Genomic DNA, 57671 nt, shown 5'->3' with positions numbered 1-57671 from the left:
TCTGCGATTGAATATAGTTCTGTAAACCAATCAATTCAATTAAACGTAATTGTTTTTCTAACCAATAGGTATGGTCTTCCTCTGTATCAGAAAGCTGCTGACGAAGCATATCACGGCTAATATAATCTCCTTTCTCTTCACACAGCTTAATGCCTGTCGCAAGTTTCTCACGAACATGATATTCAAGCGCCAAATCAGCTTTTAAACAGCTCACAACATCGTTTCCGACATTAATGTCTTCACGATTCATATTTGGTTGGGCACCTAAAAATAAAACACGACGAATGATTGCATCAGCATGAGAAGCTTCTTCCTGCATCTCATGATCAATACGTTCGTAAATTTTACCTAAGCCCCAATCTTCGTACATTCTTGAATGAATTAAATATTGATCACGAGCAGCCAACTCACCGCCAATGAGCATATTTAAATAGTCGATGACTTCTGGATTGCCACGCATAATACTTACTCCTATCGAATGCCACTATTATGTGCAAGTTAAAATATAATTGCAAAGCTAAATTTGTGTAAGTTTATGATTTTTATAAAATTAAAATGAGAAACATACGCATTTACAGTTTTAATTAAGCAAAATTATTGAAGTAAAATAAGCGCTTGCAAACGAACATCTTGATCCTAAACCCATAATTTATGAAGAAAACGTTTATTTTCATTTTTGTAACCATTCACAATGCTTCTTATTTAGCCCTTCGTTTTAATCAATAAACTTAAAAAAATGACTGGCCAGCTGTTGTTTCTTTAAGCAAAATTCGCTAAATAAGAGCAATCACAAAAATACAATGTGGAAAAGAAATGAATAAAAGCACACCAATCTTGGTCACTGGAGCAACGGGTTATATCGCTGGCTGGATTATTGAACGGCTATTAAATCAAGGATATAAGGTGAATGCGACAGTTCGTGATCCATCTAAAACCAATAAAATCCAACATCTTTATGACATCGCCGAGAAGTCATCTGGACAAATCCAATTTTTCAAAGCAGATTTACTTGATCCAAATTCTTTTGATGATGCAATGCAAGGCTGTGAGGTGGTGATTCATACCGCATCACCTTTCGTTGTGACTAATTATAAAGATGCGGTAAAAGACATTATTGAGCCTGCGGTGAAAGGTACTGAAAACGTCCTCAATAGCGTCAACCGTACTGAATCCGTTAAACGTGTGGTACTCACTTCAAGCATTGCTTCGACCTATGGTGATGCAATTGAAATTCTAGATACTTCAAATAATGAGTTTGATGAAAATGACTGGAATAACACCAGCAACGAAACGCATCAACCCTACTCATATTCAAAAGTGGCTGCTGAACGCAGAGCATGGGAGATCGCAGATCAGCAAAGTCGTTGGAGTTTAGTTTGTATTAATCCAGCACTGGTTATGGGGCCGTCACTGACCGATGCAAGCCAATCAGGTAGTATTGAAGTATTGCAACAGTTCGGCAATGGTACGACCCTATTCGGTGTGCCGCCAATGTGGAATGGCATTGTTGATGTACGAGATGTTGCTGATGCACATGTGAAAGCCGCTTTGGATCCACAAGCCAAAGGCCGCTATATCATCTGTGGTGGAACATTAAGCTTACTTGAAATGGGTAAAGCATTAACGCAAAAGTTTGGTTATAAATATCCTTTCCCACATTTTACTGTACCAAAAACAGCATTCTCACTGATTGCACCAATGCTCGGACATTCTCGTCAGTTTGTAAAACTCAATATGGGTTATCCGATTTACTTTAATGCTGATCGCAGTGTAAATGAGTTGGGAATTCAATACCGCGATATTCGTGAGAGCGTTTGTGAGCATTTTCAGCAATTGCTAGATGATGGGATCGTGAAAAAATATATTTAATATATGAAAAAAGGCGGCATTTATGCCGCCTTTTTCATTCTAAACTCCATAGCACAACTCAAGTCATAAAACTTAAGCTTCATACTGAGTTAAAAACTCCAGAAACTCTTGTTCATTCATTACTCGAATTTCTAACTTCTGCGCCTTGTCTAGCTTACTTCCCGCTTTTTCACCCGCAACTACACATTTTGTTTTACTCGAAACACTGCCACTCACGCGTGCACCTAATGCCTGCAATTTCTGTGTTGCTTCATCACGTCCCATACTTTCTAAGGTTCCAGTCACAACCCAACTCTCGCCATTTAAAGGCTGGCGTGTTGGTGCAGTCGGCGCATCCCAATGAATTCCTGCTGCAAGCAATCGATCTAACACCTCAATGTTATGTGGAGCTTGGAAAAAGTCTGCAATCCATTCCGCAGTAATATCACCGACATCAGGAGTTTTCTTGAGTGCTTCGATATCAGCTGCTTTCAATGCTTCAAATGTCTGGAAAGTATTCGCCAACATACGCGCTGTTGTCTCACCAACCCCGCGAATGCCTAGACCATAAATGAAACGAGCCAAAGTCGTTTTCTTACTGGCTTCAATTGCATCAATCAAGTTTTGAACAGACTTCTCACCCATTTTCTCAATGGTTAAAAGTTTGTCGCGATGTTCATGTAGGTGATAAATATCAGCAACGTCTTTGAGTAAGTCGAGATGTAATAGAGATTCAACCCAACGATCACCTAAGCCCTCAATATCCATCGCTTTACGAGAGACAAAGTGACGAATCGCTTCAATACGCTGCGCTGCACAGTATAAACCACCCGAACAACGTGCCAACGCCTCCCCCTCTGGCATGACCACAGGTGAATCACAGACTGGACAATTGCTAGGAAGATGCACAATCTCCACATCGGCTGGTCTAAACTCAGCCCAAACTTTTTCAACTTTTGGAATCACATCACCCGTACGGTAGACACTCACAGTATCACCTACACGCACATCTAAGCGGTGGATTTCACCAATGTTATGTAAGGTCACATTCGATACCGTCACACCACCTACGAAAACAGGTGCTAAACGCGCAACAGGCGTTAAAGTTCCTGTTCTGCCTACTTGCCAGTCAATATTCTCAACTTTGGTTAAAGCGGCTTGTGCTGGGAATTTATATGCCGTTGCCCAACGCGGTTCACGACTCAGGAAGCCGAGTTGTTGTTGTTGCTTAAGGCTGTCCACCTTAATCACCATGCCATCAATTTCGACTTTAAGATTCGAGCGCTCTTGTTGAATTTGTTCATAACGCTGTTGCACTTCCTCAATCGAAGCACACAGGAATTGACGTTCGGCAATTTCAAAACCAAATTTGGTTAGCCAATGCAAACTATCGTGCATCGTAGCCAAACCATGATTTGGGACACACTGCGCGATGCCATACGCATAGAACGCCAATGGACGCGAAGCAGCAACATTTGGATCAAGCTGTCTTAGACTCCCTGCCGCAGCATTACGCGGATTGGCAAAGGTTTTCTCTCCTTTCGCCTCTTGGTCAGCATTGAGCTTTTCAAAACCCGATTTAGGCATTAGGACTTCACCACGAACTTCCAAGAAATCTGGAATGGCTTGATGCTGACTTGATAATACTTTAGGTAGATTCCGAATGGTTTTTACATTCTGAGTAATGTCTTCACCTGTTTCACCATCACCACGAGTTACACCACGAACCAACACACCATTTTCATACCACAGTGAAATCGCTAAACCATCGAGTTTAAGTTCAACATCGTATTGAACTTTTTGATTCGGTAGGCGCTCATCAATACGACGAGCAAAAGCAAACAAGTCTTCCTGATTAAAGACATTACCCAATGACAACATTGGGACTGCATGGGTCACGCTTTCAAATTTTGATAGTGCTTGACCACCCACCTTATTGGTTGGTGTATCAGCCTGAATACATTCTGGATATTGTTGTTCTAAGGCTTTAAGCTGATGAAATAAATGGTCATATTCACTATCTGAAATGGAAGGTTGATCCATCACATAGTAAGCATGATTATGTTTTGCAATCAGTTGAATCAACTGACGCATTTGCTCAATAACTGAGTTGTGTTCCATTTAAATTTCACCATATAAAAGGGCGGAAAAACCGCCCTATAACTTTTCACTGAATTTATTATAAAAGATTCATTAAGCTGTTGCTTGATTTGGACGATAATCAATCACATGATGACGCCAATGTTCTTTCAACTGCGGTGTAAACTCTAAATTGTTTTCGTCGTAGACCTTACCATCCACTTCACGCGCAATTAAGCCTGCAATACTGGTCATCATGTCATAACCTGTAACCGCTTTGCTATTTGGCAACGCAAGGAAGAACGCTAAGCCTTGTACCTGCTCACCCGATAAAGTTTCTAAATCGAAACCTGCTGGGCCATTATCCGTCATGCGTAATACAGAGAACATCAAAGCACTTGGTTCATCGGTATTTTCATAACGATGGAAGCATGACATTTCACCGAAACGTAAGCCATATTTCAACAACACTTTTAAGGCTTTATCACCTGACAATGCACGGCGAGGATTTGGGTATACATTCAAGGCAATAATCTGTTCGGCAGTTGCTAAAGCACTTTCATCATCATAACGTTGTTGTTCGTGCAAATGTACATCCAAGATATTGCTTTCACCATCAAACTCTTCAATAGCAACAGTTTCAATATTTGGATTTAAACTAAGCTCAGCTTCTGATTTTTCTTCGTCTAACTTTTCTGACGTCTCTAAAGTTGCAACTTTATCAACCGCTTCAGCCTCAATTTCGACCTCAGCATTGATTTGTTTTTCTTCAACCTGTTCAGCTACAGGTTCAGTTGTTGTTTTTGTATCTTCTTGTTCAGCAACAACATCTACTTTTTCTTCAACAATTACGACAGGCTCAGGAGTTTCTACTTGTGCTTCTGCTGACTCCACTTTAAAACTTGGTTCTACTCGTGCAGTTGCAGCGGTGACTGCCTCAGTTTGAAGTTGATCACGAACATGGCGCGGGATCACTGGCTGCTGACTTTCTGGATTAATATGTAAATCAGCTTCTAGTGACGGCTCAACTGGTTTTGGTTTTCTTAAAATCATTACTAAACCAACGAGCATAATCACAACGGCGATAACAATGCCTATTATTGTATTCATTTCCATACTAAGACTCCGCAACTAACCCGTATTCTTTTGCCTGTTCTAAATCGACAGTCACTAATTTTGATGTGCCTGGCTCTGGCATGGTCACTCCCAGTAAATCAGTTGCCATTGTCATTGCCAATTTATTATGTGTAATGTAAATGAATTGCACTTGTTCAGAAAGCTCTTTTACCAAATTACAATACCGCTGTACGTTGGCATCATCAAGTGGTGCATCAACTTCATCCAAAACACAGAATGGCGCTGGGTTTAATCTAAAGATCGCAAAGACCAAAGCCAAAGCCGTTAACGTCTTTTCACCACCTGAAAGCAATGCTAAAGAACTATTCCGCTTGCCGGGTGGACGTGCCATCAACTTCACGCCAGATTGCCAATCATCTTCAAGGCTTAAAGTCGCTTCACCACCACCAAACACTTTTGGAAATAGCAGTTGTAACTCTTGATTGACTTGATCAAAAGTGGTCATAAACAACTTACGCGTTTCTTGGTCAATACTCTTCATCGCACCTTTAAGCTGCTCGACGGTATTTTCCAAATCTTGCATTTGGTGACTAAGCTCATCAAAACGCTGCGAAACCTCCTCATACTCTTGTGAGGCAGCTAAATTTACAGCACCAATTTTTTCAAATTGCTGTTGAGCTTTTTCGAGTTTTTGCTGATGTTCTTTAATTTCAATCGAAACATCATTTAAAGCTTCAGTATTTAATTCTTTCAACTGCTCTAAATAGTGTTCTCGATCTGATTTTGCTGCTTGCCACGCCAAACGTTTTTGCTCAAGCAATTCACGTACTTGCTCATCTTTCTGTTGTGCCAGATGACGCTGTTCCGTTAATTGTTGTTGCTTCTCTTGTACCTGATTCAATTCGAGCTGCCATTCATTCCAATTTTTTTGCAACTTTTCAGTTTGTTGGAACTGCTCTTGGAATTGAGACTCTAAATTTGGTAACTCGAGTTGAATTGGATCTACAAATTTCTTCGCCTGTTCAATTTGTTCAATAATTTGTCGATATTGAGTTTTTAGAAATGAAATATCTTTCTCTAATAACTCAATTTGCTGATTGGCTTGAGACGTCTGACGGCGCAATGCTTCACGTTGTTGTTGCTGTTGCGTGAGTTGTTGCTGTTGCTCATCCAATTGTTCATTCAAATTTTCGACTTGAAATTGTAAGGTCTTATAATTCGGCAATACGGCTTCTAATTTCAATGCCAGTGCATGTAGATCAATCTCAAGATCATCACGCTGCATGGCATCTTCCTCAAGCTGTACATCGAGCTGTTTAAGTTGATCTGCCAATTGTTGCTGTTGCAGAACAAAAGCCTGAGCTGTGCTTTGTAATTTAGCAACCTGTACATCTAACTGTTGCAGCTCTTTTTGCTTTTGTTTTAATGTGAACTGCTGCTGTTGCAGATTTTGTTGCTGTCGCTGTAAATCTTGCTGATATTCTGCAAATTGATTTTCTAAATCAATTAACTGCGACTGCTTTTCTTCGAGTTGCTGTTGAATCTCCTCTAAACGGACTTGGTGACTCAACATCCCCTGTGCACTTTGGCTATCTTCGTCGTAGTGTAAACCAATCACCCAATCTGCACCGACATGATAACCATCTAGCGTTACAATCGATTGTGACTGATGGAGTTCGGCTTGATGATCTAATGCTATCGCTAAATCATCTGCAACGGTTACATTTGCCCAAAGTGAAGACTGTGGTGCTTCAATGTAGTCACTCAAACAAGTGAAATTGGCAACTCGAACAGATTGCTGCTTTGAAGATTTAAGTTGGCGAGCAACTCCTCCCTGAAATGACTGCTCATCATGCAACACTTGCGCTTGTAACCATTTGGCCAAGAACTTTTCAATAATAGCAGCATGCATTTTACCTTGCGCAGTTAAACGCAAGCTTTGCATCAATCGAACCACATTTTGATCATGCTTGGGACTTTGCTTTGCGACCAATTGATTTAAGTTCTTTTGTTCTGCTAATAAAACCTGAATCTCTGTTTTTAGGTTCTGTACATCGGTCTTATAAATCTGTTGTTGATCTTGCTGTTTCTGAACATCCTGCTGTAACTGCTCAATTGCAGTTTCTAATGCAATAATTTCTTGTTGAAGTTGCAGCTGTAATTGCTCAAGCTGTTCCTGCTCATCATCTTGAACTTGCGCACGAATTTGACTCGCTTGAGTCTGCACAGTTTGCTTTTGCTGCTCAATCCGCAGCACATTTTTGCCTAACTGTTCAATTTGAGCTGCCATCTGCAACTTTTTTTGTTGTTGCTGATCGACTTGTGTTTTCAGTTGTTCAAATTGTTGTTGGGCTTGCTTTTGCTGTGCCTGAACATCACTTACATTTTGTTCAGCAGATTGAGTCTGTTGTTCCAACTCAAGTAATTGCTCATTTTGCTCATCAAATTGAGTGGTTAAGGTCTCAACTTGTAGTTCAGATAACTGTAAACGTTCTTTGGTTTGTACTTTTTGCTGTTCTAGCTGTACCAAACTAGTGCTATTTTGCTGAAATAAACTTTGCTTCTGCTCCAGCGTCATTTTCAATTCAGCTAACTTTTTCTCTGCTTGTTGCCATTCTAGTTGTAAAGGTGATGACTGCTGAATTAAACGTTGAAATAAAGCACTGGTCGCCTCTAAGTCATGTTCAATCGTACTGGACTCAGAACGAACAAGCTTAAAACGCTCGCCAAGTTCCGTCATTTCCACGGTATATTCTTGTTGTAGCTTCTGACTCTGATTTACCTGAAAAGAAAGAATCTCAACTTTTAGCGTTCTGATTTGACCTTCTAAAGTTTTGTATTGAATCGCTGCTTCCGACTGACGCTTGAGTGTTCTCAGTTGGGATTTCAGTTCTGCTGCGATATCGTCTAGCCGTGCGAGATTTTGTTCAGTGTGTTCTAAGTGTTGTAGCGTTTCACGGCGACGTGCTTGATAACGAGAAACGCCAGCCGCCTCCTCAATAAACACTCTCATTTCTTCTGGTTTAGCATCGACAAGACGGTTAATCATGCCCTGCTCAATTACTGCATAAGAACGTGGGCCTAACCCCGTCCCCAAGAAAATATCGGTAATATCACGACGACGACAACGCGTACCATTTAAGAAGTATTCTGACTTACCTTCACGAGTCACTTGTCGACGAACAGCAAGCTCATTATAGGCGTTATAAGCACCACCTAGCTTTCCATAAGTATTATCAAAGCGAAGCTCTACACTTGCTACGCCAACAGGTTTACGCTTGGCTGTACCTGTAAAAATAACATCCTGCATACTGCCGCCACGCAGCTGGCGTGCATTAGACTCGCCCATAACCCAGCGAATCGCATCAATAACATTCGATTTACCGCAACCGTTTGGCCCAACAACCGCAGTACGGTTTGCCTTAAAATGTAATGTTGTACTATCGGCAAAAGATTTAAAGCCTGAAAGTTTTAAACTGCTTAAACGCATACTGCCCTAACTAGCGGCGTGAGCGTCTAGCCCAAGCCAATTCAATCTGTTTCATACGTGTCAGAGATTCCAACACAAGGTTACGCAAGTGTCGACAAAAATCTTCCATAAATAAAGCAGCTTGTTGTGATTTTCGGATTAAAATAGCATCAATCACAAGCTTAAACAGGGTAAATGATTCTTGAAGTTCTCGACGAGAAGTATTTAACGTTAAAAAATAGCTACGGCGTAACGATGGCAACAGTTCTTTATAGAACTTCATGAGATATGGGTTTGCCACCATTTCATGTTGTTCAGCTAAATATTTAAAAATCGCATCGTAGAACTTTTCAATATCCCCAGCTCTGACAAACTCCACCAACTGATCAAGAAGAACCTGCAATTGCTCTGCTTCGTTGACTCGCCAAGTCTCACTAATTCTCTGCACGATATGACCCAACACCATGACATTGGTATCAAATAATGCTTTGACCTGTTGCGCTGACATTTCAGAGACAATTGCACCACGACGTGGAAAAATCTCAATCAGATAAGTACGTTCTAAAATCAACAACGCTTCTCGGACTGAGCCACGGCTTACATCTAACTCTTTAGCGATGCGTAATTCTTGAATACGCTCTCCTTCGACCAATTCTCCACTAATGATCTGTTCACTTATATATTTTGCAATCTGTTCAGAAAGACTATCAGCCTCATCGAGATTCATGATCCCCTCGCTATCTTTGTTATACGCATTGTCCAATGCTGTTTGCGCTTTTTTGTTTTAACTGATCTCGCCTCATAAATTCTATATCATTGTCTGACAATTTTATTGCTTTTTAAGCCAATCGCGATGAAAAAGCATGCTTTTTCTAAAAAAGTTGAACAGAAGCTTTATTTTTCTACGAATAAGATCAAAAAGTTAAGTCTGTAAAGTCTGATTAACCGAATATCTGAAAGATAGAACCACTCACCAAAATTTTATTGATATAAATCACATAAAATAATATTTTTATTAAAATAAACACATTTTATCTTTACTGAATTATTCAGTTCTTCAATATGAGTCTCATCATGGATGTTCAGCAAGCTGTTAATATTGCAATTTTTGGGATGAGTCTCAGAGTATTGAACGAGTTGAAAGAACGTGTTCTCAGTGCAGTTCCCAATCATATCCAAGTAAATTGGAGCAATATTGCTGAACCAAAACTCGATATTTTGATGATCAATCATATCTTTTTAGATTCACCCAATATTCAAAATCTGATTAAAAATAGTAATATCAAAGTATTGCGACTCATCAACAATATAGAAAAAAGCAGTACGATAGAAAATGACATTCTCTATTTACCAATCCATCATATTCATTCACTGCATCAATGGCTCAATGAGAAGCTCTCTGGTGCACCTATGCTTAAAGATCAACCGCAATTCGATGCTATTGAAAACGCTAAGCCTATTCAACACAAACACATCAAAGATGTATTAGACGAAATTCAGAATCCTAAGAACGGTAAAATACAGATCTTTAATAATGATGGTTTGCTTGCAATTGCTGATCCTCGCAATGAGTGGTTATGGCAAAGTCCAGATTATCAGTCCAAATCGACCGATCTAAGCCTTAACTACACCTATGCGACGCAAAATAACTTATCTTGGATCACGGATTCACAACAACAAGATTTAAAACAATGGCTATGGAATTTAATCTGGTCATCACCTGATTTTATTGAGTTGTGCCCTGCATCCACTTCAAGTTTTTATCTCGAAATTTGGCCACAACCAAAAAATAAAATTGATCGCCAAAATATTTTAAGAATGTCTGCTTGTTTCGCACAAGGAGCACAAATTACAACGGTTGCTACTCAACTCAATCTGTCAGAACAATACGTTAGACTTTTTATTGGCGCATGTTTAGCAACCCACTACGGTAAAGTCATTAAAGACCATCAAACGACTTATCAACCAAAAAAACAACATAACGAGACTGAGCAACACTTTATGAAGAAGCTATTTGGTCGCTTACGTCATCGTTTGGGTTTTTAATTTAGGACAACATTATGATTTTACATCAATATAAAATTGTCTTTGGTGGAACGATGGGTTCAGGTAAGTCCACGGCGATTAAAGCTCTATCAGAAATCGAAGTGCTCGGTACTGAAGCACTGAATACAGATATTGAATCACATGAGAAGCTACTTACCACTGTAGGAATTGATTACGGAGAAATCACTTTAGATGATGGTGTAAAAGTTGGTCTATATGGGACACCAGGACAAGATCGTTTTGATTTTATTTGGTCAGTCATTTGCAAAGGTGCGATTGGAACGATTGTAATGATTGACCATGCTGCGGAAAATCCACTCTTTGATTTAGATCAGTTTATCCAAGCATTCCAACCTTTCGGCAATAATATCGTGATTGCCATTAGCCATATAGATCGAAAGCCAGAGCGTACCCTCTCTATGTATAGAGAATGGCTGCGTGAAAAAGCATTGAATTATCCATTGTTTTTTATTGACGCTCGCCAACAGGATGATGTTCTACTATTGGTCGAAACATTAATTGCAATAATCGAAGTACACTATGGTTTGATCAATTAAAGGGCTTAAAATAACCCTTTATAAATAAAATAACTGCCCACAAAAACTAATAAACCTGCAAAACATTTTTTCAACATTGCGGGTGATAAACGATGTGCAACCTTCGCACCTAATTTGGCAGTGATAAAACTCATCGCACTAATACCTAAAAAGGCATAAACATGCACATAACCAATCGTGTTTGGCACATCGATTTTTTCTTGAGCCCCAAACCACATGAAACCAATAGCACCAGCAGCAGCAATAGGCAATCCGCACGCCGCAGAGGTTGCAACGGCTTTCTGCATCACCACGCCATGACGATTCAGATAAGGTACGGTTAAGCTCCCACCGCCAATCCCGAAAATTGCAGAAGCAACACCTATTCCTCCACCAGCGGCAAACTGCCAAGGTGCAGATGGTAAATGTCGATTGGGATCAACTACAGCATGCGCGCCTCTAAACATTTTAAATGCCATTGCTACAGCGAACACACCGATCAAGAGTTGTAAGTGTTGACCTGACATTAAATCAGCCACGCCCGCACCCAGAAATGAACCTATCACTAAACCAGGTGCTAAATTACGAAAAACATGCCATAACACAGCCCCTTTTTTATGATGAGCCATCACAGAGCTAATAGACGTTACAATGATAGTTGCTAGTGATGTTCCAACTGCAATATGCATAATCACATTCGGGTCATAATTCATTTGAGAAAAAACGACATATAAAATTGGAACAATAATAAGCCCGCCACCGACACCAAATAGCCCTGCTGTAAATCCAGCAATTGCACCAATCAGCAAATATATGATTAACTCCATAAACTCATGACCACGCTACTCGTAAAAAATGATGGATGATTTCGCAACTCGCCAGTTACAGCAATTATTAAACGCAAAAAATCAATTTCCAGAAGTGGTGTTACTTAAAACCACCACCACATCGACCAATGATGATATGCGTGAAATTGCACAAAAAGGCATTACGACAGGACTGGTGTGCAGTGCACAACAAACGCAAGGACGTGGTCAACACCATCGTCAATGGTCATCTCCTGAAGGGAATATTTATTTCAGCACACTGATTCAAACTAAAACAGCACTCGACGGTCGCCTTGCACTTGAAATTGCACTGAATATTTTACAGATGCCTAGCTTACACGGTTTAACGTTGCAGGTTAAATGGCCAAACGATTTATATAGTCCACAAGGGAAATGGGGCGGGATTCTCGTCGAACCACTCTCTGCTCATCAGGCAATCATCGGAGTTGGCTTAAATCTCAACACTCCTCCAGTTGAAAATGCTGATCAACCGATCACCTCTCTAGCAATGTTAGGTTTACATCAGATTGATCGTTTAACATTGATTGCTGAACTTTACACGGCTATTCAACAAGCAGCACAATGGTTTCAGCACGGCAGCTATAATTTGGCAGAACGCTTTAATCATCATGCAATTTGGTTAAATCAAGAAGTCGAATTTGAACATGCCAAAGGTAAAGTTCGGGGAATTTTTCAAGGAATATCCAATGACGGTGCTGTGATTATCCACACTGATCAGGCACAGCAATTTTATCAAGGCCGTCTACGCTTGGCTTCACTATAAGGAAAGTAGTCCGTTATGAAAAGCTTATGGCTCGATATTGGAAATACACGCTTAAAATACTGGATCACTGAACAAGATCAAGTGATTGAGCATGCTGCTGAGTTACATCTACAGTCTCCAGCTGACTTATTGCTTGGACTCATACAACACTTCCGACATCAAAATCTCAGTCGCGTGGGTATTTCCTCTGTTTTAGATCCTGAAAATAATCAACGTATTCAATTGATCTTGGATATTCTAAATATCCCTGTGATCTTTGCCAAAGTACATGCTGAATATGCAGGTCTGAAATGTGGCTATGATGTGCCGAGCCAATTGGGGATTGACCGCTGGTTACAAGTACTCGCGATGGCGAAAGTTGATCAAAACTTTTGTATTATCGGGTGCGGTACGGCTTTAACAATTGATTTAGTTGAAGGCTTTCAGCATTTAGGTGGTTATATTCTGCCAAATTTATACTTACAACGAGACTCCCTGATTCAGAATACTAAAGGAATTAAAATTCCAGATTCTGCCTTCGATAATTTAGATCCTGGCCATAATACGGTTGATGCCGTTCATCATGGAATTTTATTGGGTTTGATTAGTACGATTGATCAAATTATGCAGCAATCACCTAAGCATCTTATTCTCACAGGTGGTGATGCTCATTTATTTGCCAAATTCCTGAGTCATTATCAACCTCAAGTAGAGTCAGATCTATTACTTAAAGGACTGAAGCACTATGTTCAATTTAATTCAGCTTTGAGTAAGGTCTGAAGAATATCCAATAATTGAGGAAATTCAGCATAGCCATCCTCAGCACGGAAATGCCCTGCTTGAGCAACCTCAATCAACTGGGCATTTAACATATGTGAAAATTTAAAAGTTAATGGCACTGGAACAACTGGGTCATTACTCGAAAAAAATACAATACGTCGCAAGATGTTGGCTCTTAATATTCCACTCTCAAAACTAGACGCTTGAACAAATGCATCAAATTCGGGATGTTGAGGCACTCGCTCGTTAAATCCTGCTAAAAATAAGCCTGCTTTAATATTTGTCTGCTGCAACTTTTTTGCTAGAAACCGCACTGTTGCGAGACATGAAAGACCATGTGCAATCACAATACTCTGATCATTTAAATTATTGCATTGTGCTTCAAGACAAGTCTGCCAAACCTCGGCATCAGGATGATTTGCATCTGCCAAAAAAATACGCTCTACATTAACACCTAAGCTTTTTAAATGATTATCCAACCATAGATACCAGTGCTGTTCAGGATCAGCATTCTCAGAATGCATAATAAATACTTTACCGCTTAAATTATGTGACATACTCAACACTATTTATTAATATAAAACATATATTTAAATTTAATTTTCATTCTTTTTATTCTATTTTAATGTAGATATTTTGTATTAATTTCATACAAACACACTTTATTATTCAAATAAAAAAGGTGCTTAAAGCACCTTTTTTAATGGAAGAGAGATTATTTCTTTTGGTCATTATTACCAAATAGAGGTCCCATATTTCCGCCACCAAATTGTTTTTGCATATTACCTAATGATTTCAACATCTTGCTCATACCAGATGGATTCGCAAACTTCTTCATCATTTTCGCCATTTGTGCTTGTTGCTTGATCAGCTTATTGACTTCAGCAACATCCATACCACAACCCGCAGCAATACGCTTTTTACGACTTGGATTCATTAAATCTGGGTTACGGCGCTCTTTAACCGTCATGGATTGAATAATCGCTTCCATACGCTTAACTTGCTTTTCAGGATTTGCTTTTTCAATCGCGTCCTGAATACCCGCATTACTCATACCAGGCAACTTGTCCAAGAAGCCCATCATGCCGCCCATTTTGCTCATTTGCTCAAATTGCATCAGCATATCTTCAAAGTTGAAGGTACCGCCTTTTTGCAATTTTTTCGCCATTTTTTCGGCTTTTTCTTTGTCGATTTTACGTTCAACTTCTTCGACCAAAGAAAGGACGTCACCCATACCCAAAATACGTTGCGCTACGCGATCAGGATGGAATGGCTCTAATGCATCAAGTTTTTCACCAATACCTAAGAATTTGATTGGCTTGCCTGTGATTGCACGAACAGAAAGTGCTGCACCACCACGGGCATCACCATCAGTTTTAGTGAGAATCACACCAGTTAAAGCCAAAGCATCATTAAAAGCTTTTGCAGTATTGGCAGCATCCTGACCTGTCATCGCATCGACAACAAACAATGTTTCTGTTGGTTTAACCGCTGCATGTAACTCTTTGATTTCGTCCATCATGTCTTCATCGACATGTAAACGACCTGCTGTATCGACAATCAAGACATCAGCAAACTGAATTTTCGCTTGCTCAATGGCACGATTCACAATATCAATCGGCTTCTCAGAAGCCTCAGATGGGATAAAACCAACACCAACATCATTTGAAACTGTTTCTAACTGCTTAATTGCCGCTGGACGATACACGTCAGCAGAAACGGTCATCACTTTTTTCTTTTGACGTTCTTTTAAGAAACGCGCTAATTTTGCGGCAGTTGTCGTCTTACCAGCACCCTGTAAACCAGCAAGTAATACAACAACAGGAGGTTTTGCACTTAAATCTAAGGTCTCATTTGCCTCACCCATCATCTTGGTGAGTTCATCATAGACAATTTTTACAAATGCCTGACCAGGAGAAAGCTGAGTCATAACTTCCTGACCGAGTGCTTCTTCCTTAACCTTCGCGATAAATTCACGAGTTACAGGTAACGCCACATCGGCTTCAAGAAGTGCCATACGTACTTCACGTAAGGTATCTTTAATATTGTCTTCGGTCAGCTGCCCTGAGCCAGTAACATTTCTTAAACTCTGTGTGAGTCGTTCTGTTAAGGTATCAAACATTGCGAAATCCGCTTAAAATGGCTAGTTGCAAAAAAATCTTTCTTAAAATAGAAAATTTATGCATAGAATGCTATAGGATACTGTAGTTCGAAGCGAATTTATATCTTATATGGTGAATATTATTCATCCTCCTAAAAAAGGTTTGACATGATCAGTCTCCCCTTGGTTTACACAATTTTGGCACTGGTCGCATATACCAGTTCTTTTTGGTATCTGTTTATCCATTTAATGTCAAAACGTACTCCAAATATTTGGTGCTATGGTCTTATCGTCGTCTTGGGGCTTGCTCTTCACGGGGTAGTTCTTTACCAAGATATGGTGACCCCTATTGGTGTCAATTATGATGTGTTCAATCTTATTTCTTTTACTTCTGGCTTAATGCTTGCGCTAAGTTTAGTTTTAAGTTTGATTCGACCAATTTTACCATTAAATTTAATTGGTACACCTGTAGCTGCTATTGGTTTAATTTTAGGTTATGCATTCAGTCAAGCTAATCAAGTGATTGAACAACATAGCGTTGGTCTTGATTTTCATATTATTTTATCGCTTTCTGCTTATGCAGTTTTGTTAATGGCGACGATTCAAGCTGTACTACTATGGTTTCAAGATCGTGAGCTTAAGAAAAAACAAAAAAGAAGAATTTGGGTCAATTTACTTCCTCCATTTCAAGTGATGGAATCCCTTCTATTTGACTTAATCATTACAGGTTTTGGACTTTTAACTGTTGCCTTGCTATTTGGCTTCTTTACCATCGATAATTTCTTCGCACAACATCTCGCACATAAAACTGCATTCAGTATTATTTCGTGGTTTTTATATGGTGCTCTATTAATTGGCCACTACAAATTCGGTTGGCGTGGGCGCAAGGCAATTCGCTTTACCATAACAGGTTTTATCTTGCTCGCGATTGGATTTATCGGCAGTAAATTTATTTTAGAAATGATATTAGGACGTTAATAGAAACGTTCTAAAATGGAATCATAATGTATTCTTACTATAAATATACAGATATAGATAAGACAATAATCCTGTATGAACTAGATCAGGAACATTACTGTTTAAGAGCAATCTGTAGCACATCATCAATAATCTTGAATACAGCTTTTATAAATGAACAATCTAATTTTTTTCTACCTGAAGGAAGCTTCGAAGAACATTTAGAAGAATTATCTCTTATTACAAAGGAAGAATTTTTAAGTTTTTGGAATAAATCTATATCGCAACATGTAGATGCATGGGATAGCTTAAAAAGCAAACTTCACATCAATCAAAATATTGATACAGAGATTGTTTGTTTCTATCCACAAGGTGTTATTGTTAAATATGGAGAAATTTTTTTGGGTTTAGTGAACTACAAAGACTGCGAATCCATTTTAGGAACAGACAATATTTATCCTCAACAAAAAATTAAACTGTATGTGCAAAACTTTGATGATGAAAACTTATGGATTAACTTCTCAGTAAACCCTCAACATCAGCCTGTGTAGAACACAATATCATTTTATAGACATCTTACCAAAAAATGCGTATAACGCTGTTTTCGCTTATTTAGGTAAAAATCGTGAAACTTGTACTCGCCCCGATGGAAGGTCTTACTGATCCAATCATGCGTGATGTGCTCACCCATGTTGGCAGTTTTGATTGGTGCGTGACCGAGTTTATCCGTATTACTGATAGCATTCAGCCAGATCATATCTACTATAGCTTTTGTCCAGAACTGAAAAATGGCGGTAAAACCGCAGCTGGCACGCCTGTACATGTACAATTTCTTGGCAACAATCCAGACATGCTTGCTGCTAATGCAGCAAAAGTCGTTGAGCTAGGTGCTCCTGCAATTGATTTAAACTTTGGATGCCCTGCTAAAACAGTGAATCGGCATCGTGGCGGATCTATCCTGCTTGATGAACCAGAAACCGTTCACTTACTCGTCAAGGCTGTACGTGATGCTGTCCCAAAACACATACCCGTTTCTGCAAAAATGCGTTTAGGCTATTTAGATGAAGATCACACTCTAGACAATGCACATGCCATTGAAGATGCAGGTGCCAGTTGGCTTACTGTACATGCTAGAACCAAAGCAGATGGTTATACACCTCCTGCTTATTGGGAAAAAATTCAACCAATTACCGAAGCATTAAAAATTAATGTCATCGCAAATGGCGAGATTTGGAATAATGCAGATGCCAAAGCCTGTTTAGAACAATCTCATTGCCAAGACTTAATGATTGGTCGCGGTGCAGTAACCACACCAGATTTAACTTTGTGTATCCGCCAAAATAAAGACCAAGCAATTCTTTCATGGTCTGATTTAGTCGAATTACAGCAACGTTTCTTAAGTGGTCAATATAAAACAGAAATCGGAATGATTGGCCGTTATAAACAATGGTTGGGGATGATGACTAAAGCTTATCCAGAAGCACAAGAGCTATGGGGAAAAGTAAAAAAAGAGAAGCAGCTTGATCAAATTCTTGATTATTTAATATAAAAAGGGAGAATATCTCCCCTTTTTATTCTAAATTTACATACCACTAATTTTCATTTGAAGATTAGTGACCGATGCTCCTTTCATTCCAATATTTCCAATTGAATTATTCTGCAATCCGTTAAAAACATTTGGATCAAGCGTACCTATTGTATTGCCTAGTTTTACGTTGTTTAAACTTAAATCAAACTCATCGGTTTTATTTGGATTTCCAAAAACAATCCCACCAAAATCTCCTGGTGTGGGTCCCATGATACCAGCATAAAACCCATTCAAGCCAAAGCCACTCGTAGCGTTAGTCGCTTTGAATTGAAAATCAAAACTAGCACCTATAGGCGTCGTTGATGAATCTCCCGGTGTAGAATAATCAGAGACTAACATCATGTTACAGCCTGTGCCTGTCCCACAAATTGACTCAATTGCACCATCAAACATAAACATATGACTTTGAGGTGCTCCACCTAATTGAATATTAATTTTAGGCTTATTAGAGGCTAAAAATTTGATATCAAAATTATCTTTGACACGCAATAACTCTTTAACACCTGACTGTAATTTAATAGCAGAAGAAATATCAAAAATAGATTTTCGAGTATAAACACTGCCACTTACATTGGATAAATTATTCGCATCCGCAGTATAAATAGAAAATGGCTTGATACGAAACCCGCTGTAATTCCCATCAAATGAAATTGCGATGTTAGCAAAAGCACCGTTGGTTCCAGTACCTTTATCAGTATCTATAGATGCTTTAATAAGCGGTAGTGATGTATCAGCATTACTTGCATCAATGCCCACAATTGCAACAGGGTTTGGTTTTGATGCAGTTATAGGAGTTTGACCAGCAATGCCACCTATAACTAAGCCAGCACGATTTGTATAATCTGTCGAAGTGTAACTACCATTTGATAAACCATCACTATCTATAATCGCAATTTGATCAAACTCAACTTTAGATGTATTTACAGTAATATTTATACCGTCTTGCCCAACAGTGGAAGATAAACTCTGATCATCCATTGGTTGCATTGCCATTGAATAAGGACTCAATAACAATAAACATCCTAAAATATTCTTTTTCTTCATTGTCCTAATCCTTAAGACAAACGCTTAAATAACAACCAACATTCTAGCATAGAAAAACATCATATCAATGCTAAAAAAATCTGGTAAATATATAACTAATTCCTAGGGATAATACCTAATTGACTATTTAACTGCCCACCGGTAAGAACCATCTCTCCCAAGCGTGCTCCTGCACCTGTGCTAGGTGGGTATAGATTAATATCTCTAGCTCTAAATACACCAGCTATTTTTTCCGCATTAGTGCCAGTTCCATTTGTCCCTGCTGGATTGAAAGTAAGACCCGTATTAAATCCAACCATCCCCTCACCAGAGCTATGACGACCAATTACAATTGAGTTATTAAATGCCATTTTACCAGACAGATTATCTAACCCTAGTGTAGAACCATCTGTTGGATCACTAATTTGAATAGTGTTACCAGTTCCTTTAAGAGTTAAGTCACCAGCAATAATAAGACTATTACCTGTTCCATCAGACTTATATTCATTATTTGGGATTAATGATAAATCCATATCACCACCAATACGAAGTTTAAGGCCTAACAAAACATCATCATTTAAAGCAAAGCTATTAGCAGGAGCAACACTACGAGTCGCACATCCAGTAGCACTAGCTAATTGTGCACAAGTTTTATAAGTTGATCCTGGCAAATAACCTGCAGCTAATTCTGCTGCCATTACGATTAGCATGTCTTTTAAGCTAGCATTAAAGCTACCCTTTTCAACCCCGATTGTCCCCGCTCCTTTTAGCAACATATCAATATTACGGAGTCCAATATAGTAATTGGTTGGCTGGACACCATTAACGCTATTATTATCGTTATCGCCACCATCAACTACTAGGATTGAAGTCGTTTTGTTTCCTTGAGGGACAAAACTCGCATCTCTATCAATGCCACTTGTACTCATTGCCAAAGAAAAACCTAATCGAGGAGTATTACCTGACCCAATAGCTGTTTTCACACCATTTTTATCAAATGCATAAACAGTTGATGCATCTACCGAGGTTCCGTACATCGCCATATTTGCATTTAAGTTATAGAAAGGTAATGCCAATCCCCATGTATTCAACTTATTTGTCGTACTATTGCTTCCATCATGTTCGATAATAGGCTGATAACCTGCAGCTGGATTATAAGTAGCACTATTCGTAAAACGACCTTGCTTAGAAATTGCTTGGAACTCAGCTCCACGAACAGCTAATATAATACTATAAGGGTTTGTATTTCCGGTACCTGTATGGATATTTTGCGTATAGTCTGCCGCACTAGTTAAAAATTGACCATTACCAAAACGGCTGGTTTGGAATACGTAGTTAGCTGGTATTAGAATGGACTTTGTATCTGCAAGATTTATATAAATATTACCACTATCAAAAGTCCCTCGACTTCCAGCTTGAAGTCCTGTGAGATTACCAAACTCAAATCCGTAAGTATTTAGACCAGCCCCGCCAATTTCTAATCGTGTCGCATTTTTCTTCTCATCAGCGCTGAGCGTACCATCCATATTAGTATCAAGCATCATATCAGATTCAGTCGTAAAATCTGCTTTCATACGAAAAGCGATACCTGAATTACCTATAACATTTCCACCAAGAATAGGAGTTGCACTTGCGCCATTGTTTGCTTTACCAATAATATTTGTCCCGTTCGGGCTTCCATACTGCCCAGTACCAATAACTGGATCATTTAAAGTTCCACTTGTTATACCGCGGACTTGTAAGGAGCCGTTGACCATACGCCCACTGGCTCCTAGACGAATAAGCCCATTGGCGCCAACTGGACTTTTTGTATTAGAGTCAATCGCATACCTTGTATTACTATCAGCATTCACAACATTTTTATTTGTCATGAATTCAAGATTTAATCCTGCATTAGTTGCTTTCCCAGAGCTGTCACTATAGGTATGCGCAGTTAAAGCTGCACTACCACTATCTTCTACTCTAGTAAAATCAACATAACCTAAAGTACCACTCGGTTTATCAGTTGTTAAAGCATTAGCTGTCCCAACGGCATTTGTCTGTATTCGTAAACCTTCCTTATCATCAACATACATCACCCCCTTACCTAAGAAATTAAAGTTAAGGTTTTTAAGTATAAGTTGATTAAGCTGATTACTTGCGTCAACTTGGCCAAGATAAAGGTTAATATTTTTTAATCCCAACACTAAACTCGATTGGCTTGTTTTACTAAATAAGCCATCACGTGTTTTAAATGTAATTCCTAAAGGAGAACTCGTTTGAAGAGCCAAGGTACCAACTGGATCACTACAACGAGCAATCGTTTCTGTATCACATATCTTAAAATTATCAATAGTAATTAACGATGGATCACTCGATATATTAAAATCCACTCCAGACTTACCAGCATTACTACCAATATTAATTTGGTAATTCGTTCCTAATGGTAGTGTAGAAGCATTACTTTGACGAACTTTAAAGCCTTCAGCTATCGCTCGAAGCTTAGTATTAGTAGCACCAACACTACCACGACCAGCATCATCCTCCCAGTAGAACTGCTGTACATCAATTGCATCGTATGTTGTTGAAATACTAATACCATCTTGTCCATTGACACTTCGCAAAGCACTATCATCCAAACTTTGCAAAGCAAATGAAGTTTGATTTACAAAAAATAAGCTAGTGGCTAGTGTACTTAGAGCAAACCACTTTTTTCTCTGATTTTGATTTTTTATTTTCATCACTTCAATCCTTGAACTGGGTCCGCACTATACTAACAACGAGAATGGTCACTACATGCAAAAATTTTAATTTGTCCTTGTAGAGCTAAATTCCCATTCATTTGTACTCCCATAAAACCTGTTTCACGTCCAGCATCATAATTATTTGCAGTTGTTCCACCATTTGCGACTGTTGCAACTTTTTTTAGAACTGGAGAATAGGTCGATGTTTTTAAATATCCATAATCATTTGGTGAAGTACTCGTATTTTCTACCAAATTTCCACTTGCATCATAATATGAAGTAACAACATCTTGCTCAATAGATAATGCACTAAATCCTAAATTTCGAATTTGGATAGGTTGAGTCGCATCAAAACCTAACTGTATCGCAGGCTTAATCATAGGACTTCCATCAGATTTTCGAGCATATACCAAATCCGTTCCATCTAAGCCTAGCTTTTGAATATTTACGGTTCCCTGAAGCCCCTTCATAACCAACCACAACTTATGGCCTGGATTCGCTGCTGTAGGATCACTAGCCGCGATACTCCAGATTGGATCTGTATCAGCAGGACCACTAGCATCAGCCGTAGTTTTTTTCTGTACAAAACGTTTATTAAAAGAAATAGCTAAACGGCAGTATTCCAAATTGGTACAACTAAAGGTCGGTGCAGTACCTGCTTGTAAGGCTGCATCTGAAAGAATGTTTTGATTTAAAGATAACTTTAGCGAGAGATCAGCGCCCGCCTGACCTTCTACCGCCTGTAATGCATTATTATCTAAAGCTTGTAATTCAGCATGCGATGACGTTACTGCAATCAAACAAGATACGAGAATAATCGAGATTTTTTTCATTATTATGCTCCCTTTATAGACCCGTAGTCGTTATTTTCATGTGTTGAATAAGCAAGCCATCGATAACAGCCGATCCAAAGTTTGTACTTGGACTTGGACTTGCTACATTTGGAATCGGGGCGGTATTTGTTGCTGGTATTACGTAACCTGTCGTACCATTTGATGCACCAATAAATGCATTTACAGCAGCACTAGAGGTACTCTTCCAAGCCCCCCCATTTAAATTGGTGTCAGACCATGTTCTATTAGCAACGGTACCGTAGATAGGTGTTGTACCTGAAACGTTATTACAACTGCCAGAACCACCATTACATGATGCAGCACTAGTAGGTGTTGCAGTCCAACCATTTGCTGAGTTAACTAAACTAGTGCCATTATCATATTGCCATTGATACAAATAGCCCGTTGTATCAGAAGTACTATTACATGTTCCCCATATGTTAGTACCTGTACACCTACTACTTTGTAACCAAGTAGAGGTACTCATAGCTCTCTCGGCATATCGAACCTGAATAGCTGTATTCGATGTTGTTGTTGTTAAGGTATTGTTTTGTAATGGACCACCAAAAGAGATACCAATTGCATCATTTGAAGCATCACCTTTAAAAGCGAGTAATGTTTTACCACCATCTGGACTATATACGGTACCAATACTAATACTACTATGTGTTGCTAATTTTTTATTTGAAAGTGCCGATGCAGAGTAATCTGTACGCGGCGAACCACCTTGATAGTTTGCAATGTCACTTGTACCACACTGATAAATATTACAAGTTGAACCTAAATAAGTGGCATCAGTACCAGAATAATCAGTATAAATTTTCTTGTAGATTTCTGGTTTATTTGGAATTCGAGCTATTTCTAGACTTAAGTTTTTACCATCAGAGCCCAAAATTACAGGTTGATACAAACTACCTAAAACCAAATTAGCATTCAGATTATATATATATAAACCTTCATTTGATGCAAAATTAGGAGAAGCCCCCCCAGTAGCAGGAGTAGCTAAACGATCAGTATCAGCTGTTTCTCTTGTACTTAATCTCAATACGCCCTGTACATTTGGCGCAGTCCAAGTCCTAGTTCGCGTTTGTGTATCTGTTCTTTTTTGATTTTGGACTATATATTTACAACCAGCTGAGCCAGCGGTAGCAGTAAAATTCCCTGTACTAGCATTACCACAGTTACCAGTAGATGCTGTTTTAGATGTACCAAAAGTTGTGTCCTGACCATTACTAATAGTTGTCCATGCAGATGTCGTTCCAATTGAACTCGTGGTGGTATCTGTCATTGTTGCTTTTAAATTAGCACCATCACCACTATTAAAACGGAGAACTCCAGCCAAACCTAATGTATTGTTGTAAAATGAACTCATACCTTTTGTATTAGTAGCACCATTCAGTGTTTGAAACATTTGTAAGTTACTACCATTTATACTAAATCCATTCCAAATGGCTTGAAGTCGTAAACGATTTGCTCGTCCCGCTGCTGTTGTTCCAAAATTCTCACCTAAATTGAACTGATCAACACTTCCTTCTGCTTTACTTTGGTCTCGAACAAAAGCATCCGTCCAAAAGGCTAATTTCAAGTTATAAGCGTCTGCCCCCGCTTCAGCAGTAGTTGGACGAGTAATATCATATAATGGAGCTTCTAAATTAAGATATGTAATTTGGCATGAAAGATCCGAAGCACCAGTACAATTCGCAGCACTGAAATTAGGAACATTTTTTGCCGTTGTTGTTTTGAAAATCCAAGGGTTTTGGGCAGATCCCCAACTTGCAATCGCAGCGTTTGCAATCAAACCTGTCAAACCAGAGTCAAAACGACTATTTACATCATTATTGGCATTTTTTGATAGAGCCAAACCATATAAATATAAGTCAGCCTTACCAACAGAATGATCTACAGGACGGACAGAACCACCAATTGCCGTAACACCATCTGAAACATACCCATCTTTATTTGTATCTTGTACAATTGAAGTCAAACCACCAACAGGTAAATAGTGGATATAACCCGTATCTTTTGTGCGATCAGTTAACAGAGCATTTTGAGTTTCATTAGGACCAGCAGCACGAAGAATCATGTATGTATTAGTTGGAAGGATTGCGATCCCTTCACCTGTAGTAGCACTCAAACCATCGTCAGATAGTTCTTGCAACGCAAAAGCATATCGGCTTAAACATAATCCGATTAGCGTTGCCAATACAGTTCTTTTGAATGATACCGTATAAAGTGTAGCCATCTAAACCTTCCTGTTACTCGATGCTCCGCACCAACTTTTTTTCTTAAATTTATTAAGTGATTTTATATAGACGCATCCAAACATCTTTCCGAAACTTATAAAGTTCGAACTATAAAACCTGAATAATATTATGCCTAATAATTACACAATTGCAAAACAAACAGAGAAATGGTTACATTTTTCCGATGAAGCAACGATGCTTTTACATAAATAAAGATGAAATTTTATTTTTTATGAATTTCTCTTAAACTCATGCAAAAACTTTGCAACTCTAGCTTTTTTTTCAGGTGACAAAGCGTAGAGCTCCGTCGCAGTTGCATCTGGTTTGATTATTCCCACTCCCGCACCAACAGCGAACCAACTAGCAACACTAAACATAGAAACCCCACCCATACTATGCTGTACAAAATCAATATCTCTAGGCGTTCTGTAGACCCAACATTTTTTCAACTCCTGATAGGTTTCAGGTTGCTGTACCGTCAACATAAATTTCCAAAAATCAGTATCACTTCTACCTGTATCATAATGCATTCGAATAAAATCACGTATTCCAAACCAAAATTGTGTATTTTGTTGATTAAAACAATCTATATTTTGCTTAGATATAATGCCGTGATTTTCTTTAATGAACGAGACGAGCAACTGTAATTGTGTCAGCATTTGGCCAATAGAAGTAGCCTCTAATGGTTCAACAAATCCAGATGCAAGCCCAATTGCAACAACATTTTTGATCCAGACTTCCTTGTAACAACCTGCTTCAAATGAAATTGGTTTAGCTGGCTTTATTTCACATCCGAGCCATGCTTCAACTTCTCGTTGAGCTTGCTGATCACTTATAAACTCATCATGAAAAACATATCCAGCACCAATTCTTTCCTGAAGCGGAATTTGCCACATCCAACCTGAACTCATAGCCGTAGCACGTGTGACTAACTCTTTCGGCTCATCCCCATATTGCAAATGAAAAGGTAATGCACGATTTAATGGTAACACATCTGAAAATGAGCACCATTCACTCTGATATTGCTTTCCAATTAATAACCTAGCAAACCCAGATGCATCAATTAAAAAATCACAATCTATATTACGTTTTTCTAAACAAATCGAAGAAATATGCCCAGTTAGCGTATCAATTTGAAAACTCTCAACTTTCTCTTCAACATGAAGAATTCCTCTTGCAATAGCAATATCCCTTAAATACTGACCAACTCTAAAAGTATCAAAATGAAGAGATGCTCCAAAATTATTCTTACCTTCTAATAGAATTTCTAGAACTTCCTCAAAAGGCTTTTTTTCTTCACTAAATTGATATGAAGCCATATACTTGCTGATATCAATGCCATGATTAAACAAACCAGATAAAAATGGGTTATAACCATTTTCATTCCAGACAAAATCATCTGTTGCTAAAGGAAATAAATGGTAATAATAATCATCTGATTGACCTGTTCGCCAACTTTCATATCTAAAACCTAACTTTAATGTTGAACCTGTTTTAGCAATAAAGTCCTTCAAATCAACATTTAAATCGTGTAATACAGTAAGAAGATTTAATACCCCTCCCTCTCCAACACCAACAATCGGTATTTGTGGAGCTGAAATCACCATAATTTCAACAGATGCGCTAAAAAGCTGCCTAAGCTGTAAAGCTGCAAACCAACCAGCAGTTCCTCCACCAACAACTACAACTCTATTCATCCCTCGTAGATTCAACATTCTTCTTATCCTAATAAAAAATAGTAAAAGCAGCCGAAGCTGCTTTTCTCTAAATCATCGCGACATATTTAATTTAGCAGAATTGATTACCACCATAGCAGTTACTGGTGACATACTGCGAAGTCAACTGCAAATTACTCAATGATAGATTTGCCGTTTGACTACTTACATCAATATTGAGTGTTTTTACAAGCGGATTTCCTGTTGCTGCATTTAGACCATCAATAAGACTCACAGGAATATCACTTCCTTGCATTAATGCTTGTGTAACAAAACCAGCAACTTGAGGCAATACAGCTGAAATATCGGCTTTATTTGTAGATGTTAAGTATCCTAAATCAATTGGATCTTTAAATGATAACCACCAACCTGTTTGCGCAATATCATCACTATTTGAACCTGGCCACTGTAAAGCTTGCTTTTGCAATGCAAGATAGCCACCCGTACCCCTTAAAGGAATATTATGGAATAAGTTCAATGCCTCATTAAAGGTTACGTTTAAGTTCAAACCATCTAAGGTAGATCCAGCCCCCATTTGGAATTGGGCTGTACCAACGACACAAATAAATACAACCGTGATACAGTCTGTACTATTACCATTTGTTGTTAAACTTGTACCATTAGGATAATTTCCATATTGAATTAAATCTACAGATAGTTGATTTACGAAATTACTTGTCGGCGCATTACCACATGCAGCTGCGCTAGCTCTATTTGAACGTGCACAGTCTAATGCTATATGAGGAACAGTGACATTAATATTGTTTACCACTGCAGATGTCATACGGTTTCCCGTAATAACTGAAGTCGTATTTTTAGTAAAAGGCACCGTCAAACTCGGTACAGAAATACCTAATGTATCAGAAGAAGCGGCAGAAGTATAACTCACAAAGCCACGCTGACCACCAATCGTTGAATTGATTTTACCTGCAATTGCCTGACATGAACCATTTGCTTGACCAACAATTGCCGCACAACCTGCTGCTCCAGCAGCGCCAAAAGTAGTTGCCTGTGTAGACACCTCTCCAGATAAATTCGCCAATTGCAGATAACCACTTAGGCTCTGAATACCATCAGTAGAAGATAAAATACCTGAATTTTCCAAACCAGCACTTAATAACCCTTCTATTGCTTCTGCGCTTAAACGAAAACCTGCAACCTCTCGTGTTGAGGCAGAATCAGGGTTTTTAATCGCAAACTCTAGAAATGGATTAGTAATTTGTGCACTAGTAGCTGCTCGATCGCCACTAAAAGTAGGACTACCTTGTTGCGAACCACTAGCGACCGTACCATCATTTAAGCCACTAAGTGAAAGATTTTTAATATCGATATCACAAGCACCAGCACCATTCACACCACCGCAACCAAGCTGAAGATTTCGAATATTTGCATTCAACTCAACTTTTGCCTCTAAACCTAGTTTATAGAAGCCAATATTACTGCTGCTGTTCCTCAATGTTTCCAAGTTCGCAGAATCAGTGGGTGCAATATAAGACAAACTCATTAATGCTTGCCCAGTTGCTGCAGACATTTCACTATCAGTCAAGCTATGAAGTGTTGAAGAGGCTGCATATGCTGAGTTTAAACATAAACTACCTAAGGCTAATAATGCCAAATTAAGAAACCTAAACTGTCGCATAACGACCTCCGTGTTAAAACTTCCATATGTTCTTTTTATTACTTGTTTCTGTATGATCGAATACTCACTTATATAGCCGTAGTAATTTCCGTGATCCTGTACAAAAACAAATCAAATTATACTGATTGTATCTTATTTTTTATTAATTACTAGCTTCATTCGTCTGAACACTTTTTGTGATGAATGAAGAATTTTTAAAAATCATTATATTAAAAACCCATCATTTACAAATGATGGGTTTTTTAATTTAAGTCTTAGGTAAAGTCACACCTGTTTGACCTTGGTACTTACCACCACGATCTTTATATGATGTTTCACACACTTCATCGCTTTCAAAGAAAAGCATTTGGGCGACACCTTCACCCGCATAAATACGTGCTGGTAAATTTGTTGTATTTGAGAACTCAAGCGTTACGTGACCTTCCCACTCTGGTTCTAAAGGCGTTACATTTACAATGATACCGCAACGCGCATAGGTTGATTTACCTAAACATACTGTTAAAACATTACGTGGGATACGGAAGTATTCGATTGTACGCGCAAGCGCAAATGAGTTTGGTGGAATAATACAAACGTCGGACTCAATGTCGATAAAGCTTTTATCATCGAAGTTTTTCGGATCAACAATTGCAGAATGCACATTTGTGAAAACTTTAAATTCACGAGCACAACGAACATCATAGCCATAGCTAGATACCCCATAAGAAATCAACTTATCTCCGTTTTCTCCGAAACGAACTTGATTCTCTGCATAAGGTTCAATCATGCCGTGTTTTTCGCTCATTTCACGAATCCAACGATCAGATTTTATTGCCATGACTTTTATCCAAAATCTTAATGAATGATTGGCGGCTACTTTAACGCAAAACAGCAGCAATGAAAATAACAGCTCAAGACTGTTGCTATGAATACTGCAATATCGTTTATAAATTAATAAGTGCGGAATAACTGATTGGGATGGAAAAGCTAACCAAGATTACCGAAGCTGTGCGTTGCAACTTAGACTGTGATAACCATTTTACTTTATTGATAGCTAACATTGACCCAACATAAATCCAAAATAATGCAATCGGCAAAATCAAGCCTACAAATACACTTATATGTAAGAGATAAACCTCTTGGTCTTTCCATGCTAAAGCTGGAAAAATTGCTGATGCGAATAAAAGGGCTTTGGGATTTAACAATGTCGCGCACAACAATTCACGTGGTCGAATTGTGGGCTGATTTAAAGCCACATGCTGATTTGCAGTACGCCATAATTTCACAGCTAGATATAGGATATATGCTGCACTCATCAACTTAAGAAAAGCTGGAACTAAAGGCAAAGTTGCTGAAATTTTACCTATGAATAAACCCCAAACCGTAATTGCCAAAATATAGCCTATCGCTTCTGCTGGGATGAGTAGAAGTGATCTTTTGATACCAACTTGTACACCTGAAGATGCAAGCAGAGTGTTTGTTGGACCGGGAGTAAATAATATGGTTATAACTAAACCAATAAAAAACCATGAAATCATCAAATGACCTCACTAAAGGATTATTTGAGATTAATCCAATTACAAATTTATAGCAAAAAAAACAACTGTAAACACTTATATCCTTATTACTTCAATCATTTACCAACTATTTATTTTATTTCATATTTATGAATTTCAAGCAAAAGCTACTCAATAGTCATTTATTTAAAGATGTTTAATAAAACGTCTATCTAAAGATTACTTTGAAAATTTTCTTATATTTTACAAAGATAATGACCCTGAAAAATTTTTAAGTTTTATCTAAGCAAATAATGTTATTTTATAATCATACAGCGATCATGCTTTTATCTTATGTCACCATTTCTTTATGCCTAAGCAATTCTTTCATAAGTGGCTACCTTCATCTGAAAAGGTTGCAAGTATTAAGTTTATGCGAATTTTTGGTCAACAAACCTTAAATCCATTACTTTGGTACGTAAATCGCCACTCGATTGCAAAAGCAATGTTTATTGGAACATTTTGGGGAATTCTTCCTGTTCCATTTCACAGTCTATTTATTATATTGACTGTTCTTTGGTTTGAGGTAAATTTACCAATCGGTCTTTGCATGGCTTGGTTAACCAATCCTTTTACAGTGGTTCCCATTCTCTATCTAGGCTTTTGGTTTGGTACTAAGATCTACCATGTCAACATGATTAACAAAGAAATGCTGCTTGGCGTACTTCACCAAATCGTAAATTGGATTAAGAACTTTGGTCATGGTCATATTGATTTTAGTTTAGCGAAAATTTTAGTGTCTGGTTTAGTGATTGAAGCCATATTATTTGCAATTATTTTCTATGTTCTCACCCATGTTATTTGGCGTTTTCTTGTCATCAGAAGCTGGAAAAAAAGAACTAAATATCAAAAAGAAGAGACCGCTTAACAGCCCCTCCTTATTGTTCTATTAACAATCAATTCGTTTGACTTTTCGCTTTCATATATTGTTCGACCACATCGAGAACATAATCCTGACAAGCCTCACCAGTCGCGGGGTCATATGCTCCATTATTGGTAATGTTATTGGATAAAATACGAATACCTAGAAATGGAACATTAAATTGTTGCGCAATCTGTGCAACAGAAGCAGCTTCCATTTCCTCAACAGAAGTTCCATATCGGGTATGGAAAAAATTAATTCGATCAAGCTCATTATTCCACACATCTGCGGAGCCAATCGTACCCTCAACAACTTGACCTTTTGTGTAGTTCACTTTGGCGTTATAAGCGGCAAGAAGTAAGTCATTATCCCCTTCAAATTTTCTAATCGCAATTGGCTCAGGATCTGATTCATCATCGGGTAACACATCGAACGCTTCATTCCACGTCAGTGAGTCTGAACCTCCACCAACAGGTTGTTTAGGCGTTCTAAATGCCCCGATATTGGTTGTGTATTTGCCTAGGACAATATCGAATACATGCAATGCTGGATCATGACCACCAGACGTTCCTTGGTTAATGATAGCAATTGGTTGATAGCGCTGAATTGCAATTGCGGTCGCAGCAGCCGAATTACTCATGCCCATTCGGGTTTTAGATACAATCACAGGATAATTTTTGTAAGTTCCTTTCCAAAACTTCCAACCACCAATGGTTTCAACACTTACATTGTCTAGTTTGGCAGCCATGCTTTCAGACTCTACAGGCAAGGCACCTTGTATAATGATTGGCTGTAGTTGCTTTGGCTGGGGAGATGATGAGCTAGATGATTGGTTGTTATCATCATTACACGCACCAAGAATTAATGCACTACAAACGCTTGTGATAGCCATGATTCGCTTAAACAACATGATTTGCCTATAGACTTGTTAAAATAGCTTACAAGCAATCTGTATACCAATTTTTAGATTTATAAATTATTTTAAAACAATTAAATAAATAACTTTTTTAATCAAATAGTAAAAACCCAGCTTTATTCGCTGGGCTTTATTAGGTCATTTAAAATATGCGTTTATCATCACGTTGGCGCTTGGGTAATTTATCCATTTGCACCATAACGGCTTGCGCTATGTTCATATAACTATCTGCTGCCTCATCTTGGGCAACAACGCTTGGTTTACCGTTATCGGCATTTTCACGAATTTGAACGTTCAAAGGTAAACGTCCGAGCAATGGAATCTCGTATTGTTCAGAAAGCTGATCACCACCACCCGTACCAAAAATTTGCTCTTCGTGACCACAGTTAGAACAAATATGCGTAGACATATTCTCAATCACACCTAACACGGGAATGTTAACTTTATTAAATAGCTCAATACCTTTAGTTGCATCCATAAGTGCAACGTTTTGTGGGGTTGTTACAATCACTGCGCCTGTTACTGGAATACGTTGCGCCAGTGTAAGTTGAATATCACCTGTACCAGGTGGCATATCAATTACAAGCACATCCAAATCAGGCCAAAGAGTTTGATTAAACAATTGCATTAATGCCCCTGTTGCTTTCGGTCCACGCCAAGCGACAGGTGTGTTAAGTGCACCAATTAAATGTCCAATCGACAAAACCGCCATACCATAGGCATCTATAGGAACAAAATTTTCATTTTCGATGAGAGGTGTTCTACCTGCATTACCCAACATCGTTGGAATACTCGGCCCATAGATATCAGCATCTAAAACACCCACTTTTAGACCTAACTTTTGTAATGCAAGTGCAAGGTTGACAGTTGTTGTAGATTTACCTACACCGCCTTTGCCTGATGACACCAAAATCACATTTTGGATACGAGGATGCGCCGCTACATCACGTTGCTGTGGCGCTGCTTTTTGAATCGGTGGATTGTTTGGATCAACCTCTGCTTTTGGAGATGCATCCATCACAGGTGGAAGATTACTATTTTCAGCTTTTGACTTAGATGAACAACTATGCCCTGCTTCACCATGAGCTGCATGTTTCTGTTGAATAATGTGTAGATTCAACTCTTGAATGCCGCATTTCTCTAACGCATCCGCGAGATCATCATGGATCTGTTGTAAATAATCTTTCTCTTCAGGATAAGTATTGATCGTTAGCTGTAACACTCGACCTTCTACATTCACTTGGCTAATGCGATCTTTTAAAGCATTGCTAGAGTTAGGTAAAACATAGTTTTGGAGAACAGTTTGAATATCATCTTCCTTCACTTCTTGCGCTGGTGAAAAAACAGATTTTAAGGAAGAAAGCCACGACATTTTGTTTACTCCAAAAACAGATCAACGTATCACTGAGTGTGGCTAGTGTAGCAGTATTAGAAAGTTGAAGCTCATATCCAGAAAGATAATTGCTCATTTTTTAGAGCCTATGTATTTCCAGAATATGAGCTTGAGAAAACATTAATAAAAATAAATTAAGGTTAGCCTTTAAATTTATTCAATGTGTCTGATGCCGCTTTTTTGAGATCATCTAGCTTATGACCTGCTTGAGCTTTGAGATCATCAAATTTCGCAGAGGCTTCATCTTTCAATTCAGCAGCTCTTGCTTTTGCATCATCAAACTTATGACCAGCTTCTTCTTTCAAATGATCAAACTTATCTTGAACATTGTGTTGTGTATCTTCAAGTTTAGCTTTGATTTCATCTACTTTACTTGAGAATGCTTGTTTGCCTTCCTCATTTTGCTCAGATACATCTTTCTTCAAGTCATCTAAAGCTTTTTCGCCTTTCAACTTTAATTCCTCAGCTGAATGCTTTAAATCATCAACGGCTTTCTCGCCTTGCAACTGAGCTTCTTTCGCTTTGTATTTCAGATCATTACCTAATTCATTTGCTTGAGTTTTTAATTCATCAATTTTTTCGTTTGTCATGTTCATTCCTCACTATAGCTAAAAAACATATTGTTTGGATCAGACTCATTTATAACGCGTTTAAAGGATGTTTTCGCTATTCGCTGCAAATTGAAACAAAGCAAATACAGGAAGATTCAAATACTTTTCTGATCACTACACTTCCACATTAAAGCTTTACAAAACAAGATCTAATTGTTATTTACTCAGCAAAAATCATTTTTTTCTATTTGATAAAGCACATGCCAACATAAAGGATGATCCACTGCCAAAGCTGGATGTTGAAAGTCTTTAACATATGTCATATTGAGCTTCTGCATGACTGATTGAGACTTCGTATTTTCCAGAGTCGTAAATGAAACTACTTTTTCTAATGCCAATTGGTCAAAGGCAAATTTTAAAGCAGCCTGAGCCGCTTCCGTCGCATAGCCCTGTCCCCAATACGCATGATCTAAACGCCAACCGATTTCTACACATGGCGAAAATGAAAACTGTGTTGCTTGTTCATGTAAACCAACAAAGCCAATGAATTGATGCGTTGCTTTTAATTCGACTGCCCAAAATCCCCAACCTTGATGATCAATGATGTCGTGGAATTTATCAATCAATGCATCACTTTCAGAGCGTGACAGTAACTTCGGAAAATACTGCATCACTTTGGGATTCGTACTCATCTGAGCAAAGCACGGATAATCCTCTGGCAACCATTGGCGCAAAATCAGTCTAGGTGTTTCGATCATTTTTAGAACCATCAAATATGAATTAAAAACTATTAACAATATAAGGAGATAGATCAGATATACTTTTGCTCATATCGAAATCATAGTCCTTGTCTATAGAACTGTATATATGAATGAAAATGAACTCTTAGAAATTCAAAATGAACTGCAAGCTCAAGAAAAGCGTTTGAAGTACATCCTTTCAAGTAAAAGAAGAATCCAAAATATGATTCTTTCGTTTGAAGGAGATTTGGCTGAACAACTGATTCCAGTCATTCACCATGAAAGTAATGATTATGCTGGTATTGAAAGTAGTTTAGCGCTTTCGATTTGTTGGAAATTTTCTAAAGTTGAGTTCCCAAAAACTGTTCATTGGTGCAGTGAACTCAGCATCAGCAATTTAGAAATTAAAGATGAATTTACCGCTGCAATCAAAGCGCAAGCTTGGTTAGGGACGCTGGGCAGTGATGAACTTTGGCAAACGCCTTTATTTGCTGAAATTACAGTTGATCCTAAAACCAATAGCTTAAAGAGCTATCACATTCATTTCTTATCTAAAGGGAAAATCATCTCTTTAAGAAAAAACTCAAAGCAGAGTGTGACGGTTAAGCAAATGCAGAACATGTGATCCTTCGGGGCACATGTTTTAGGCTTGAGTTTTAATACAGATTAGAATATCTCTTTCCTTTTATTCTCTAGCACAAAATAACAAGCATTCGCACTCATACATCCCAAAACCATTAAAAACAAAAGTGCAAAATAAACCATCAAACCAATAAATAATACTGAGAAATCAGTCTGATCAACTTGAGCTTCTAAAAAAATCATTAAAACGAATGGCATCCACACAATAAAAAGAACCAAGCCCGATTTTAAAATTTGAACAAGATCGAAAATCTTTTTCGGCAACTTCAATACCGCCAATACAATAGCGTAAGCAATAAAGCCAATTAGCCATAAAATCGGTGTCAGATAGACCATAACTTCAAATCCTCGGCTCGCTAGGCGTGTCACATGATCCTGCTGAACATATAAAAATACACAGAAAGGAATAACAAAACTTAAAACAGACACCAAACTCGCAACCAATGATGCACAGACTAAAGACCAAGATCTCATTTTTATTTTCCATTCTTTGATATTGTAATTATTCTCAATCAAACAAATGTGCTTTGATTGAAGCCAATGTGAAGATTGCATGAAGTCTTAAAACGATGAGATCACAATAGGATTAAAAGATTTCCCTGATTCATTTGTGCAAGTCTGTCCTAAGTCATGTAAAATCATCTGCCTTGCAAATACGAATGAGAGAACAATATCCGTGCGTAAAATTTTAGTCACCAATGCCCTACCTTATGCCAATGGTCCAATCCATATGGGTCACTTACTCGGTTATATCCAAGCAGATATTTGGGTTCGTGCGATGCGTGCAATGGGCCATGACGTGACTTATGTATGCGCGGATGATGCTCACGGTACTGCGATCATGTTACGTGCTGAAGCGAATGGGATTAGCCCAGAAGCGCAAATTGCCAATGTGCAGAAAGAGCATATTCGTGATTTTGATGGTTTTGGCGTGCATTTTGATCATTATGATTCAACGCATAGCGATGCAAACAAAGCACGCGCTTCTGAGATTTATATCAAAAACCGTGAAGCAGACAACATCGCAGTTCGTCCTGTAACCCAGTTATTTGATCCTGAAAAAGGCATGTTCCTATCTGACCGTTTCATCAAGGGCACTTGTCCGAAATGTAAAGCGGAAGATCAATACGGCGACTCATGTGAAGTCTGCGGTACAACTTACAATGCAACCGAATTACTGAACCCTCGCTCAACGCTAAGTGGTGCAACACCTGTTGAGAAATCTTCAGACCATTATTTCTTTAAGCTGCCAAATTTTGCAGAATATTTACAGAAGTGGACGCGTGACGAAGGCCGCTTACCTTTATCCATTGCCAACAAACTTGATGAATGGTTTGACGCAGGTTTAGCGGATTGGGATATTTCTCGTGATGCACCTTATTTTGGCTTTGAAATTCCCGATGCACCGAATAAATATTTCTATGTTTGGGTCGATGCGCCGATTGGTTATATGTCGAGTTTTGAAAACTATATCAAAACGAAACGCCCTGATCTAAGCTTCGATGATTTCTGGAAAAAAGATTCTGAAAATGAAGTCTATCACTTCATCGGTAAAGACATCGTTTACTTCCATGCGTTGTTCTGGCCTGCAATGCTTGAAGGTGCAAACTACCGCACGCCATCAGGTTTATTTGTAAATGGTTTCTTGACGGTGAATGGTCAGAAGATGTCGAAGTCTCGCGGCACATTCATTAAAGCTGAAACGTATTTACAGCATTTGAATCCTGAATATTTACGTTATTACTTTGCCTCTAAGCTTTCAGACAAAGTTGAAGATTCAGATTTGAACTTAGATGACTTCGTTCAAAAAGTGAATTCTGACCTTGTTGGTAAAGTAGTGAATATTGCCAGCCGTTGTGCAAAATTTATTAACACCACTTTCAACAATACGCTTTCAAGCACATGTGCAGAACCTGAACTTGTGCAAAGCTTTATTGATGCGGGCGATTCAATTGCTCAAGCCTATGAAGATCGTGAATTTTCTGCGGCGATCCGTGAAATCATGGCACTTGCGGATAAAGCGAATCAATATATCGACGAGAAAAAGCCATGGGCACTTGCTAAGCAAGAAGGTCAAGAACAACAAGTTCATGATGTATGCTCAGTCGGCATTAACTTATTCCGTCAGCTTGCGATTTATTTGGCTCCTGTTCTTCCGACACTTGCAGCTCAAGTTCAAGCATTCTTACAACTTGAAAGTTTTAACTTTGCATCACGTCAGCAAATCTTAATTGGACATGAAATTGCTCAATTCCAACCACTGATGCAACGTGTTGATCCTAAAGCAGTTACAGCGATGGTGGATGCATCGAAAGACTCTTTAGCTGCTGCGGCAGAAGCACCAAAAGTGGAAAAGAAAAAAGAGAAGAAAGCCGAGAAGAAGCCTGAGCCTAAAGTGGGTGAAGCTGAAATTATTGGTATTGAAGACTTTATGAAAGTTGACCTCCGTGTAGCAGAAGTTTTAGAAGCTTCAACTGTCGAAGGTTCTGATAAATTACTTCAACTCACTTTGAATGTAGGTGAAGCTGAACCACGTAATGTGTTTAGTGGCATTCGTGAGTTCTATCAGCCAGAAGACTTAAAAGGCAAATTGGTGGTGATGGTCGCTAACCTTGCACCTCGTAAAATGCGTTTTGGTATTTCTAACGGTATGGTACTTGCAGCGGGTAATGGCGAAGGTGTTTGGGTGATTTCACCTGAATCTGGCGCTAAAGCTGGCGATAAAGTTTCTTAAGATTTTAAATCTTAGATGAGAAAAGCCTCTACGTTGTAGGGGCTTTTTTATTATCTTATTGCATCTTTCTTAATTTTTGAAATTTCAGGGAGGATTCTTAAAGTAATTTTCGCTCTTAGAATCTTATTAGCTATCGGAAATATCTTTGTTCTAATAATATCTTCTACATTATCAAACCAATCTTTTTCCTCTTTATACATGTCAAACGAAGCTTTAATTTTATATCTAGTAGAAAGCCCATAAAGTATGCTATTACAATGATGGATATTAGTATTACAAAGTTTTCTTGCGAACTCTTCAGAGTTGATTTCTTTTAAAATTGGTAAATCATAGTAAAAGTTTTCCTCTCTATTCGTTAAGCTGATACGTTGAGCAAACAACCAACCATTTGTTTCCATTAACATCAATAGCTCTTGAACCCTTTTTATATTTTTTGCTTTATATTTATCTTTATAGGATTCCATGATTTCTCTGATAAACTTATCAAACTCCTCTATTCCTTTAGCAAAAAAACCATATGAACCAGAATATTCAGTAAAACTAAAATCATTTATTTCTCTTATTCTTTCTTGAATTTCAAAAATATTTATCCAATGAGCTTTAGCAACTGGCAACAACTTATCTACTCTAAAAAATATAAGCTTATTTTCTTTAAAATAAATCAACATGCTAATAGTATGTAGTACATCTGTAGGATGTTTCAGTCTATTACTCTCAATTTCTTCTTTTGCTTTTTTTATTAAATCATCAAACTCCAAATCACTTAAATCCCAAAAACCCATTAACTTAAACCAAGTAGGCTTCTCTTCTTTTAATCTAAAATGAGCTTCATACAACTCTAAATCTATTTTATTTTTATCTACAATATTCAAATTAATAATTTCATTCCATACTTCTGGTGAAAAAATAAAATCACTCAATGACAAACCATATTTATTCATGAACTCCTCTGAGTCCTTACTATCAATTCCACGAAAAATTTTCAAAATCTCATTTTTATCTTTTTCTTCAATCTTATTATTTTTCTCCTCATCTTCCTTGAATTTTAAAATCTCGTTCTGAAAACGTCCTTTTTTGTTCTCTAATGAAAGAATTAAGAAATACTTTAAAATTTTCTCAAAAATCTCTTGATCAAAATCTCCTTTCCATTCAAAAGTATCTTTTATATAAAATCGCTCAAAGTCAAAAATACTTTGCTTGAATGCCCTTAAATTCTTATATCCAATTCTATTAAAAATTTCAGCAATATGCGGAATCGTAGCTATTAGTTTTTCTTTCAATTCAAAATTATCTAATTCATTGTATATCACACTTAAAATTTGCCACGTATTTCACTTTAAAACCAGCCACTCTTAAAGAGTAGCTATGTCATCAGTAGATCCGACTCTTCTCATGGAGTCACCACTTATTTCCAGAGTATAAGAATTATGAATAATTCGATCTAGAATTGCATCAGCTATCGTAGGATCATGAAATTTCTCATACCATAAATCATAAGAAAACTGACTTGTTATCAGTAAGCTTCCGTTTATTGAATATCTATCTACAAAATCTAATAAAAGATTTTCAACTTTGGAAGGAATGGTATTGAGACCAAAATCATCAATTACAATTAGATTAAATTTAATCAAATTTTTTATAAACAGCTCATCATTGGAATCATCAACTGCCCGTTCTAACAAATCAATAAACTTAGAAGCTTTATAAAAGCTAGTTTTATATCCACGTTTACATGCTTCGGTAGCGAATGCACAGGCAAGCCATGTTTTACCTATTCCAGTTGGGCCTAATATATTTATATTTTTATGAATATTAATCCATGTGCATTCTGAAAATCTATTTATAACCTGCCTAGATAATCCTCCACGTTCGACAGAAAAATTGACATCATCAACACATGCCTGTGGATATCATAAATTTGCACCTCTTATCAGTCGATTAAGAGTCTTTTGATGGCGTATCAACAATTCTGTATTACAAGCATCAATCAGAGCCTCTTCAAAATTTAATTTATTTGAATAAACAGCATCAATATTAGCATCTAATGATGTAACAAAATTATGTAGTTTTAGTTTTTTTAGCAAGATGGTTAATTGATGACTTAACATTTTTCTGCCTTCTTATAGTAATCTGCACCTCTTAAATTTTTATGCTTTCTCGATGTATTATTCTTGATGTTAAGATATGATTTTGATTCGATAATCGCTTTCAGACGAGATAAATTCTCTATTTTTAATTTGTAAGCATACGATAATGCTTCTTCAACCCTATCATCGAATTCCTTATCCATTATCCATTCCCTTAAATTAAATAAATAATTTAAGTTATTATATAAGTTACTATCCTTTTGCAAAATAAAATTACAATAATTGAAAGTATTCACTCCAATTATTTTTGACCAGCTTAGGATGCTGTCCTTCGATAAATAGTCTTTTATCTTATGTTTCTCAACCTGATGTTCATTTTTTGTAGATGTTCTTCCAACTCCTACAAGAAGTATATGCTTAGCTATTAATTTCTTATCATGAAAAATACATATCTCATTATCTGAAATTTTTAATTCAACCGTTTCTCTAATATATTTATATGGAACGGAATAGAAATTATTTAAATAGTGTACATGATAATCTGAAGGTACTACCGTCTTTATATATTTTTCAAATATCTTATATCTAATCATAGGTAAAGGGCGCAATGCTTTTTTTTCTTGCTCAATGAAAATAGCCATCCTGCTATCGGGAAAAGTTTTTGTCTTTTTATGATTGTAGCAGTCTGTCATATACTCAAGCCTTTCATTTAGAGCTTCTAGGCTTGAAAACTTTTCATTGCGCATGCGCATTAAAACTTGCTTTTGTATGATATTGACTGCATTTTCGCCACTAGCTTTATCACGAGGTTTTTTAGGGCGAGCAGGGAGAACATTTATTTTATGAAACTCCAAAAATTCTTGAAAATATGAATTAATCTCTACAACTCTATTTTTATTTTTAACAATTAATGCTTTAGCATTATCACAAATGATGGTTTGAGGTATTCCATTCATTTTATTGAACATCATGATACATCCTTTAATCCAATCTTCAGTCTTTTGTGTTTTTGTAGCATAAGCAAAAATCCATTTTGAAAAAGGCAAAATACCAACAAAAATATTAACTTTAAGTACGTCACCATTTGATAATTCAATATCGATAAGATCGCCACTATAATCAATTTGTATAGTTTCAGCGGGATAATATTCTTGTTTTTTTGAGATATTCTTTTGCTTTTGCTCTTCTTTTATTAACTCACAAAATCTTGTATAACCTACGCCATTTCCATTTGTTTGCAAGCGATACTCTTCCCATAGGACTGCTTTTGTAAGTCCCTTATGTTCTAGCAACTCTTTACAAAGTTTTTCGGCATTTGGTTGTGGTTTTTTAATCCTTTGAATAGAACGATCGATTTTCAATCTTTCTTCTAACTCAGAATTGCTAAGTTCTGTGAATTCGTCAAACGTTAATCCTGATAGATGCAATAAAGTCTTTATTTTCGCTACAGTTTCACGAGAAACTGCTACAATTTTGGAGATTTCTCTGTTACTTTGATAATTAAATAAATAGCTAACCACTAGCCTAATTTTTTCAATAGATGTGTTCATAGAATTTACCTCAGAATAAGAAAATGAGGCAGAAAGCACCTTAAACATTGCTTAATTTAGTAATGTCTTCTAGAATGGATTTGTCTTGAGATTCCAATTGATAGACAACCCTATAAAGACTCATGTGCAACCATGGGTCTTTATACTTTCTGCGGTTAAATAAAAACTACATTGAATTAAGTCATATGTTTTTCCTCCTTAATTCCAAGTTTTACAGCTATTTTATGGCTTTCACCACGCTGCGGAATTTTATTACTTTTAAAAATTCGATATACAAGATCAGGTGAGAAATTGTTATTCCTCGACCATTCAGCAATAGATATTCCTGATTTTAAAAAATCATCTCTAACTTGTTTAATTGATTTGATCATATTAGACGAATTTTGAATAAATTTGACAAAAAGATATATTGTTAAAATACATAGGTTAAGAAAAATAATATTAAATTAATGTTTGATTTTATTTTTGTTTTTTAATAATTTAATATTTATTAATTCATAATCTCATCCATAAACCTAATATTTGATTTAATGTTCTTTATATCTTTTTTAATTTTTCTTTATGATTAATAAAATATTTTTTAAAGTTTTATCATCTGATAGCAATGATTCAATGAATTTAATATTATTTTCTTTATCATCTATTTCATTTAAAAACTCAGCTCTTTTTATTGAGAATATCGATTCAAGTTTTTGTTTTTTATGCTTATCTCTGAGTTCATTCAAGCGATGAGTCTCATTGTAACTAAAAGCTTTTTTTGAGGATTGATCCACATCAACTTTAAGATATTCACATTTAAGTAGAATTTTTAGTCCCACATACATTAAACGTTTATCTTCTTTAGTCCTGTAATGTTGATTTAATTTCATTTTCTCCCAAAAATGCTTTGCTTGCCAATTGACTATTTCATACTCAATGAAAATTTTTAAAAAATCATTATACAAAGGTAAGTTAACTGATTTTGACATAATACAATTTCCAGAAATATAGCTAGGATTACTAATCCTATATGCAAACTTTCCCTAAAATTGAATGAAGGGTAAACATATAACATGTATGCATCCAAAAGATAGACATATTAATTAGATTTATATGCTTAAATCTCTTGGATGCAACTGATTGAATATTGGCTGTTTCTAATACGCACAGGTATACCAATTTTCTTTGCTATCCCAAATCACTCTTCCCGACTCAAGTGGTGTTTGCTTGTACATCACGTTATTTCCTGAAGCAATACTATTGTTATTACTTAGCCAACCTTTGATGTTGATTTTAAGATTGTTGTTACTAATAGCTTCTAGATTTGCAATCACTTTTGCACCATCCACAGTTCGAAATTGGGGCTGCCCAAGCACTACTAAACCTGTATATTCAGAAACTGAAGTATCTTTACAAATTGTATGACCAATATCATTTGCTTTAGGTGCATTAGCCGCAACCATACGTTGATAGTTTTGTTGTTGATTTCTAATCTCTTGATTTCGTTGTTGTCTTTGAGCATCGATCTCTCGTTGTTTTTTGAGATCAAGTGTATAGTAATCATTTGAAGTATTTAGAAGATCGGTAGGAGTAGCTAATTCAGTTTTTAATGTAAGAAAAGTGAGCTGGTATAGTTGATTGTATCTATTGGCAATGGGTTCAATTCGTACACCCCAAGGCTGTGAAGCTGAACAAGTAAACCCTCCAATATATTTTAGTGCAATATCTGTATAACCCTGAATAGGTGTTGTTAACCTAGAAAATTTAGATTGATATGTTTGAACAAAATGTCCATTTTGTGATTCACAAAATGTTTTTAAATAAGTGAATGGAATTTTATGATCAAGTAACTCGGAGGAAACCATATACTCTTTTCCTGAGCCACTCCTCCCATTCAGTTGTTTTGCAGTAATGACTTCACTAGGACTTTTAAAATTTGAGACATCAGACATTTTTATATGATTAACGGTTGCACAGCCGACCATACTTGTTATGAATGAAAGTCCAATAATTAATTTAATTGTATTCATTATCCCTCTCTTTAATGTTTCACTTAGTTTGAACAGTTTTCCTATACATCTATGTACGAGAACTTTTTTGCAAAATTGAGCATTGATAAAACTACGAAGTAAATGATCATGAATCCCTATCGTATCTAATTGATTGAAGCTAAGGATTCCTTAGTCTTAAAAAATACTAAGGAATCCTTAGTAAAAAATCAACTCAAAACTAAGAAAATCTTAGTTTTATGATCTATTACTAAGCTCATGGTACGAAATACTTCAAATATTTTTTCTGTGCGCTTAAGAACTGCCCGAACAGAAAAAAAACTTTCTCAAGAACGATTAGGAATCTTGGCAGGTATAGATGAATCCTCTGCTAGTGCGAGGATGAATCAATATGAAACGGGAAAACATGTGCCAGATTTTCTCATGGCAACAAAAATTGCGGATGTTTTAGAAGTACCTGTTTCTTATTTTTATACCGAAGATAGCTTGATGGCTGAAATTATATTAAAATTGCATTTGCTATCAGAGTTACAGAAATTAGAAGTTTTAAAATTTATTGAGAAGTCTAATTAAATTTTTTGTCGACTTTAGAAATTTAATTCTGATCACTCTTATTCCTAATATCAAAAATATCTTTCAGATATAAAGCCGTACTTGCTTTACCACCAAAGTATGATGCCCCAATGATCAGAACGACATACACTATACAGGAAAGAATTTTATAAAATGAATATGCATCCTTATCTATTCGTTTACTTGAAGTAAGTTCTTCTAGGAAAAATACTTCAAATATTACTAAACCTAGATATACTAATGCAGCACAAATAAGTATTATTATTGCTGTTGACTTGATATTCTTAATCGTTTTTTCTTTAAAGGTATATTCTAAATATGCTTGATTATTTTCTATGCTTTGTTTTAGGAAGAAATAACCATGATTTAAATCTGAAAAAATCTTGTTGAAGTTCCATAAATTATTAATTCGTTTATTGAAAAAACTATAGTGATATCTATTAGTTCCTAAAAAATGATTAGTCGCATATTGGAATTGTATAGGTTGTAATGAATTTTTATTTTGGTTAAATTTCTTACATGCTTCTAAATAATTATCCAACTCTATTTTATCTTCTTTGAAATTTTTCTTTTTTAATTCCATACGAAATCTTGGAGAAAAAATCCATTTAATCATTGTTCCAAAAAAGCCAAGCCCTAATAAAACTCCTACTATTAGTTTAACCCACTCCATATGTAACATCCTATGCATGAATAGATCTTTTATCTAAGCAAAAAATTTAACAAATATATAGATAGAAAAGTAAGTATTGCGTCATAAACTGACGCATTCCATTAAGATGTATAGCTTTTCTTTTTTAAATCAAACACAATAGACCTCAAAGAAATTTGAGAGTCATCTAAGTGATTACAAGCGGAATAAAAAGCAAAATTCATCAGATCTAGATTCTAAAGTGAAGTTTTATAGATCGGCTTAGTATCCGTGGTACATGACCTATTAATTGTTTATTTCACGGTTCGATGAAATGGTTATCAATAGTTTGAAATTAGAAACATTTTAGGATTTTTTAAACAGGTATATTCATGGGTAATACAGATTTAGTCAGGACAAGTAGAGATGGCGATCAATTTCATTATTTATGGGCCTCAAGAAAAGCTCTCCTACTTCTAAATCCTGTATCCAGATTACATACCTTAACTATTGAAGGTCCTAGTAAATCTGAATTTATTGAAACGGTGGGTGATGGCGAGGAAATTGTGGATGTAGGCGAATACTACGAATCAAACAAGTTCTCAGATGCCTCTAAGATTATTTATTCCCAACTCAAGCATACTACTGTACATGAAAGTGATAGTTTTAAACCTAGCGACTTAGAGAAAACGATTAAAGGTTTTTCAAAAAGATATCGTAAACTGTTAACTATTGAACAGAAGACAGATGTTCTAAAGAAAGTAGAATTTCATTTTATTTCTAATAGAGCAGTTAGTGCAGATTTCTATGAATCAATTAAACAATTACAAGAAACAGGACAAGTTACTAAGTCTACTAATCTTAGAAAGTTAGAAGAATATACTAGTCTGAGTGGTCAAGATTTAGAAGAGTTCATTAAGCTTATAAAATTCCCATCACAAGAGCCAAACTACATAGCTCAACGGGAAATTCTAGCTCAAGAAGTCTCTGGTTACCTACCAGGCGATGATATTAATGCTCCTAATGAATTAAAAGAACTTATTACTCGTAAAGCACTTAGCGAAAACCAACATACCCCAGAAATTACGCGGTACGATGTACTTCGCGCATTAAAAACGAATTCTGATGATTTATTTCCTGTAAAAAATTTAATAAAAAAATTAGAGAAAATCGTAGATAGACTTAACATAAGAACTATCATTGATACAATTATTGGATCAGGTAATCAAAAATTTATTATTCAAGCTGAAGGTGGTGTAGGTAAATCAATTTTAAGTACGCAAATTCGCAACTATATCCCATTTGGATCTCTATCAATTGTCTATGATTGTTTTGGTAATGGGGATTACAGACAATCTTCATCAGCTAGACATTCGCATAAAATTGGTTTAGTCCAAATTGCAAATGAATTAGCTGGATTGGGCTTATGTCATCCATTAATACCAACTACAAGCGCAGGTCCTAGTGAATATATCAAGGCTTTTTTGTTTAGATTAAAGCAAGTATCTGAAAGAATCTCTAGTGACAATGCTCAGCTATTTATAGTAGTTGATGCTGCTGATAACTCTCAAATGGCAGCAGAAGAATTCAACTACGGTCGCTCTTTTATAACTGATCTACTGCAAGAGACATTACCAAAAAATATTAAAATAATTGCTTTAGCAAGACCTTATAGGGTTGAACTCCTAATGCCTAAGCAAGATGTTGAAATTCTTGATTTAGAAGGTTTTACAGAAGATGAAACAAAACAACATCTATTAAATTACTATACTGAAGTTTCAACACAAGACGCCATAGAGTTTCATAGACTTACTAGTGGAAATCCACGAGTCCAAGGCATTGCTTTAGAACAGAACTTAACTTTGCATGAGATTCTTTCATTCTTCGGTGGAACCCCAAAAAGTGTAGAAGATACAATCAAAGATTTATTAGACAAGGCAATTTCTACATTCAAAGAACAAAATCACTCTGAATCAAAAGAAATTGATTTATTGCTCACTTCAATTGCTATTTTACGTCCCTTAATTCCACTTCAAACTTTATCGGATTTAACTGATATCAGGGCTGATCAAATAAGAAGTATTATTGCTGATATAGGTGGTCATCCAATTCGTCTTAGCGACAATAATATTCAATTTGTTGATGAGCCAACTGAGTCTTGGTTCCGTGAAATTTACAAACCAAAAGATATTGGCTTACTGAATGAGTTTATTTATAAACTTAAACCTCTCGCTGTAAATTCTGTATATGCTGCTTCTGTACTACCTCAAATCTTGATGGATGCAGGTAATTTTGAGGAATTAGTTGAACTATCTTTGAATTCTGAAATGTTACCAACTAATTCTACTCTAGAAAAAAGAAAGGTCGAATTGCAACGTCTACAATTTGCAATTAAAGCTGGCCTAAAACTTGGTAAATATACAGAAGTTGCTAAGTTGTCATTAAAAGCTGGTGGAGAGGTTGCAGCAGAGACTAGGCAACATCAATTACTGGAAGAAAATATTGATCTAGTTGGTACAACTTTTAATGATAATCAAATTTTAGAATTAATCTCTGAAAAAGTATTTAAAGGTGGTTCATGGCACGGCTCGAAATACATTACTGAGGCTAAACTTCTCTCATATCGAGAAGAGTTTCATGGAGAATCTCGCAGTAAACTTCGTATAGCTAATGAATGGTTAATTAGTTGGTTTAAACTTCCAAAAGATCAAAAACATAATCACAAAATAGAATATAAAGAGATTAGTGATTATTTTATTACCTTAATTACTTTAGAGGGAGTTGACTATGCTATTAATTGGCTTCGTAGATGGCGTCCAAAAAGTATAAGTTATGAAGTAGCCAAGCTTACAACTATAGAGCTAATTAAACTCAATAAAAAAGGAATCATACAGGAAATATTAGATAAATCAGGTAATAACCTATTTTTAACTTTAGGTGCTGTACAGATACTTAAATTAAATCACTATGTTATCCATTCTGAAAATTTTTCACGAATTTTAAAATTACTGAGTTACGCCAAAGTAAAACTTGATATTGGTCTAACTCCCATTCTTTGCTTTTTAGAAGTAGTATTTAAGCAACCACTTTGTTCTTCCACTGAAGCATATCAAATTTTATCAAAATATCTACCTGCTCAAATACCGTATGAAATTACAGATCGTTTTGGAAACTCAGATAGAGCCACCTACATGAAAGCTTATGCTTTACATAAAGCATGGGATAATAAGTCATTAGAACTAATTGATTTAGTATCTGATAGATTAAAAGACGAATTCTTAAAAGATACGTCCTATAGCTCATCAGAGGAAATTACAACATTAAAACGAGATGTTGCAGCAGTTTTACCATGGTACAAATTATATGCTCATTCAATCATTGAGCCAATCTTGCCTGAAAAACTTGATTCATTGATTGAACAAGCTAAATTAGATTCAAATAAGGCTCAAGGATATTCTTATAGAGAATATGGAAATCATCTTGAGAATGAAATTGCAAAAATTTGGTTCGATATTTTAATTTTAAATAATCATCTTAGCCAAGAAACTTACCCACAGATAGAAAACAATTTCAAAGAAAAAATTTATCCTCAAACCCGTAATCATTTCACGTTTATTTTGGCTTTGCAGAAACAATATGGATTGGAAGATTATTGTTATCAAAATATAGAAAAAAATTTAGAAACACTTGAAACTAGTGATGATCATGCAGAAATATTGGTTAGTGATTATATGTCAATCGCACAATCAATTTTTCCTCTGGATCAAGAAGAAGCTACTGCAATATTAAATAAAGCCATTGAAGTAAGTAGTAAACTAGGCGAAGAAAATCTACAACGATGGAATGCATTACTTTGCTATGGCGTAAGAGCTGGACAGGAGCAAAATAATAGAAAACCACGGCTATGCTATCGCTTTAGTCAATGTGCTGAATTGACATATAAATATGTGCATAGAGATAAACATTTTCCATGGGATTACACAGTTGATGCAATTTATGATTTAGATCCTAATTCAGCATTTGCTATTGCTAGCCGTTGGCATGATCGTAGATTTGGTGATAAAGATAGAATATTAGGCAATTTGGTGGATAAGTTACTTAAAGAACCACTTTTATCACCATTGATACCATTGGCTTTCAAAGCGATGGGAGCTACATATGACTTAGATAATCTATTAAGCTCTATTAAATCATTAGATTTAAGTGATGAACTAAAAAGAAAAGTTTTACAAATTTTCTATCTTTATATTGTTGTACCTCATCCATCAGAAAAACATATTAATCGCCTCAGAGATTTAGTCGAGGCATTTCATATAACAGATCAAACTGTTCAAGATTTTTTCTTATCCCTCAGTAATTCAGAGGTTTATGTTCAAGTAGAAGAAGCAACTGACTCATCAACTTACGACCAAGAAAAGTTTGATTGGAATGTGTTTTTTGAAAATTACACTGATTCAAATCGAAGTGTAGACTTTGATTCAGCTTTTAATGATTTTCAGAAATTGGAAAATAAGCATTGGATCAAAAGAGCTTTTTATGTACAGCTTTTTCAAAAAATAAGTCCGTCACAAGCAATATCATTGATCAATTGGTGGTTCGATAATCCTAGAAATGGAATGTATGACTTAGATGATCTTTTAAAAGCTATACCTTCTCGCTTTAAAAGTAGAATGTCATTTTTAGAAGTTTTAGATTCGAGAGTAAAACAATTTCTGAAAACACGTCATGCTGATTTTTATATAGATACTTATGTGAGTAATCTGAAATTACATATTTTAATTGAGTTAACTGGGAAACCTAAGACTGACTATATTCAATCTCTCTTAGAGGGCATGAGTGAAAGCTCCATTACCTTAGAAAGTGAAAGATTATTTAGGATAGCTCATTTACTTACACCTATGATTGCACCTAATCAATCCTGTGAGGTTTTGGAATTTGGTCTAGGCTTACTGGAAAGTGATTTGGGATCAGATATCGCAGATGGGCAATGGCGTGAGGAATTGGCACCACCAGAAAATATAATAGAATCTATATCAGGTTATATTTGGTCTGGCCTAGCATCTCCTTTCAATACTATTAAATGGCAAGCGGCGCATACTGTTAAGTTACTTTGTGATTTTGAGCAAAGAGAATTATTGTCTAATTTAATTAATTTTATTAGTGATAAAAATTACCGAAGTTTTTATGATCACAAATTTGAATTTTATCAATACTCTGCTACTCAATGGTTACTTAATGCTTTATTAAAAGTGTCATATAGCCCTAATAACTTTTTGGCTGAATATGTTGAAATTTTTAAGCAGCTAGTAGATCCAAATCGACCACATTTGATGATTCGACTCCTTGCTTCAAAAATTCTTCTAAATCTATTTAGTTTAAAGCTTATAACCCTAAATGAAGAAGAAATTAAAACCTATCAGGGTGTTGGTAAATCTAATTTTAATAAAGTAGAACGAGAAGCTATTGATCTTTCAAAATATTCAGATATGAATCAAGATGAAATTGATTCATTTGGTATTGATTTTGGACCTTACTGGCTTGATCCGTTAGGCTCAATGTTTGGGTTACACCCTACACACATATACTTTGAAACAACTCAAACATTAAAAAATGAAATTGGATTTACGGATAAGCGTAAAGCCAATGATGCACGTCATAAAATGGAAATTTATGACTGGCAACAAGTAAGACATAGCCATGGTTCAAGTCCTAAAGTTGAAGATTTAGATTTCTATCTGTCTTACCACGCAATGATGATTACAGCAGATAAGCTACTGCAAACAAGCCCATTACTTGCAAGTGAATATTCATGGAGAGAGTTTGATGACTGGATTAGACGATATGATTTGTCCTCTTTAGAACCTTATTGGCTAAGTGATTTTAGAGACCCATGTCCTCGAATAACAACAGAGTGGCTTAAAGACGATAGAGAAAATTCTATAAATTGGTCTTACAGTTGCGCTTCTATTGATTATAACGATGCGATTTATCACAGTGATTCAGAACTTTGTTTATGGGGTGTTTGGTCAGAAGTAAATAATTTCGATCAGGCAAAAGACATTCGTATCCGCTCAAGCTTAGTGAGCCCAAAAACATCCAGTGCGCTTTGGAGAAGTTTACAAAGTGCTGAATCAAGTCATTCTTATCATTTACCTAGTGCAGGTGATGAACAGTTTGAACTTGATGAAGATAATTTTGAATTAAAAGGATGGATTTCTGAGATAGAAATTGATCTATCAAATTTTGATGATGATTTATGGGGAGCTTCGTTAAGATATGAGATTACCCAACCATCAAGAGATATCATTTCTTTAATGGATCTATCCTTTGATTCATTAAGAAAAAATTGGTTTCACGAAAATAAAAAGGTTATAAATCTTTCTATTTGGGGTAAATATAAAAATGAAGATTATGAATATTCAAATGGTTACAAGCTAAAAGTGGATAGAAAATTCATTCTTGAACTTCTTGAGAAACTTGATATGGATATGATTATTTCTGTAGATATCGATCGTAGATATAAATATGGTAGTTATCAATCAAAACAAGATTCAAAAGGACTGGATGAGTATTTACCAAGTAGTAAAAGAGTTTATTTAATGAAAAAGAATGGAGATATGTATGTCTACTGAAAATCTTATCGAACTAGGGAAAAGACTAGTAGAAGAATTTAAGTTAGAAGATAAAACCGATACATTATCTCAATGGTTACTGCACTATCTAGCAGAATTATTTGAACAATATAATTTACCTACTTCTTCTGAAGACAAACGTATAGCAGGTTTAGAAATCAAAGATACTATTTTTAAGTTATGGGAATTTCGCTATCAGCAGTCCCATTCCCAAAGTAGTTTCAAAAATATAGAATCTTTAATTTTAACTTTACGGAAATTAAATTTAGATAATGATGATGTGTTCTACACAGGACTAAGTAATTTTAGAAATGCAGAAAAAACCACAGATCAGGCTAGTCCTGAATATTGGTACAACTATGCTCTTAAACTTGATAAAGCTTCAAGGCTATTAATAAGGAATTGCATACTTAAAGGTTATGAACTTAATGAAACTGATAATCAAGAAATTGCGGAACTTATCAGGAAAATTGAGGCATTTGATGCTTATGAGAATTTATTCAATAAATTTTATGGTGATCAATCTAGCCAAGATCAAGAGCATAGGATCATCAAAAATAATATTTCAAAAATAGATGAATTAATTAGTGCTTTAGCAGAGTTAAAAAATGCTTATGAGGCAAAACTAACCTCTTAGCCTTAAAGTATCCAAGTATTCACACTAAAGATTGTAAAAGTATGATTGTCTATAGCAAACGTTAAATCATATTTATACAACTAAACCTGAGTGGATTCAAAGTGTTAAAATATTATTCAAAGATATATTACAAATCGAATCTTAGGCATTAAACTTGACTAGTCATCAAAAAATACATAGTATATCTTTTGGGAGTAATTTGTATAAAACTACCCCAATTCCGAGGCTCGACATTCATGTTCGAGCTTTCGTGTTTTTAACTCATATTTTTTTAATTTCTTGTCCATTTCTTCCTTTTATTTCATAAAAATTTTTTATTAATTAAGACTTAATGAGTTTAATGATCTATGGCTATACAAGACCAATACTATCTCACCCACCAAGAGATCAATAGCTTGAGGGCTGATGCTAAGCAAGCATCGAAATTCTGTCGTGCCTTGCTTATAAGAGATCATTATTTAAAAACTTATCATTACTTTGTCGAATGGTCAGAAAAAAAGCACAGGTTTATTGGTCAATGTTCTGAATTTCCAACAGTTTTATATTTAGATCATGATATTAAAATAGCTCTCTCTGGAATTAAGAAACGGATTGAAGATGTCACTAAAGACATGATTATTAATGCTAAGCCTATCCCCATCCCTTTAGGTAATCCACCCATAAATAATCAAAGTTGAAAGGAGAGGTTGAGTAATAATATTTTTAGTGGCAAATTTTGAAGTGAAATTAGTGGACTACCGATAAATGTAATAGGTGGACTAAAATTATTGATATAAACAAATTCATCAAAAACACTTTTAATAGCTAACTCTTGATCTTCTGTATAATTAAAAGTAATACCAATTAATTTCTCTTTTTTCTTTAAAAAATTATCACTTTCTTTAATTTCAGTATCATTTGAAACAACTAATACTTTAATACTTTCTTGTTCTACGAAATAATTTATATACCCCAACGTTTCTTCAATTTTCAACTCACATCTTTCTAAATCATCAAAAATTAAAATAAAATTATCATCGATTTTTAAATAGTCAGGCAGTTTTATATCAGGGATAGAAGTATTTAATGAACCATCTGGTTTAGAGTCACCATCTAGGTCTATTTTTAAAGTAGCTTTTAAAGCACCTTTCAAGATTTGCCCTGTTAGTTTAGCTTGTTTACTTCCAAGTACAGGATGAATACATTTAAAAATTGCTTCATCAATCTCAGAAGTTTTTGAAATTCCATTCAAACTGATATATGCAACTTTTTTGTCTTTTGATATTTGTTTTTCTATGTACTTCTTAACAAACCATGTTTTTCCGCTTCCCCATGCTCCATTCAATAGAACTGCATATTCGAACTTCTTTTTTCCATCAAAATAATAATCTAAATATTCTTCAATATGTTTATTTGGAACTGAAATCAAATTTTCTTGTGTCATTATATATAGAACCTTATTACAAAGTTTTTTGAAAAATTAGCATAATTTTTTAATTTTAATCCGTATTTAATTTAATTTTTTCAAAACAGATGAAAAAAATCCTTCTATCATGCTAAAAAATAGACAATTCAATCAAATTTTAGAAATTTCACCAATGAATAAAATCCTCTTATCAGCTTTGATCAGTACAAGTTTCCTTAGTCTTACAACATTTGCTGCTACCCCTCCTCAAACTTCAATTCAAGCAGAAAAACAAGTCGCTGGTTACTACCAATATCAAGCTGGTGACGTACAGATCACTGCCCTGCTCGATGGCACTAACTTTATGTCACCAAACTTGTTTAAAGATATACCTCAACAACAAGTTCACGAGATTTTAAAGAAATACTATGCAGATCAAGAGAAAGGCGTACAAACCTCTATCAATGCGTTCCTCGTTAATATAGGAAAATCTCTGGTATTAATCGATAGCGGTGCAGCGAGTTGTTTCGGCTCACATTTAGGTTCAGTTTTAAGCAATCTAAAAGCATCAGGCTATCAACCTGAACAAGTTGATACCATTTTACTCACACATCTACATCCCGACCATGTCTGTGGTATCAGTAAAGATGGCGTTGCCAATTTCCCTAATGCAACCGTATACGTATCAAATGATGAAGCAAGTTTTTGGTTAGATCCGAAACAAGCAGCAAAACTACCGAAAGAAAAACAAGCCAATTACTTAGGTACGGTTGAGAAAATTAAACAAGCGATTGCGCCTTACCAAGCCAAACAACGCTTTAAAACCTATAAACTTGGTGACGACATTCAAGGTTTTAAAGTCATTAATACGGCTGGACATACACCGGGGCATTTTAGCTATGAGCTAAAAACCAAAGGTGAAAGCATCGTGTTTATTGGAGATATTGTTCATTCACACACTGTTCAGTTTGATCGGCCTGAAACTGCAATCGAATATGATATTGACCCGAAAAAAGCCGTTGAAACTCGCTTAAAACAATTTGCAAATTTTGCTAAAAATGGTCAAACCATTGCTGCACCACATTTACCATTTCCGGGTATTGGGCATATCTATTCAGCTGATGGAAAAAGCTATCAATGGATTCCGATCCATTTTAAAGATTAAGTGGAATAAGCAGAATTTAACCTATAAAAAAGCGACCTTGTTGGTCGCTCTTTTTTATTACTTCATTCCAAAAATCAACTTCAAACCAAGCAGCGTCATTACCCCACCCGATACACGATCAAAAATCGCTTTCGATTTTAAATAGACTTTTCGTGGCCCTTCCGCAGATAGTGCAACAGCGACTAAGGAATACCATCCTGCATCAATAAAGAAGCACAACATTGGCAAAACAACGTAAAAATAGGTTGGAATTTCTTTCGGCAATAATGCCGTGAAAATACTTGCCAATACGATTGCAATTTTGGGATTACTTAACTGTGTGATCAAGCCTAATCGATAAGCTTGCGCAAAACTCATTGTTTGAACTGAGTTATCAGCTGTTTCCATCGGCTCTTTGGCATGTTTAATAATTTTATAGGCCAGCCAAAGTAAGTAGAGACCACCACACACTTTTAAAATCAAGTACGCTGATGGTACAGCCAATAAAATCGCCTGTAGCCCCATGACCGCTAAAAACCCAAATAAAGCCGCACCTGTACCCGTGCCAAGTGCTGTAAATAACCCGTGTTTACGTGAAATCGCAATTGAGTTTTTTGCCACATAAATAAATGTAGGACCTGGGCTAATTGCACCAAGCATAAGTGCCAACGCAATCGAACCTAAAATCAATAAAGATTCCAAGATAAACCTCAAGATTAGAAGAATTTTCCAGCGAATATTTTACTTTAAAACTACTTTTTAGAGATAGAAAAATTTTTAGAGAAGATCATTAATTTTTCTGAAAAGATTTACTGATAGATTATTAATATTTTTAAAATCTTAAATTTAGAGCAAAAGCTCAATTCTTTTTTCTGCTTGAATGCTTAGAACATAACACAGTCTAATGCTGAGTTTATAAAATATCCGTTTTTTCCATAAAACTAATTTTACGATCAAAATTTATAATATTTTTAATTGTAAATTTCATTTATTTTCCATCACATAAAACCCATAATAAAATTATGGTTTTATCCATTTTATCAAAAAAACAATGAGGCACATTAGATGCAAAGTAAAAAACACAACGCATTAAATACTTCAAAATCACATATCTGGATTGTTGGCGGCGGTATTGCAGGTATGGCTGCTGCTGCATTTGCAATTCGAGATGCAAAAGTGCCAGCACAAAATATTCATATTTTAGAAGAGCTAGACGTTTCTGGTGGCTCAATGGATGGTGGTCATAATCCGCTCAATCCTAATCATGCATGGGTAACTCGTGGCGGGCGCATGCTCACAGATGAAACCTATTTATGTACTTGGGACTTATTTTCAACGATTCCTTCTTTGGAAGATCCAAATACCTCAGTTAGAGAAGAATGCACAAAGTTTAATGAGCAAATCAAAACCCATGCTCAAGCCCGTTTGATTGACTCAAAACACACGATTTTAGATGCTGAGAAATTGGGGCTGTCGACCATGCATCGTGCTCAAATGCTCAGACTGCTTGCCCTAAAAGAAAATCGTATTGGTAGTCGTCGTATTGATGAGTTTTTTGATGACGCATTTTTTCAAACCAATTTCTGGCGGATGTGGCGTACCACATTTGCATTCCAGAAGTGGCATAGTGCGGTGGAACTACGTCGTTATTTCCTAAGATTTATCCAAGAACTACCAAGAATCCACACTTTAGCAGGTGTTAAACGGACTAAATACAACCAATATGATTCTATGATTTTGCCATTACAACGCTGGTTAGTTGAACAAGGCGTTGATGTTCGTTTTGGCAGCTATGTCACCGATGCAGATTTTAGTGAAGATGCACAAACAGGTGAACGTAAAGCAACTAAACTTTATTTAAAAGTTCCAGAAGGTACAGAACAGATTGAACTTAACGCTGAAGATGTCGCACTGTTTACGCTTGGTTCTATTACGGCAGACTCACGTTACGGCGATAAACATGATGTCCCTGACCTGATTCGAGATCGACAAGATCATGGATGGCGTTTATGGGAGACATTAGCGCAAAAAGCACCTGACTTCGGTCGACCTATGACGTTTTATGGCAATGTCGATGAACATAAATGGAAGTCATTTACGCTGACAATGCATGATGATGTGCTGCTGAAACGTATTATTGCTTATACAGGAAATGAACCCGGAACTGGCGCATTAATGACATGGTTTGAGTCTGGTTGGCATCTTTCTGTGGTCGTCCCTGCTCAACCCCATTTTGCAGACTTACCTGAAGGCAAATTTACGCTATGGGGTTATGGTTTTGAAATCGATCATATCGGTGACTATATTAAAAAACCAATGAGTGAAGCGACAGGTCAGGAAATCTTAATTGAATTGATCCACCAACTTGGTTTTGACGATATTTTAGATCATGTACTTGCGCACACGGATATCACAACCGTCATGATGCCTTATGCTTCAGCGCTTTTCGCATGTCGTAAAGAAGGCGATCGTCCACTTTTGATTCCTGAAAATGCAGCAAATTTTGCATTCTTAGGTCAGTTCGTTGAACTTGAAGATGATGTAGTGTTTACAGTCGAATATTCAATTCGTGGGGCAATGCTCGCCATCTATGAACTATTTGGTGTCGATCGAGAAGTGCCTGATATTTACAATGGATTACTTGATCCAAAAGTGGGGTTAAAAGCTTTAGAAGCGGTCTTCCACTAATCAAATGATAAGGAATAGGTCAGCTCTGACTTATTCCTTAGTTTCTATTTAGACAAAACCAGATAAACAACTTCACTGGTAAACGAACCATCCGACTGAACTTGATAATATTCTTGGGCTTGATCAGATGCTTTGCTTTGTAAATATCGAATGGTCTGCACAGCATGAGCTGGTGTTTGCATGCGTTCCGTCCAACTTTGAAACTCTAAATTCAAGGATTGTTTTTCAATCGTTTCAACTTTAAATCCTGCATATTCTGCAAAACGCATCCATTCTTGCAAACTATAATTTCGAACATGACTCGGATCACGAATCGTTTCTATCGTCTGAAAAAATGTATCAATAACTGGATGTGAATTGCCTAAAATATCAATAATAATGGCTTTACCTGATGCTGTTAATACACGGTGCATCTCACTCATGGCCTGAGCGACATTCTGCCAATGATGCGCTGAATAACGGCTAATAACACAATCAAAACTGCCATCGGCAAAAGCTAAAGATTCTGCTGCACCTTGTTGTCCTACGACATTTTGCAATCCTTTTTGCTGTGCTTGAGACACAACCAATTCAACCATCGACGGTGTTAAATCATAGGCTGTTACTTGTTCTACATGTGGTGCAACTTGATAGCTAACATGACCACCACCACAGCCTAAATCTAAAACTTTTCTTAATTGATGGGTGTGGATGCATTGCTGCATTTTCTCAAACTCGATGCCCTGTGCATGCACTGA

At 36.3% G+C, this 57671-nt stretch carries 48 protein-coding genes and 1 pseudogene (2 of these 49 running past the window's edge); 17 read left to right on the top strand and 32 right to left on the bottom strand.

Annotation, left to right across the window (positions count from 1 at the left end):
- Positions 1–460 carry the 5' portion of a bacterioferritin gene (gene bfr / locus ACT4_RS07315; protein WP_004881207.1) on the bottom strand. The gene continues 5 nt to the left of window position 1, outside the view, so 460 of the gene's 465 nt are visible here — the first part of the coding sequence; it begins with the start codon at positions 458–460; the stop codon falls past the left edge of the window.
- A gap of 353 nt (positions 461–813) precedes the next feature.
- Here bfr and ACT4_RS07310 point away from each other — a divergent pair, with 353 nt between their 5' ends.
- Complete coding sequence (locus tag ACT4_RS07310; protein WP_007481072.1) at positions 814–1869, top strand: aldehyde reductase; 1056 nt, start codon at positions 814–816, stop codon at positions 1867–1869.
- A 72-nt stretch (positions 1870–1941) separates the two neighbouring features.
- Here the strand turns inward: ACT4_RS07310 and ligA are convergent, their stop codons facing one another.
- The 4 genes from ligA to ACT4_RS07290 all read right to left on the bottom strand — a co-directional run bounded on the left by ligA (position 1942) and on the right by ACT4_RS07290 (position 9200).
- Entirely contained in the window at positions 1942–3969 is a 2028-nt protein-coding gene (ligA, locus tag ACT4_RS07305; protein ID WP_007481070.1) for an NAD-dependent DNA ligase LigA, read from the bottom strand.
- A 72-nt stretch (positions 3970–4041) separates the two neighbouring features.
- The gene (locus ACT4_RS07300; RefSeq protein WP_007481068.1) at positions 4042–5043 is read right to left on the bottom strand and encodes a cell division protein ZipA C-terminal FtsZ-binding domain-containing protein; all 1002 of its coding nucleotides are present in this window, start codon (positions 5041–5043) and stop codon (positions 4042–4044) included.
- A gap of 1 nt (position 5044) precedes the next feature.
- Positions 5045–8494 (bottom strand): chromosome segregation protein SMC, encoded by a 3450-nt coding sequence (gene smc / locus ACT4_RS07295; protein ID WP_007481066.1) that lies wholly within the window; start codon positions 8492–8494, stop codon positions 5045–5047.
- Between the two features lie 10 nt (positions 8495–8504).
- The gene (locus ACT4_RS07290; protein WP_004881216.1) at positions 8505–9200 is read right to left on the bottom strand and encodes a GntR family transcriptional regulator; all 696 of its coding nucleotides are present in this window, start codon (positions 9198–9200) and stop codon (positions 8505–8507) included.
- Positions 9201–9547: 347 nt separating this feature from the next.
- Between ACT4_RS07290 and ACT4_RS07285 the strand changes: the two genes are divergently transcribed.
- Positions 9548–10519, top strand: coding sequence for a hypothetical protein (locus ACT4_RS07285; protein ID WP_007481063.1), 972 nt, complete (start codon positions 9548–9550; stop codon positions 10517–10519).
- Between the two features lie 14 nt (positions 10520–10533).
- The gene (locus ACT4_RS07280; protein ID WP_007481061.1) at positions 10534–11076 is read left to right on the top strand and encodes an ATP/GTP-binding protein; all 543 of its coding nucleotides are present in this window, start codon (positions 10534–10536) and stop codon (positions 11074–11076) included.
- A 5-nt stretch (positions 11077–11081) separates the two neighbouring features.
- Here ACT4_RS07280 and ACT4_RS07275 read toward each other — a convergent pair whose 3' ends face one another.
- Positions 11082–11882, bottom strand: coding sequence for a sulfite exporter TauE/SafE family protein (locus ACT4_RS07275; protein WP_007481059.1), 801 nt, complete (start codon positions 11880–11882; stop codon positions 11082–11084).
- 31 nt (positions 11883–11913) lie between these two features.
- On the opposite strand from ACT4_RS07275, the gene ACT4_RS07270 reads away from it, so the two are divergent.
- Both ACT4_RS07270 and ACT4_RS07265 read left to right on the top strand, forming a co-directional pair.
- The gene (locus ACT4_RS07270; protein ID WP_034604749.1) at positions 11914–12666 is read left to right on the top strand and encodes a biotin--[acetyl-CoA-carboxylase] ligase; all 753 of its coding nucleotides are present in this window, start codon (positions 11914–11916) and stop codon (positions 12664–12666) included.
- A gap of 15 nt (positions 12667–12681) precedes the next feature.
- Positions 12682–13425, top strand: coding sequence for a pantothenate kinase (locus ACT4_RS07265; RefSeq protein WP_007481055.1), 744 nt, complete (start codon positions 12682–12684; stop codon positions 13423–13425).
- On the opposite strand, the gene ACT4_RS07260 is transcribed toward ACT4_RS07265, so the two are convergent.
- Positions 13395–13982 carry an alpha/beta hydrolase gene (locus tag ACT4_RS07260; RefSeq protein ID WP_007481052.1) on the bottom strand — a complete coding sequence of 196 codons (588 nt, stop codon included), beginning with the start codon at positions 13980–13982 and terminating at the stop codon, positions 13395–13397. The genes ACT4_RS07265 and ACT4_RS07260 overlap by 31 nt on opposite strands.
- Positions 13983–14140: 158 nt before the next feature.
- Positions 14141–15547: a signal recognition particle protein gene (ffh, locus tag ACT4_RS07255; RefSeq protein WP_004881228.1), complete on the bottom strand. Its 1407-nt coding sequence runs from the start codon at positions 15545–15547 to the stop codon at positions 14141–14143.
- Between the two features lie 147 nt (positions 15548–15694).
- Between ffh and ACT4_RS07250 the strand changes: the two genes are divergently transcribed.
- From ACT4_RS07250 to ACT4_RS07240, 3 genes are all read left to right on the top strand, one after another.
- Positions 15695–16504 (top strand): inner membrane protein YpjD, encoded by an 810-nt coding sequence (locus ACT4_RS07250; protein ID WP_007481049.1) that lies wholly within the window; start codon positions 15695–15697, stop codon positions 16502–16504.
- A 26-nt stretch (positions 16505–16530) separates the two neighbouring features.
- A complete protein-coding gene (locus ACT4_RS07245) occupies positions 16531–17034 on the top strand; it encodes a hypothetical protein (protein WP_004881231.1) in 504 nt (167 codons plus the stop codon).
- 74 nt (positions 17035–17108) lie between these two features.
- The gene (locus ACT4_RS07240) at positions 17109–18032 is read left to right on the top strand and encodes a tRNA-dihydrouridine synthase (RefSeq protein WP_004881233.1); all 924 of its coding nucleotides are present in this window, start codon (positions 17109–17111) and stop codon (positions 18030–18032) included.
- 33 nt (positions 18033–18065) lie between these two features.
- Here ACT4_RS07240 and ACT4_RS07235 read toward each other — a convergent pair whose 3' ends face one another.
- From ACT4_RS07235 to ACT4_RS07200, 8 genes are all read right to left on the bottom strand, one after another.
- Positions 18066–19115 carry a DUF6160 family protein gene (locus ACT4_RS07235; protein WP_004881235.1) on the bottom strand — a complete coding sequence of 350 codons (1050 nt, stop codon included), beginning with the start codon at positions 19113–19115 and terminating at the stop codon, positions 18066–18068.
- A 95-nt stretch (positions 19116–19210) separates the two neighbouring features.
- Positions 19211–21814, bottom strand: a complete 2604-nt coding sequence (locus tag ACT4_RS07230; protein WP_007481046.1) for a DUF6160 family protein — start codon at positions 21812–21814, stop codon at positions 19211–19213.
- A gap of 32 nt (positions 21815–21846) precedes the next feature.
- The gene (locus ACT4_RS07225) at positions 21847–22650 is read right to left on the bottom strand and encodes a DUF6160 family protein (RefSeq protein WP_004881238.1); all 804 of its coding nucleotides are present in this window, start codon (positions 22648–22650) and stop codon (positions 21847–21849) included.
- A 13-nt stretch (positions 22651–22663) separates the two neighbouring features.
- The gene (locus ACT4_RS07220) at positions 22664–24892 is read right to left on the bottom strand and encodes a hypothetical protein (protein ID WP_007481044.1); all 2229 of its coding nucleotides are present in this window, start codon (positions 24890–24892) and stop codon (positions 22664–22666) included.
- A 231-nt stretch (positions 24893–25123) separates the two neighbouring features.
- The gene (locus ACT4_RS07215; protein WP_007481042.1) at positions 25124–26608 is read right to left on the bottom strand and encodes a tryptophan 7-halogenase; all 1485 of its coding nucleotides are present in this window, start codon (positions 26606–26608) and stop codon (positions 25124–25126) included.
- Positions 26609–26681: 73 nt separating this feature from the next.
- The gene (locus ACT4_RS07210; protein ID WP_007481040.1) at positions 26682–28247 is read right to left on the bottom strand and encodes a hypothetical protein; all 1566 of its coding nucleotides are present in this window, start codon (positions 28245–28247) and stop codon (positions 26682–26684) included.
- A 247-nt stretch (positions 28248–28494) separates the two neighbouring features.
- Positions 28495–29064, bottom strand: coding sequence for a dCTP deaminase (dcd, locus tag ACT4_RS07205; protein WP_004881246.1), 570 nt, complete (start codon positions 29062–29064; stop codon positions 28495–28497).
- A gap of 106 nt (positions 29065–29170) precedes the next feature.
- Positions 29171–29764 carry a LysE family translocator gene (locus ACT4_RS07200; RefSeq protein WP_007481037.1) on the bottom strand — a complete coding sequence of 198 codons (594 nt, stop codon included), beginning with the start codon at positions 29762–29764 and terminating at the stop codon, positions 29171–29173.
- A gap of 328 nt (positions 29765–30092) precedes the next feature.
- Here ACT4_RS07200 and ACT4_RS07195 point away from each other — a divergent pair, with 328 nt between their 5' ends.
- Positions 30093–30650, top strand: a complete 558-nt coding sequence (locus tag ACT4_RS07195; protein ID WP_004881250.1) for a DUF2062 domain-containing protein — start codon at positions 30093–30095, stop codon at positions 30648–30650.
- Positions 30651–30678: 28 nt separating this feature from the next.
- Here the strand turns inward: ACT4_RS07195 and ACT4_RS07190 are convergent, their stop codons facing one another.
- From ACT4_RS07190 to ACT4_RS07175, 4 genes are all read right to left on the bottom strand, one after another.
- Positions 30679–31554 carry a 5'-methylthioadenosine/S-adenosylhomocysteine nucleosidase gene (locus ACT4_RS07190; protein WP_007481033.1) on the bottom strand — a complete coding sequence of 292 codons (876 nt, stop codon included), beginning with the start codon at positions 31552–31554 and terminating at the stop codon, positions 30679–30681.
- Positions 31555–31702: 148 nt separating this feature from the next.
- A complete protein-coding gene (apbC, locus tag ACT4_RS07185) occupies positions 31703–32932 on the bottom strand; it encodes an iron-sulfur cluster carrier protein ApbC (RefSeq protein ID WP_007481030.1) in 1230 nt (409 codons plus the stop codon).
- Between the two features lie 161 nt (positions 32933–33093).
- Positions 33094–33543, bottom strand: a complete 450-nt coding sequence (locus ACT4_RS07180) for a hypothetical protein (protein ID WP_007481028.1) — start codon at positions 33541–33543, stop codon at positions 33094–33096.
- A gap of 185 nt (positions 33544–33728) precedes the next feature.
- Positions 33729–34262, bottom strand: a complete 534-nt coding sequence (locus ACT4_RS07175) for a GNAT family N-acetyltransferase (protein WP_007481026.1) — start codon at positions 34260–34262, stop codon at positions 33729–33731.
- A 109-nt stretch (positions 34263–34371) separates the two neighbouring features.
- Here ACT4_RS07175 and ACT4_RS07170 point away from each other — a divergent pair, with 109 nt between their 5' ends.
- Positions 34372–34869 (top strand): hypothetical protein, encoded by a 498-nt coding sequence (locus tag ACT4_RS07170; protein WP_007481024.1) that lies wholly within the window; start codon positions 34372–34374, stop codon positions 34867–34869.
- Between the two features lie 41 nt (positions 34870–34910).
- On the opposite strand, the gene ACT4_RS07165 is transcribed toward ACT4_RS07170, so the two are convergent.
- Positions 34911–35360: a hypothetical protein gene (locus ACT4_RS07165; RefSeq protein ID WP_007481022.1), complete on the bottom strand. Its 450-nt coding sequence runs from the start codon at positions 35358–35360 to the stop codon at positions 34911–34913.
- Positions 35361–35562: 202 nt separating this feature from the next.
- On the opposite strand from ACT4_RS07165, the gene metG reads away from it, so the two are divergent.
- Complete coding sequence (gene metG / locus ACT4_RS07160) at positions 35563–37620, top strand: methionine--tRNA ligase (RefSeq protein WP_007481020.1); 2058 nt, start codon at positions 35563–35565, stop codon at positions 37618–37620.
- Positions 37621–37670: 50 nt separating this feature from the next.
- Here the strand turns inward: metG and ACT4_RS07155 are convergent, their stop codons facing one another.
- The 7 genes and pseudogenes from ACT4_RS07155 to ACT4_RS07130 form a co-directional block, all read right to left on the bottom strand.
- A complete protein-coding gene (locus ACT4_RS07155) occupies positions 37671–38900 on the bottom strand; it encodes an NTPase (protein ID WP_252316387.1) in 1230 nt (409 codons plus the stop codon).
- Positions 38901–38972: 72 nt separating this feature from the next.
- Positions 38973–39512: pseudogene (locus tag ACT4_RS07150) on the bottom strand (ATP-binding protein); the annotation flags it as partial.
- An 18-nt stretch (positions 39513–39530) separates the two neighbouring features.
- Positions 39531–39728: a hypothetical protein gene (locus tag ACT4_RS17500; RefSeq protein WP_007481014.1), complete on the bottom strand. Its 198-nt coding sequence runs from the start codon at positions 39726–39728 to the stop codon at positions 39531–39533.
- The gene (istA, locus tag ACT4_RS07145; RefSeq protein WP_007481011.1) at positions 39722–41257 is read right to left on the bottom strand and encodes an IS21 family transposase; all 1536 of its coding nucleotides are present in this window, start codon (positions 41255–41257) and stop codon (positions 39722–39724) included. Before istA ends, ACT4_RS17500 begins: the two co-directional genes overlap by 7 nt.
- A 176-nt stretch (positions 41258–41433) precedes the next feature.
- Positions 41434–41628, bottom strand: a complete 195-nt coding sequence (locus ACT4_RS07140) for a DNA-binding protein (RefSeq protein ID WP_007481010.1) — start codon at positions 41626–41628, stop codon at positions 41434–41436.
- A gap of 177 nt (positions 41629–41805) precedes the next feature.
- Entirely contained in the window at positions 41806–42225 is a 420-nt protein-coding gene (locus ACT4_RS07135) for a hypothetical protein (RefSeq protein WP_007481009.1), read from the bottom strand.
- Positions 42226–42393: 168 nt separating this feature from the next.
- Positions 42394–43266, bottom strand: a complete 873-nt coding sequence (locus ACT4_RS07130; RefSeq protein WP_007481008.1) for a hypothetical protein — start codon at positions 43264–43266, stop codon at positions 42394–42396.
- A gap of 237 nt (positions 43267–43503) precedes the next feature.
- Here ACT4_RS07130 and ACT4_RS07125 point away from each other — a divergent pair, with 237 nt between their 5' ends.
- Positions 43504–43818 (top strand): helix-turn-helix domain-containing protein, encoded by a 315-nt coding sequence (locus ACT4_RS07125; protein WP_007481006.1) that lies wholly within the window; start codon positions 43504–43506, stop codon positions 43816–43818.
- Positions 43819–43840: 22 nt separating this feature from the next.
- On the opposite strand, the gene ACT4_RS07120 is transcribed toward ACT4_RS07125, so the two are convergent.
- Positions 43841–44491 carry a hypothetical protein gene (locus ACT4_RS07120; RefSeq protein ID WP_007481004.1) on the bottom strand — a complete coding sequence of 217 codons (651 nt, stop codon included), beginning with the start codon at positions 44489–44491 and terminating at the stop codon, positions 43841–43843.
- Between the two features lie 350 nt (positions 44492–44841).
- Here ACT4_RS07120 and ACT4_RS07115 point away from each other — a divergent pair, with 350 nt between their 5' ends.
- The 3 genes from ACT4_RS07115 (at position 44842) to ACT4_RS07105 (ending at position 52395) form a co-directional block, all read left to right on the top strand.
- Complete coding sequence (locus tag ACT4_RS07115) at positions 44842–51081, top strand: hypothetical protein (RefSeq protein ID WP_007481002.1); 6240 nt, start codon at positions 44842–44844, stop codon at positions 51079–51081.
- Complete coding sequence (locus ACT4_RS07110; RefSeq protein ID WP_007481000.1) at positions 51071–51718, top strand: hypothetical protein; 648 nt, start codon at positions 51071–51073, stop codon at positions 51716–51718. The genes ACT4_RS07115 and ACT4_RS07110 overlap by 11 nt, the downstream gene beginning before the upstream one ends.
- Positions 51719–52065: 347 nt before the next feature.
- Positions 52066–52395 (top strand): hypothetical protein, encoded by a 330-nt coding sequence (locus ACT4_RS07105; RefSeq protein WP_007480998.1) that lies wholly within the window; start codon positions 52066–52068, stop codon positions 52393–52395.
- Here the strand turns inward: ACT4_RS07105 and ACT4_RS07100 are convergent.
- The gene (locus ACT4_RS07100; protein ID WP_007480996.1) at positions 52386–53141 is read right to left on the bottom strand and encodes a P-loop NTPase fold protein; all 756 of its coding nucleotides are present in this window, start codon (positions 53139–53141) and stop codon (positions 52386–52388) included. The genes ACT4_RS07105 and ACT4_RS07100 overlap by 10 nt on opposite strands.
- 154 nt (positions 53142–53295) lie before the next feature.
- On the opposite strand from ACT4_RS07100, the gene ACT4_RS07095 reads away from it, so the two are divergent.
- Positions 53296–54267, top strand: a complete 972-nt coding sequence (locus ACT4_RS07095) for an MBL fold metallo-hydrolase (RefSeq protein ID WP_034604786.1) — start codon at positions 53296–53298, stop codon at positions 54265–54267.
- Positions 54268–54324: 57 nt separating this feature from the next.
- Here ACT4_RS07095 and ACT4_RS07090 read toward each other — a convergent pair whose 3' ends face one another.
- Positions 54325–54948, bottom strand: a complete 624-nt coding sequence (locus ACT4_RS07090) for a LysE family translocator (RefSeq protein ID WP_007480992.1) — start codon at positions 54946–54948, stop codon at positions 54325–54327.
- Between the two features lie 363 nt (positions 54949–55311).
- On the opposite strand from ACT4_RS07090, the gene ACT4_RS07085 reads away from it, so the two are divergent.
- Positions 55312–56934, top strand: coding sequence for an oleate hydratase (locus ACT4_RS07085; protein ID WP_007480990.1), 1623 nt, complete (start codon positions 55312–55314; stop codon positions 56932–56934).
- Between the two features lie 44 nt (positions 56935–56978).
- On the opposite strand, the gene ACT4_RS07080 is transcribed toward ACT4_RS07085, so the two are convergent.
- Positions 56979–57671 carry the 3' portion of a class I SAM-dependent methyltransferase gene (locus tag ACT4_RS07080; protein WP_007480988.1) on the bottom strand. It continues 66 nt past the right edge of the window, so 693 of the gene's 759 nt are visible here — the last part of the coding sequence; its start codon lies beyond the right edge, outside the window; it ends in the stop codon at positions 56979–56981.

This window comes from Acinetobacter sp. NBRC 100985 (assembly GCF_000241225.1).
Classification (GTDB): domain Bacteria; phylum Pseudomonadota; class Gammaproteobacteria; order Pseudomonadales; family Moraxellaceae; genus Acinetobacter; species Acinetobacter venetianus.
Note: the sequence above shows the minus strand (reverse complement) of the source record. Positions and strands in the feature narration are given on the sequence as shown.

Bases quoted from the DNA above. Each gene is read 5' to 3' on its own strand.
- ACT4_RS07195 (WP_004881250.1), top strand. From the start codon at position 30,093: ATGCCTAAGCAATTCTTTCATAAGTGGCTACCTTCATCTGAAAAGGTT.
- ACT4_RS07165 (WP_007481022.1), bottom strand. From the start codon at position 35,360: ATGAGATCTTGGTCTTTAGTCTGTGCATCATTGGTTGCGAGTTTGGTG.
- ACT4_RS07250 (WP_007481049.1), top strand. From the start codon at position 15,695: ATGATCAGTCTCCCCTTGGTTTACACAATTTTGGCACTGGTCGCATAT.
- dcd (WP_004881246.1), bottom strand. From the start codon at position 29,064: ATGGCAATAAAATCTGATCGTTGGATTCGTGAAATGAGCGAAAAACAC.
- ACT4_RS07140 (WP_007481010.1), bottom strand. From the start codon at position 41,628: ATGATCAAATCAATTAAACAAGTTAGAGATGATTTTTTAAAATCAGGA.
- ACT4_RS07130 (WP_007481008.1), bottom strand. From the start codon at position 43,266: ATGAATACAATTAAATTAATTATTGGACTTTCATTCATAACAAGTATG.
- ACT4_RS07125 (WP_007481006.1), top strand. From the start codon at position 43,504: ATGGTACGAAATACTTCAAATATTTTTTCTGTGCGCTTAAGAACTGCC.
- ACT4_RS07260 (WP_007481052.1), bottom strand. From the start codon at position 13,982: ATGTCACATAATTTAAGCGGTAAAGTATTTATTATGCATTCTGAGAAT.
- ACT4_RS07095 (WP_034604786.1), top strand. From the start codon at position 53,296: ATGAATAAAATCCTCTTATCAGCTTTGATCAGTACAAGTTTCCTTAGT.
- ACT4_RS07100 (WP_007480996.1), bottom strand. From the start codon at position 53,141: ATGACACAAGAAAATTTGATTTCAGTTCCAAATAAACATATTGAAGAA.
- ACT4_RS07175 (WP_007481026.1), bottom strand. From the start codon at position 34,262: ATGATCGAAACACCTAGACTGATTTTGCGCCAATGGTTGCCAGAGGAT.
- ACT4_RS07220 (WP_007481044.1), bottom strand. From the start codon at position 24,892: ATGGCTACACTTTATACGGTATCATTCAAAAGAACTGTATTGGCAACG.
- ACT4_RS07225 (WP_004881238.1), bottom strand. From the start codon at position 22,650: ATGAAAAAAATCTCGATTATTCTCGTATCTTGTTTGATTGCAGTAACG.
- ACT4_RS07170 (WP_007481024.1), top strand. From the start codon at position 34,372: ATGAATGAAAATGAACTCTTAGAAATTCAAAATGAACTGCAAGCTCAA.
- ACT4_RS07120 (WP_007481004.1), bottom strand. From the start codon at position 44,491: ATGGAGTGGGTTAAACTAATAGTAGGAGTTTTATTAGGGCTTGGCTTT.
- ACT4_RS07135 (WP_007481009.1), bottom strand. From the start codon at position 42,225: ATGTCAAAATCAGTTAACTTACCTTTGTATAATGATTTTTTAAAAATT.
- istA (WP_007481011.1), bottom strand. From the start codon at position 41,257: ATGAACACATCTATTGAAAAAATTAGGCTAGTGGTTAGCTATTTATTT.
- ACT4_RS07285 (WP_007481063.1), top strand. From the start codon at position 9,548: ATGGATGTTCAGCAAGCTGTTAATATTGCAATTTTTGGGATGAGTCTC.
- ACT4_RS07215 (WP_007481042.1), bottom strand. From the start codon at position 26,608: ATGTTGAATCTACGAGGGATGAATAGAGTTGTAGTTGTTGGTGGAGGA.
- ACT4_RS07245 (WP_004881231.1), top strand. From the start codon at position 16,531: ATGTATTCTTACTATAAATATACAGATATAGATAAGACAATAATCCTG.
- ACT4_RS07265 (WP_007481055.1), top strand. From the start codon at position 12,682: ATGAAAAGCTTATGGCTCGATATTGGAAATACACGCTTAAAATACTGG.
- ACT4_RS07085 (WP_007480990.1), top strand. From the start codon at position 55,312: ATGCAAAGTAAAAAACACAACGCATTAAATACTTCAAAATCACATATC.
- ACT4_RS07290 (WP_004881216.1), bottom strand. From the start codon at position 9,200: ATGAATCTCGATGAGGCTGATAGTCTTTCTGAACAGATTGCAAAATAT.
- ACT4_RS07235 (WP_004881235.1), bottom strand. From the start codon at position 19,115: ATGAAGAAAAAGAATATTTTAGGATGTTTATTGTTATTGAGTCCTTAT.
- ACT4_RS07105 (WP_007480998.1), top strand. From the start codon at position 52,066: ATGGCTATACAAGACCAATACTATCTCACCCACCAAGAGATCAATAGC.
- ACT4_RS07180 (WP_007481028.1), bottom strand. From the start codon at position 33,543: ATGACAAACGAAAAAATTGATGAATTAAAAACTCAAGCAAATGAATTA.
- ACT4_RS07200 (WP_007481037.1), bottom strand. From the start codon at position 29,764: ATGATTTCATGGTTTTTTATTGGTTTAGTTATAACCATATTATTTACT.
- ACT4_RS07230 (WP_007481046.1), bottom strand. From the start codon at position 21,814: ATGAAAATAAAAAATCAAAATCAGAGAAAAAAGTGGTTTGCTCTAAGT.
- smc (WP_007481066.1), bottom strand. From the start codon at position 8,494: ATGCGTTTAAGCAGTTTAAAACTTTCAGGCTTTAAATCTTTTGCCGAT.
- ligA (WP_007481070.1), bottom strand. From the start codon at position 3,969: ATGGAACACAACTCAGTTATTGAGCAAATGCGTCAGTTGATTCAACTG.
- ACT4_RS07280 (WP_007481061.1), top strand. From the start codon at position 10,534: ATGATTTTACATCAATATAAAATTGTCTTTGGTGGAACGATGGGTTCA.
- ffh (WP_004881228.1), bottom strand. From the start codon at position 15,547: ATGTTTGATACCTTAACAGAACGACTCACACAGAGTTTAAGAAATGTT.
- ACT4_RS07300 (WP_007481068.1), bottom strand. From the start codon at position 5,043: ATGGAAATGAATACAATAATAGGCATTGTTATCGCCGTTGTGATTATG.
- ACT4_RS07115 (WP_007481002.1), top strand. From the start codon at position 44,842: ATGGGTAATACAGATTTAGTCAGGACAAGTAGAGATGGCGATCAATTT.
- ACT4_RS17500 (WP_007481014.1), bottom strand. From the start codon at position 39,728: ATGTTAAGTCATCAATTAACCATCTTGCTAAAAAAACTAAAACTACAT.
- ACT4_RS07310 (WP_007481072.1), top strand. From the start codon at position 814: ATGAATAAAAGCACACCAATCTTGGTCACTGGAGCAACGGGTTATATC.
- ACT4_RS07275 (WP_007481059.1), bottom strand. From the start codon at position 11,882: ATGGAGTTAATCATATATTTGCTGATTGGTGCAATTGCTGGATTTACA.
- ACT4_RS07270 (WP_034604749.1), top strand. From the start codon at position 11,914: ATGGATGATTTCGCAACTCGCCAGTTACAGCAATTATTAAACGCAAAA.
- ACT4_RS07190 (WP_007481033.1), bottom strand. From the start codon at position 31,554: ATGTTGTTTAAGCGAATCATGGCTATCACAAGCGTTTGTAGTGCATTA.
- ACT4_RS07110 (WP_007481000.1), top strand. From the start codon at position 51,071: ATGTCTACTGAAAATCTTATCGAACTAGGGAAAAGACTAGTAGAAGAA.
- ACT4_RS07210 (WP_007481040.1), bottom strand. From the start codon at position 28,247: ATGCGACAGTTTAGGTTTCTTAATTTGGCATTATTAGCCTTAGGTAGT.
- apbC (WP_007481030.1), bottom strand. From the start codon at position 32,932: ATGTCGTGGCTTTCTTCCTTAAAATCTGTTTTTTCACCAGCGCAAGAA.